The sequence below is a fragment of the Limnoglobus sp. genome, assembly GCF_059499385.1.
In genome coordinates this window covers 1-57,671 of sequence record NZ_JCABYM010000055.1, presented here as the reverse complement: position 1 = coordinate 57,671, position 57,671 = coordinate 1, and the positions used below count along the sequence as shown (strand labels likewise).

The 57,671-nt window shown below is 66.9% G+C and carries 41 protein-coding genes and 1 pseudogene (1 of these 42 running past the window's edge); 22 read left to right on the top strand and 20 right to left on the bottom strand.

Annotated elements, in window-relative coordinates; all coding sequences use genetic code 11:
* The 4 genes and pseudogenes from AC5JJ2_RS10645 to AC5JJ2_RS10630 form a co-directional block, all read left to right on the top strand.
* Positions 1 to 488 (top strand): annotated as a pseudogene (locus AC5JJ2_RS10645) (ABC transporter ATP-binding protein) (its annotated part extends 58 nt beyond the left edge of the window); the annotation flags it as partial.
* 8 nt (positions 489 to 496) lie between these two features.
* Complete coding sequence (locus AC5JJ2_RS10640) at positions 497 to 1,204, top strand: ABC transporter ATP-binding protein (protein WP_495857971.1); 708 nt, start codon at positions 497 to 499, stop codon at positions 1,202 to 1,204.
* Positions 1,205 to 1,216: 12 nt separating this feature from the next.
* Complete coding sequence (locus tag AC5JJ2_RS10635) at positions 1,217 to 2,314, top strand: mandelate racemase/muconate lactonizing enzyme family protein (RefSeq protein ID WP_495857963.1); 1,098 nt, start codon at positions 1,217 to 1,219, stop codon at positions 2,312 to 2,314.
* Between the two features lie 141 nt (positions 2,315 to 2,455).
* Positions 2,456 to 2,920, top strand: coding sequence for a RidA family protein (locus AC5JJ2_RS10630; RefSeq protein WP_495857962.1), 465 nt, complete (start codon positions 2,456 to 2,458; stop codon positions 2,918 to 2,920).
* A 36-nt stretch (positions 2,921 to 2,956) separates the two neighbouring features.
* Here the strand turns inward: AC5JJ2_RS10630 and AC5JJ2_RS10625 are convergent, their stop codons facing one another.
* Positions 2,957 to 3,367, bottom strand: a complete 411-nt coding sequence (locus AC5JJ2_RS10625) for a hypothetical protein (protein ID WP_495857961.1) — start codon at positions 3,365 to 3,367, stop codon at positions 2,957 to 2,959.
* Positions 3,368 to 3,723: 356 nt separating this feature from the next.
* Between AC5JJ2_RS10625 and AC5JJ2_RS10620 the strand changes: the two genes are divergently transcribed.
* From AC5JJ2_RS10620 to AC5JJ2_RS10590, 7 genes are all read left to right on the top strand, one after another.
* Positions 3,724 to 4,665, top strand: a complete 942-nt coding sequence (locus AC5JJ2_RS10620; protein ID WP_495857960.1) for a sugar phosphate isomerase/epimerase family protein — start codon at positions 3,724 to 3,726, stop codon at positions 4,663 to 4,665.
* Between the two features lie 59 nt (positions 4,666 to 4,724).
* Positions 4,725 to 5,399, top strand: coding sequence for a Uma2 family endonuclease (locus AC5JJ2_RS10615; RefSeq protein ID WP_495857959.1), 675 nt, complete (start codon positions 4,725 to 4,727; stop codon positions 5,397 to 5,399).
* Between the two features lie 4 nt (positions 5,400 to 5,403).
* Positions 5,404 to 6,300, top strand: a complete 897-nt coding sequence (locus AC5JJ2_RS10610; protein ID WP_495857958.1) for a serine hydrolase — start codon at positions 5,404 to 5,406, stop codon at positions 6,298 to 6,300.
* Between the two features lie 24 nt (positions 6,301 to 6,324).
* Positions 6,325 to 7,476 (top strand): Gfo/Idh/MocA family protein, encoded by a 1,152-nt coding sequence (locus AC5JJ2_RS10605; RefSeq protein ID WP_495857957.1) that lies wholly within the window; start codon positions 6,325 to 6,327, stop codon positions 7,474 to 7,476.
* A gap of 83 nt (positions 7,477 to 7,559) precedes the next feature.
* Positions 7,560 to 8,774 carry a glycosyltransferase gene (locus AC5JJ2_RS10600; RefSeq protein WP_495857956.1) on the top strand — a complete coding sequence of 405 codons (1,215 nt, stop codon included), beginning with the start codon at positions 7,560 to 7,562 and terminating at the stop codon, positions 8,772 to 8,774.
* Entirely contained in the window at positions 8,702 to 9,847 is a 1,146-nt protein-coding gene (locus AC5JJ2_RS10595) for a glycosyltransferase (RefSeq protein WP_495857955.1), read from the top strand. Before AC5JJ2_RS10600 ends, AC5JJ2_RS10595 begins: the two co-directional genes overlap by 73 nt.
* A 495-nt stretch (positions 9,848 to 10,342) precedes the next feature.
* On the top strand, positions 10,343 to 11,341 hold the full coding sequence (locus tag AC5JJ2_RS10590) for an isocitrate/isopropylmalate dehydrogenase family protein (protein WP_495857954.1): 999 nt from the start codon (positions 10,343 to 10,345) through the stop codon (positions 11,339 to 11,341).
* A gap of 39 nt (positions 11,342 to 11,380) precedes the next feature.
* Here AC5JJ2_RS10590 and AC5JJ2_RS10585 read toward each other — a convergent pair whose 3' ends face one another.
* A complete protein-coding gene (locus AC5JJ2_RS10585) occupies positions 11,381 to 12,643 on the bottom strand; it encodes an anti-sigma factor family protein (RefSeq protein WP_495857953.1) in 1,263 nt (420 codons plus the stop codon).
* Between the two features lie 24 nt (positions 12,644 to 12,667).
* On the bottom strand, positions 12,668 to 13,276 hold the full coding sequence (locus tag AC5JJ2_RS10580; protein WP_495857952.1) for a sigma-70 family RNA polymerase sigma factor: 609 nt from the start codon (positions 13,274 to 13,276) through the stop codon (positions 12,668 to 12,670).
* Positions 13,277 to 13,812: 536 nt separating this feature from the next.
* Between AC5JJ2_RS10580 and uvrA the strand changes: the two genes are divergently transcribed.
* The gene (uvrA, locus tag AC5JJ2_RS10575; RefSeq protein WP_495857951.1) at positions 13,813 to 20,676 is read left to right on the top strand and encodes an excinuclease ABC subunit UvrA; all 6,864 of its coding nucleotides are present in this window, start codon (positions 13,813 to 13,815) and stop codon (positions 20,674 to 20,676) included.
* On the opposite strand, the gene AC5JJ2_RS10570 is transcribed toward uvrA, so the two are convergent.
* Positions 20,666 to 23,188 (bottom strand): hypothetical protein, encoded by a 2,523-nt coding sequence (locus AC5JJ2_RS10570; protein WP_495857950.1) that lies wholly within the window; start codon positions 23,186 to 23,188, stop codon positions 20,666 to 20,668. The genes uvrA and AC5JJ2_RS10570 overlap by 11 nt on opposite strands.
* 176 nt (positions 23,189 to 23,364) lie before the next feature.
* Here AC5JJ2_RS10570 and AC5JJ2_RS10565 point away from each other — a divergent pair, with 176 nt between their 5' ends.
* Complete coding sequence (locus AC5JJ2_RS10565) at positions 23,365 to 23,973, top strand: hypothetical protein (protein ID WP_495857949.1); 609 nt, start codon at positions 23,365 to 23,367, stop codon at positions 23,971 to 23,973.
* A gap of 3 nt (positions 23,974 to 23,976) precedes the next feature.
* Here AC5JJ2_RS10565 and AC5JJ2_RS10560 read toward each other — a convergent pair whose 3' ends face one another.
* From AC5JJ2_RS10560 to AC5JJ2_RS10500, 13 genes are all read right to left on the bottom strand, one after another.
* On the bottom strand, positions 23,977 to 25,047 hold the full coding sequence (locus AC5JJ2_RS10560) for an NHL domain-containing protein (RefSeq protein WP_495857948.1): 1,071 nt from the start codon (positions 25,045 to 25,047) through the stop codon (positions 23,977 to 23,979).
* Between the two features lie 2 nt (positions 25,048 to 25,049).
* Positions 25,050 to 28,535, bottom strand: coding sequence for a pyruvate carboxylase (locus AC5JJ2_RS10555; protein WP_495857947.1), 3,486 nt, complete (start codon positions 28,533 to 28,535; stop codon positions 25,050 to 25,052).
* Between the two features lie 179 nt (positions 28,536 to 28,714).
* Positions 28,715 to 29,698: a DUF1573 domain-containing protein gene (locus tag AC5JJ2_RS10550; protein ID WP_495857946.1), complete on the bottom strand. Its 984-nt coding sequence runs from the start codon at positions 29,696 to 29,698 to the stop codon at positions 28,715 to 28,717.
* 200 nt (positions 29,699 to 29,898) lie between these two features.
* Positions 29,899 to 30,630, bottom strand: coding sequence for a ComF family protein (locus AC5JJ2_RS10545; RefSeq protein ID WP_495857945.1), 732 nt, complete (start codon positions 30,628 to 30,630; stop codon positions 29,899 to 29,901).
* A gap of 44 nt (positions 30,631 to 30,674) precedes the next feature.
* Positions 30,675 to 32,303, bottom strand: coding sequence for an ATP-binding protein (locus AC5JJ2_RS10540; protein ID WP_495857944.1), 1,629 nt, complete (start codon positions 32,301 to 32,303; stop codon positions 30,675 to 30,677).
* An 81-nt stretch (positions 32,304 to 32,384) separates the two neighbouring features.
* Positions 32,385 to 32,966 carry a response regulator gene (locus tag AC5JJ2_RS10535; RefSeq protein WP_495857943.1) on the bottom strand — a complete coding sequence of 194 codons (582 nt, stop codon included), beginning with the start codon at positions 32,964 to 32,966 and terminating at the stop codon, positions 32,385 to 32,387.
* 613 nt (positions 32,967 to 33,579) lie between these two features.
* On the bottom strand, positions 33,580 to 35,415 hold the full coding sequence (gene mnmG / locus AC5JJ2_RS10530) for a tRNA uridine-5-carboxymethylaminomethyl(34) synthesis enzyme MnmG (protein ID WP_495857942.1): 1,836 nt from the start codon (positions 35,413 to 35,415) through the stop codon (positions 33,580 to 33,582).
* Positions 35,416 to 35,513: 98 nt separating this feature from the next.
* Entirely contained in the window at positions 35,514 to 36,935 is a 1,422-nt protein-coding gene (locus AC5JJ2_RS10525; protein ID WP_495857941.1) for a Gfo/Idh/MocA family protein, read from the bottom strand.
* A 228-nt stretch (positions 36,936 to 37,163) separates the two neighbouring features.
* Complete coding sequence (locus AC5JJ2_RS10520) at positions 37,164 to 38,318, bottom strand: zinc ribbon domain-containing protein (protein ID WP_495857940.1); 1,155 nt, start codon at positions 38,316 to 38,318, stop codon at positions 37,164 to 37,166.
* A gap of 96 nt (positions 38,319 to 38,414) precedes the next feature.
* Positions 38,415 to 39,839, bottom strand: a complete 1,425-nt coding sequence (gene lpdA, locus AC5JJ2_RS10515) for a dihydrolipoyl dehydrogenase (RefSeq protein WP_495857939.1) — start codon at positions 39,837 to 39,839, stop codon at positions 38,415 to 38,417.
* A 69-nt stretch (positions 39,840 to 39,908) separates the two neighbouring features.
* Positions 39,909 to 40,718, bottom strand: coding sequence for a hypothetical protein (locus tag AC5JJ2_RS10510; RefSeq protein WP_495857938.1), 810 nt, complete (start codon positions 40,716 to 40,718; stop codon positions 39,909 to 39,911).
* Positions 40,719 to 40,795: 77 nt separating this feature from the next.
* Complete coding sequence (locus AC5JJ2_RS10505) at positions 40,796 to 41,137, bottom strand: hypothetical protein (protein ID WP_495857937.1); 342 nt, start codon at positions 41,135 to 41,137, stop codon at positions 40,796 to 40,798.
* A gap of 179 nt (positions 41,138 to 41,316) precedes the next feature.
* Positions 41,317 to 42,450: a CotH kinase family protein gene (locus AC5JJ2_RS10500; protein ID WP_495857936.1), complete on the bottom strand. Its 1,134-nt coding sequence runs from the start codon at positions 42,448 to 42,450 to the stop codon at positions 41,317 to 41,319.
* Positions 42,451 to 42,578: 128 nt separating this feature from the next.
* On the opposite strand from AC5JJ2_RS10500, the gene dacB reads away from it, so the two are divergent.
* A complete protein-coding gene (gene dacB / locus AC5JJ2_RS10495) occupies positions 42,579 to 44,129 on the top strand; it encodes a D-alanyl-D-alanine carboxypeptidase/D-alanyl-D-alanine endopeptidase (protein WP_495857935.1) in 1,551 nt (516 codons plus the stop codon).
* 1 nt (position 44,130) lies between these two features.
* On the opposite strand, the gene AC5JJ2_RS10490 is transcribed toward dacB, so the two are convergent.
* Together AC5JJ2_RS10490 and AC5JJ2_RS10485 are read right to left on the bottom strand one after the other, a co-directional pair.
* The gene (locus AC5JJ2_RS10490) at positions 44,131 to 45,891 is read right to left on the bottom strand and encodes an alkaline phosphatase family protein (protein WP_495857934.1); all 1,761 of its coding nucleotides are present in this window, start codon (positions 45,889 to 45,891) and stop codon (positions 44,131 to 44,133) included.
* Between the two features lie 285 nt (positions 45,892 to 46,176).
* Positions 46,177 to 48,144 carry a prolyl oligopeptidase family serine peptidase gene (locus tag AC5JJ2_RS10485; protein WP_495857933.1) on the bottom strand — a complete coding sequence of 656 codons (1,968 nt, stop codon included), beginning with the start codon at positions 48,142 to 48,144 and terminating at the stop codon, positions 46,177 to 46,179.
* A 237-nt stretch (positions 48,145 to 48,381) separates the two neighbouring features.
* Here AC5JJ2_RS10485 and AC5JJ2_RS10480 point away from each other — a divergent pair, with 237 nt between their 5' ends.
* From AC5JJ2_RS10480 to AC5JJ2_RS10455, 6 genes are all read left to right on the top strand, one after another.
* Positions 48,382 to 49,680, top strand: coding sequence for an adenylosuccinate synthase (locus AC5JJ2_RS10480; protein WP_495857932.1), 1,299 nt, complete (start codon positions 48,382 to 48,384; stop codon positions 49,678 to 49,680).
* A 144-nt stretch (positions 49,681 to 49,824) separates the two neighbouring features.
* Positions 49,825 to 50,601 carry an undecaprenyl pyrophosphate synthase gene (gene uppS / locus AC5JJ2_RS10475; RefSeq protein WP_495857931.1) on the top strand — a complete coding sequence of 259 codons (777 nt, stop codon included), beginning with the start codon at positions 49,825 to 49,827 and terminating at the stop codon, positions 50,599 to 50,601.
* A 4-nt stretch (positions 50,602 to 50,605) separates the two neighbouring features.
* Complete coding sequence (locus tag AC5JJ2_RS10470; RefSeq protein WP_495857930.1) at positions 50,606 to 51,460, top strand: phosphatidate cytidylyltransferase; 855 nt, start codon at positions 50,606 to 50,608, stop codon at positions 51,458 to 51,460.
* A gap of 157 nt (positions 51,461 to 51,617) precedes the next feature.
* Complete coding sequence (locus AC5JJ2_RS10465) at positions 51,618 to 52,583, top strand: PhoH family protein (RefSeq protein ID WP_495857929.1); 966 nt, start codon at positions 51,618 to 51,620, stop codon at positions 52,581 to 52,583.
* Positions 52,584 to 52,797: 214 nt separating this feature from the next.
* Positions 52,798 to 53,934, top strand: a complete 1,137-nt coding sequence (locus AC5JJ2_RS10460) for an ABC transporter permease (protein ID WP_495857928.1) — start codon at positions 52,798 to 52,800, stop codon at positions 53,932 to 53,934.
* Between the two features lie 11 nt (positions 53,935 to 53,945).
* Entirely contained in the window at positions 53,946 to 55,001 is a 1,056-nt protein-coding gene (locus tag AC5JJ2_RS10455; RefSeq protein ID WP_495857927.1) for an HlyD family secretion protein, read from the top strand.
* Here AC5JJ2_RS10455 and AC5JJ2_RS10450 read toward each other — a convergent pair.
* Positions 54,991 to 55,794 carry an SDR family NAD(P)-dependent oxidoreductase gene (locus tag AC5JJ2_RS10450; RefSeq protein WP_495857926.1) on the bottom strand — a complete coding sequence of 268 codons (804 nt, stop codon included), beginning with the start codon at positions 55,792 to 55,794 and terminating at the stop codon, positions 54,991 to 54,993. The two genes, AC5JJ2_RS10455 and AC5JJ2_RS10450, sit on opposite strands and share 11 nt — an antisense overlap.
* Before the next feature lie 168 nt (positions 55,795 to 55,962).
* Between AC5JJ2_RS10450 and AC5JJ2_RS10445 the strand changes: the two genes are divergently transcribed.
* Positions 55,963 to 57,141 (top strand): N-acetylglucosamine-6-phosphate deacetylase, encoded by a 1,179-nt coding sequence (locus AC5JJ2_RS10445; protein ID WP_495857925.1) that lies wholly within the window; start codon positions 55,963 to 55,965, stop codon positions 57,139 to 57,141.
* A 6-nt stretch (positions 57,142 to 57,147) separates the two neighbouring features.
* On the top strand, positions 57,148 to 57,671 hold a 524-nt coding region (locus tag AC5JJ2_RS10440; protein ID WP_495857924.1), incomplete at its 3' end, for a DUF8688 domain-containing protein.

Sequence of the window (57,671 nt, the reverse complement as noted above, 5' to 3'; positions counted from 1 at the left end):
CCGTTTGCGAGAACGTCATGGTCGGCCTCGACCGCGAACTGACGGCCCACCCGGTCATGATGGCCCTCGGCCTGCCGCGGCACCTGAACGAGGAGAAGGCGGCGGCGGACAAGGCGTTCGCCCTCTTGGAGTTCGTCGGCCTCAAGGGGAAGACGACCGAGCTGGCCAAGAACCTCGCCTACGGCGACCAGCGGCGGTTGGAGATCGCGCGGGCCCTCGCCACGAACCCGAAGCTGCTGCTCCTCGACGAGCCGGCCGCCGGGATGAACCCGAGCGAGACGACGGACCTGATGGGCCTCATCAAGAAGATCCGCGACCGCGGCGTCACGGTGTTACTGATCGAGCACCACATGAACCTCGTCATGGGCATCTCGGACAAGGTGGCGGTGCTCGACTACGGCCAGAAGATCGCCGAGGGGACGCCCGCCGAGGTGAGCCGCGACCCGAAGGTGATCGAGGCGTACCTCGGCAAGGAAGAGGTGACCTGATGGCGGCCCTGTTGAGTATAGACAAGCTGCGGGCCGGGTACGGGCCGATCGACGCCCTCCACGACGTGACGGTCCACGTCGACGACGGCGAGATCGTCGCCATGATCGGCGCGAACGGGGCCGGGAAGACGACGACGCTCCTGTCCGTCGCCGGCGTCGTGAAGCCGCGGGCGGGCAGCATCACGTTCAACGGGCTGGACATCACGAAGTACGCGGCGCATCAGGTGGTGAAGCTCGGCCTCGCACTGTCGCCGGAGGGGCGGAAGATTTTCCCCCGGCTGACGGTGCTGGAAAACTTGCAGATGGGGGCGTTCACGCGAACCGACCCGGCCGGCGTCGCCGACGACCTGGAAAAGATGTTCGCGATGTTCCCGATCCTCCGCGAGCGAAAGTCGCAGGCTGGCGGGCTGCTCTCCGGCGGGCAGCAGCAGATGCTTGCCATCGCGCGGGCGCTCATGGCCCGGCCGCGGCTGCTCATGCTCGACGAGCCGTCGCTGGGCTTGGCCCCGCAGATCGTGGTGCAAATCTTCGACGTGGTGAAGCAGCTCAACAAGGGCGGCATGTCCGTGCTTCTTGTCGAGCAGAATGCGTTCATGGCGCTCAAGGCTGCCCACCGCGGGTACGTCATCGAGACGGGGCGTGTGACGATGACCGACCGGGCCGATAAACTGCTGACAGACCCGCGGGTGCGGTCCGCGTACCTCGGCGAGTGCTGACCCCCGGCGGCCATGAAGATCACCCGCGTCGAAACCGACCTCGCCCGCCTGCCGCTGCCCCGTGCCGTCGCCCTCCCGACTTCCCAAGACCCGCGGGCGGCGAAGGATGTCGAAGTCGTCCTCGTGCGAATCCTCACCGACGGCCCGCACACCGGCGTCGGCTTCACGTACACCCTCGGCGGCGGCGGGGCCGCGATCCGCTCGCTCCTCGACTCGCTCGTCGCGCCGATTCTGTTGAACGAAAACCCGACGCTCACCGAGCGCCTGTTCCTGCGGGCGTCGCACGAACTCGAAACCGTCGGCTTTCCCGGTCTCGCGGCGCGGGCTTATGCGGCCGTCGATTTCGCCCTGTGGGACGTGAAGGGGAAGGCCGCGAACCTGCCGGTCTACCAACTCCTCGGCGGCTACCGCACGAAGTTGAAGGCGATCGCGTCCGACACGGCCACGCCCGCGCTCGGCGCGAAGGCGGCGGCGAAGGAAACGCGGGCGGCGCTCGACGCCGGGGCCGCGGGCGTCGTCGTCGAGATCGGCACGGCCGACCCGGACATCGACGCGGACCGCGTTCGCCAGTTGCGCGAGGCGGTTCCCGAAGGGGCGTGGTTCGAGGTGTCCGCGAACGGCCGGTACGACTTCTCGACCGCCCTCTGGATGGGCCGGATGTGCGAGGAAGACTTCGCCATCGACGGCTTCTCCGACCCGCTGCGGAACGACGATTCGCAAGGACTTTCGCGACTGCTCGACCGGCTCGAAGTGGCGGTGAGCGTCGGCAGCCTGTTCGACCGGGTGGACGACTTCGTCCGACTGCTCGAAACCACGAGCGTCTCTGCCGTTCGCATCGACCCGCTGCGGCTCGGCGGCATCACCCCGGCCCGCAAGGTCGCGCAGCTCGCGGAACTGCGGCACGTCGCCGTCTGCCCCGTGCGGCTGCCGGAAGTCGGCACGCACCTCGCCGCCGGGTCGGTCCTCGGCCGCGTGTGCGAGACGGTCGATTGGTTCGCGCCGCTGTTCGACGGCGGCCCCAAATTCGTTGACGGGCAACTCGTCGTGGCGGATGCTCCAGGGCTGGGCGTCCGCCCGAACGAGAAGTACCTCGCACACCACCGCGTCTGAGACGGGGCTTATATAGCCGCCGGCTTGCCGGCGGGGCTTTCGGGGGTCGCAAAGCCCCGCCGGCAAGCCGGCGGCTATATATCAACGTTCCAGCAAGCGTGGCCACACGCCTAGTCCTGTCATCCTTCCCGGAGGGGTCCCATGTCGAAGCCGGAAGAACAAGTCGCGAAGCTGCACCTGATCCTGCCGAGCATCCCGAAGCCGGTGGCCGTGTACAAACCGGCCGTGCGGGTCGGCAACCTCGTGTTCGTGTCCGGGCACGGGCCGCTGAAGCTGGACGGCACGTACATCCTCGGCTGCGTCGGCAAGGACCTGACGCTCGACCAGGGGAAGGAGGCGGCCCGGCAGACGGGGCTGGCCATCCTCGCCACGCTCCGCAACTTCCTGGGGTCGCTCGACAAGGTAAAGCGGCTGGTGAAGTCGTTCGGCATGGTGAACTGCACGGCCGACTACAAGGACCAGCCGAAGGTCATCAACGGGTACTCGGAACTGATGAAGGAAGTGTTCGGCGACGACGCCGGCGTCGGCGCGCGGAGCGCGGTCGGGCACAACGCGCTGCCGAACGGGATGGCCGTCGAGATCGAGGCGATCTTCGAGGTCGAGTAAACGGAAGCGGCCCCGGCTGAACCGGGGCCGCTCGATTTATTTCTTGGCGTGTCGTCCGCTCAGCTCGTTCAAGATGGTGTCGGCACTGTCGCGGTCGCCGACCACGACGGCCTCGATCATCTCGCCGAACCGCGCGGCCTGTCCCCGCTCGGCGGCCACCAGAACGATCTTCGCCTTCGCGGGCATGGCGTTCACGACCTTCGCCGTGGCGAGCGGGTCGTTCGGCAGGAACGGCACGACCACGACGTTCGCGTGGTGCCGGATGGCCGTCCGCCGCGCGTCCTCGCCGTTGGCGGCGACGCACACGTCCCAGCCCTTCATGCGGAACTGGTCCGCGAGGTTCGCGGCGGGCAGGGAAGGGGGGAGGCCGAGGACGACCCGGCACGCCTTCTTCTTCTCACCGGGGCGTTGTCGGCACAGTGTCGAACCGCCGTTGTCGTCGTTCATGGTCCATTTCATAGGTGCAACTCTCCGGTATCTTCTTGTACCGGACCCGACAGCCGTTCTTTCCAGTAAGTTCGCCCCGGCCGGACGAAACTTGCGCGGCCCGCTCAAAAAATAGTTGCGGCGGCGCGCGAAACTGGGGAAGGTAGTCGGGTCGTTCGTGCGGCGAACTCCTTGCGATCCGGGCTAGAACCCGCCGTCGGCCGCGATACAACGTAACCAAGTCGCGGCCGCCCCAGAAGGGTGAGATAGGATACCGCCCCGGACCGGTGGCGTCCCCCTCAGTAGTGGCACGGCCCGCCGCGTCATCGAGTCCCGCATCTTACCACCCGCAAGCTCCACCCTCCCGAGGTCGAATCATGGCGAAGGCCCGCATCTCCATCGGCACCTGGGCGTACCTGTTCAACCAGGAGACGCCGACGAACGACTTCCACGTCATTCTGCACAAGCTCCAGGACCTCGGGTACGACGGCGTCGAACTCGGCAGCTTCGGCCCGCACCCGTCGCCGTTCTCCCACCCGACGAAGGCGAGCCGCCAGAAGCTCAAGAAGGAGATCGCCGACCACGGCCTGGCACTGTCGGCCATCGCCGTGGACCTGTGGGCGTTCAAGACGCCGGGCGTGAGCATCCTGGACGAAATCCCGGCCGCTTACACGACGGCGTTCCTCGGCTGGTGCGCGTTCGCCGCCGACCTGGACGTGAAGACGATCCGCGTCGATACCGTCCTCTCGCCTGATTACTTCAGCACCGAGGAAGGCAAGAAGCTCGGCTACGCCGCGGGGATGGATCGGCTGATCGCGACTTGGGACAAGTGCAGCAAGGTCGCCAGCGACTTCGGGCTGAACATCTGCTGGGAGTTCGAGCCGGGGTTCGTGTTCAACAAGCCGAGCGAAATCCTGAAGGTCGTGGACGGTGTGCGGGGGAAGGGGAACCCGAACTTCGGCGTGCTGTACGACAGCTGCCACGCGCACATGGTCGCGAAGATCGGCGCGAACCACCAGGGCGAAAAGGAACTGCTGGCCGGCGGCGCGCTCGAACTGCTGAACAAACTGAAGGGGAAGATCACGCACGTCCACGTCATCGACAGCGACGGCAGCCTGAACGAGCACAACACCTCGACGCACAACCCGTTCGGCACTGGAAATTTGAACTTCGACGAGCTGTTCCCGGCGATCCAGGCCGCGGGCGTGCCGAACGACTGGTGGTGCGTGGACCTGTGCTTCTGGCCGAACGCCTGGGAGGTGACGGCCGACAGCAAGAAGTTTCTCGACAAGATGCGGGCGAAATACGCGGCGGCGTAACACGCCTTCAACGTGGCGCGGGGCAGGGCGTTCCGCGCCGCCGGTCACGAGGGTCGTCGATGGTCGTCAAAATCGCACCCGCAGCCCAGCTCGATTCGTTCGCCGACCTCCACGCGCGGCTCGGGTACGTACCGCTAGACCGCATCTGTATGGACCCGCCGCCCGGTCGGGCGACCGAGGCGGACGTGCTGCGGTATCAGGAGGCCGCCGACAAGCGGCTCTACGAGTTGATCGACGGCACGCTCGTGGAGAAGGCGATGGGAACCCACGAATCGTTCCTGGGTATGGAACTGGGACGACTGATCGGGAACTTCGTCCGCGAGCATCGACTCGGGATCGTCGTCGGTGCGGACGGCCCGTTCCGCCTGTTCGAGGGCAACGTCCGCTACCCGGATGTCAGCTTCATCCCCTTCTCCCGGCTGCCGGAGGTAGGGATGCCTAACGAGGCGATTTGGCGAACGATACCGACACTCGTGGTGGAAGTTCTCAGTCCCTCGAACACAGTCCAGGAAATCGACCGAAAGCTACACGACTACTTCGCCGGTGGGTGTCGCCTCGCCTGGGTCATCGACCCGATCACGCGAACGGCGGAAGTTTACACATCCGTGAAGAAACGAAAGGTCGTCCAGCGCGACGGCTCGCTCGACGGCGGCCGCGTGTTGCCGGGCTTTCACCTCCCTCTCGTTCAACTGTTCGCGGACCCGCCGCGTCCGAAGTCCAAGAAAAAGAGCTAGCCGCATGAAATCGTTCGTAGCCTTCTTCATCGCCCTCGCCACTTGCCTGGAAGTGGCCGCCACCGACCTCGGCGACGCGATCAAGCCCATCGCGAACGCGCACAAGGGCAAGGTCGCCGTCGCCGTGAAGAACCTCGCCACCGGCGAGCACTACGAGCTGAACGGCGACGAGGTCATGCAGACGGCCAGCCTCATCAAGCTGGCCGTCATGATCGAGACCTACCGCCAGGCCGACGAGAAGACGATCGACCTCGGCACGCACGTCACGCTCGCGAAGGACGACAAAGTTCCAGGTGCCGGCATCCTCACCTCGCACTTCTCCGAGGGGGCGTCGTTCCCGATCAAGGACGCCGTCCGGCTGATGATCGTCTACAGCGACAACACGGCCACGAACCTCGTCCTCGACCAGGTCGGCATCAAGAACGTCAACGCGACGACGGCGAAGCTCGGCTTCCCGGAGACGCGGATCAACGCGAAGGTGTTCAAGGGCGGCACCTCGAGCGTCGATCCGGAGCGGACCAAGAAGTATTCGCTCGGTTCCATTACCGCGAAGGACGCGGTCGGGCTGCTCGAACTTATTCACACGGAAAAGGCCGCGTCACCGGAGGCGTGCAAGGCGATGATGGCTAACCTGAAGGCGAACGACGACAAGCAGCAACTCGTCCGCTTCCTGCCCGCGGGCACGGTCGTCGCGCACAAGACCGGGGCCACGAACCAGGTCCGCACCGATGCGGGCATCATCTTTATCCCCGACGCCGCGGACAAGAAGAAGACCACGCCGGTGGCCGTCTGCGTGCTGACGAACGAGAACGAGGACCAGCGGTGGGTGCTCGACAACGCCGGGCAGGTGACCATCGCGAAGGTCGGCAAGGCCGTCTACGACTACTTCTCGAAGAAGTGACTCACCCCCATCCTGGAGCGATTCATGGCGAAGAAACCTCTCCGCGTCGGCATGATCGGGTACGGCTTCATGGGCCGGGCGCACTCGAACGCGTACAAGCAGGTCGGCCAGTTCTTCCCGTCGCAGCACGAGGTCGTGTTGCAGGCCGCGTGCGCCCGGAACGAGGGGGAGATCAAGAAGTTCGCCGACCAGTGGGGGTACGCGAGCGTCGAGACGGACTGGAAGAAACTGCTCGACCGCAAGGACATCGACGTGGTGGACGTCTGCACGCCGAACAACCTGCACAAGGAGATCGCGATCGCGGCGGCGCAGGCCGGCAAGATGATCCTGTGCGAAAAGCCGCTGGCGATGAACGCGGCCGAGGGCCTGGAGATGGTGAAAGCCGTCGAGAAGGCGAAGGTCGCGAACATGGTCTGGTACAACTACCGCCGCATCCCGGCGGTGACGCTCGCGAAGAAGCTCATCGAGGAAGGGCGGCTCGGGAAGATTTTCCACTACCGCGCCAAGTTCCTTCAGGACTGGACGATCAAGTCCGACCTCCCGCAGGGCGGGCAGGGCCTCTGGCGGCTGGACGTGGCCGCGGCCGGCAGCGGCGTGTCCGGCGACCTGCTCGCCCACTGCATCGACACGGCCGTGTGGCTCAACGGCGGGTTGCAGTCGGTCTGCTGCATGACCGAGACGTTCGTGAAGGAGCGGATGCACAACCTGACGGGCAAGGTCGAGAAGGTCGGCATCGACGACGCCTGCATCTTCATGGGCAAGTTCGCGAACGGGTCGCTCGCCAACTTCGAGAGCACCCGGTACGCCCGCGGGCACAAGGCGCTCTACACGTTCGAGATCAACGGCGAGAACATGAGCATCTTCTGGGACCTCCACGACCTCCACCGCCTCCAAATCTTCGACTACAAGGACGAAGGCAAGATCCGCGGCTGGAAGAGCATTCACGTCACGGACAACAGCCCGGACCACCCGTACATGGCGAACTGGTGGGTCCCCGGCCTGGCGATCGGGTACGACTCCAGCTTCACCCACCAAGTCGCGGACTTCATACAGGGGCTGGAAACCGGCAAGCCGCAAGGACCGACGTTCCGCGACGCCCTGGAAACGCAGCACATTCTGGACGCGATCCTCGACTCGGCGAAGGCCGAGAAGTGGGTAGAAGTGCCGAAGTCCTGATGGCGAAGATTTGCCCTCGACAGCCCGTCCGCGGCCGGTCTAGACTAGCCGCGGACTTTTCACCCTGGCAGGGACGCCGGTTGATGAACATCGTTCACCTGACGGCCAGCACGCTCTTCGGCGGCCCCGAGCGGCAGATGCTCGGACTGGCCGAACACCTGCCGCCGGAATGTTACACGCGATTCGTCTCGTTCCGCGAGGGCGGCCGGTGCGCCGCGTTTCTCGACGAGGCTCGTCGTCGCGGCTTCGCCGGCGATGCACTCTTGGCCGACTTTCCCCGTTTGCGCTCCATCCTTTCCGAACTGACTGAATACCTGAAAGCGCACCGCACGGACGTACTGTTGACCCACAGCTACAAGCCGAACCTGCTCGGCCGGATCGCGGCGCGGCGGGTCGGCATCCCGGTCGTGGCCGTGTCGCGGGGGTGGACGGCCGAGAACTGGAAAGTCCGCCGGTACGAGCAACTCGACCGGTTCAACCTCCGATTCATGGACCATGTCGTCGCCGTGTCGGACGCGCAAGCCGCGAAGGTGCGGGGGTGCGGCGTGCCGGACGAGCGGCTGTCGGTCGTGCGGAACAGCTGCCGGTTCCCGGACTTCAACGGCACGGACCTCGGCTACGAAACTCGGTTGCAGGCGTACTTCGCGGCCGACACCGCGGTGTCTCATCTCGTGATTTCCGCCGGTCGCCTCAGCCCGGAAAAGGGGTTCGAGCTCCTCGTGACGGCCGCCGGGGACGTTTTGAAGCAACACCCCTCGGCCGCGTTCATTCATTTCGGCGAAGGGGTTGAGCGGCCGAAACTCGAGGCAATGATCCGCACCGCGAAACTGACCGACCGATTCGTGCTCGCGGGGTTCACGACCGAACTCGACCACTTCCTGCCTTTCGCGGACCTATTCGTGCTACCGTCCTACACGGAAGGACTGCCGAACGTGGCCCTCGAAGCGGCGGCGGCCGAAGTCGCGGTCGTGGCCACCGCCGTCGGCGGGACGCCGGAGGTCGTCGCGGACGAGCAGACGGGCCTGCTCGTCCCGCCCGGCCGCCCGTCGGAACTCGCCCGCGCGATCCTCGACCTGTTGAAACAGGACGCGAAGCGGATGGCCCTCGGCCGCGCCGGCCGCGAGCGGATGCGGGCCGAGTTCACGTTCGCGGGCCAGGCCGCTGCTTATCAAAAATTGTTCGCCCAGTTGTGCCGGCCCCCGGTGTCGCTTCAACGACGTGTGACATGCACCCAACCCTGTCCCGACCCCGTGCCGAGCCGACCGAGCCTTTTCGAGCGGATCGTCCGGTTCCGATAACGTTTTGCATCGACAACCTGAGCCGCGCCGGTACGGAATCGCAGTTGCTCGCGCTGATCCGTCTGATGGATCGTGCGCTTTTCGAGCCGACGCTCATCCTCCTCGATGGAAGGCCGGCGGCGTCCCGCGAATTAGAGCCGCGGGACTGCGAAGTGATTCGCCTCGGCGTGACGAAACTCCTCTCCCGCGCCGGGCTGCGGGCCGCGAGGCACGTCCGGCAGCTCTGGTCGCGGTCGCGGCCCGACATCCTGCAATCTTACTTTCTGGACGCCTCGTACTTTTCGGTCCCGCTGGCGCGGTGGTGCGGCGTGCCGCACGTCGTCCGCGTTCGGAACAACCTCGGCTACTGGCTGACACGAAAGGACCGGGTCCTGAACCGGCTGATCCGACCGTGGGTGACGCGGTCTTTGACGAACTCCGAGGGCGGTCGCGAGCAACTTATCCGGCAGGACGGCGTCTCGGCGGACCGGGTGACGGTCATCGAAAACGGCGTGGACCTCGACCGGTTTCCGGACGTGCGGCCGCCGGCGTTCGGCGAGACGGTCCGCGTCGGGTGCGTGGCGAACCTGCGGCCGGTCAAAAACATCGACGGCTTGATGCGGGCCGCACAACTGGTGCTAGAACTTAGCGCGAAGGTCGAGTTCGAGGTCGCGGGCGACGGCCCCGACCGACCGCGGCTGGAGCAGCTTCGTCGCGAGCTGGCCCTCGGCGACCGGTTCCGGCTCCGCGGGTCGCTCGCCGACGTGCCGGAGTTCTTGCGGTCGCTCGACTTGGCGGTGATGCCGTCCCACTCGGAGGGGATGTCGAACGCCGTCCTGGAGTACATGGCGGCGGGGCGGGCAATCGTGGCGACCGACACCGGCGCGACCGCCCAACTCGTCGGTCCGGGCGTCGGCGGGGTGATCGTCGCGCCGGGGTCGGACGAAGCGCTCGCGGGAGCAATCCAGAAGTTAATCGACGACCCGCCGGCGGGCCGCCGGATGGCCGCGACGGCCCGCCGGCGGGCGGAAGAAGTGTACGGCCGGCAGGGAATGGTCCGGCGGTTCGAGGCATTCTACCGCTCAATGATTTAGCCGAGGATTTCCGGGAAAGCCCCCTGCATGTCGTGGCAAACTTATACAACATAATGTTCATTATCGGACGTTAGACGTGTGGGCTTTCCCGGCCCTCTGTGGCGTCGGACGCTTCAGAGCCGGCCCAACACTTTCCCGTGACTTTCAGGGGTTGGCTCGTCGAGAGGACCGGTTGCGGCTTAGGTCCAAGCACATGGCTGGGATCCGCTGTGGAGCTTCAAGGTCAAAGTTGTGGGTGGCTGGGGCTGAGGCTTTGCGACGCCCCGGAGGCGGACACCGTGGCATCGAAGACTCTGCCCCGGCCGCGCCAACAACCAATAGAGCAACCCCAGTCGCGTGCGGGGTGGACTTGCTCGCTTCCGGATTGCATTCCCGCTTCCGTCCGGTAGCTTGTCGTTGAGCCGTTGCCCTCGCCGCGGCGGACGGACCCGCGCCGATACGCTATCTCATTCGGGCGGCGGCCGCGGAACTCCACATACTCATCGAGCGTGGCTCATGAAACTCGTGCTGATCGAAGGCGACGGCATCGGCCCGGAAGTCACCGCCGCGGCGTGCAAGGTCGTCGCGGCGGCCGGCGTGAAGATCGACTGGGTGAAGGCGGAGGCGGGGCTGGCCGCGGCGGAGAAGCTCGGCGAGCCGCTGCCGGAACAAACGCTCGACGCCATCCGGCAGCACCGCGTCGCGCTCAAAGGCCCCTGCACCACGCCGGTCGGCAAGGGGTTCCGCTCCATCAACGTCCGGCTTCGCCAGGGGCTGGACCTGTACGCCAGCGTGCGGCCGGTGAAGACGCTGCCGGGGCTGAAGGTCCCCTACGCCGGCGTGGACCTTGTCGTCGTCCGCGAGAACACGGAGGGGCTGTACGCCGGGCTGGAACACGTCGTCGTGCCGGGCGTCGTCGAGAGCCTACGGGTCATCACCCGGCCGGCGGCCGAGCGGATCGTCAGGTTTGCGTTCGAGTTCGCCCGGCAGCACGGCCGCCACCGGGTCACGTTCTGCCACAAGGCGGACGTGATGCGGTTGTCGGACGGGCTGTTCCTGGATTGCGCGCGGACCGTGGCCGACGAGTTCCCGTTCCTCGGCTTCGACGAGAAGGTGATCGACACCGTCTGCCTCGAGCTGGCCCTCGACCCGACGCGGTTCGACGTGCTCGTGATGGAGAACCTGTTCGGCGACGTGATTTCGGACCTGTGCGCCGGCCTCGTCGGCGGGCTGGGCGTCGTGCCGGGGGCGAACCTCGGGGCGCGGTACGCCGTGTTCGAGGCCGTCCACGGCAGCGCGCCGGACATCGCGGGGAAGGGCGTGGCGAACCCGGTCGCGGTCGTGCGGAGCGCGGCGATGTTGTTGGACCACGTCGGCGAGCGGGACGCGGCGGCGCGGATCGAGGCGGCGGTGATGAAGACGTTGGAGCGCGGGGTCGGGCTAACCCGCGACCTCGGCGGCGAGGGGACGACGGCAACGATCACGCGGGAGCTGATCGGGAATCTGAATGCGTAATGGGTGGACGAGGGCACTCGCGTAACGAGTGCCCTGTCGTCATTGCCCGGCGGAACGGATCACGATGAACACGGGGACCGTGTTCGGGCCGCGGTTTCCGCGGGCCTCGTGGAAATGCTTCACGTCTTTCGACAGCGACGGATGAAGGCGGACGGCCGGCTGGTACGTCAGCAAGATGGCGGCCTTCGGCGGGTCGGTCTTCTGGATCGCGGCCGCCACTTGGTCGAGCGTCTTCGCCGCGACGTGTCCGTTCGCCGCGTCCTTCGGCTTCTTCGCGACCGCGGCCAAGTCCACGTTCAGCATCGCCAGCGTGTCTTTCTGTTCCTGTTGGCCGGTCGGAAGAACGTGGACCGGGCCGAACACCTGTCCGTCCGGCGAGGTCTCCGCGGCCTGCTTCGTCGCGGCCGCGGCCAGCCACTTCGCGGCCTCGTCGGCGGTTAGCGCGTCGGTGTAGACCACCCACGTCGAGGGCATCTTTCGCTTCATCCGTTCGCCGGCGATCGTATCGACGATCACGTTGACGTTGGCCCCCTTCCCCGCCGCGACGAGCGCCTCGGCGGCGCGGGCCGAGTCCTTCGCGAACAGGTCGATTCGCGTCGCCGGCTCGCGATTCAGGTGCGCCCGGAGGGCCGTTTGCGATTCCTCGCGGGAGAGGTCAACGAACGGCATCAAGAGCGGCAGCTTCACGTCCACCCGGTCGAACGCCTTGACCTCGCTGCCGACCGGCGCGGCCATCACATTCGCTCCGGGCGTCGGCACGGCTTCGGGCTTCGGCTCGGTCCGGTCGGTCTTCGCCACGACCGCGGGGGAAACCGGCGGGTCCGGGATCGGCGAGACAAGCGGCTCCTCGGTAGCCACCGCGTTCGGCGTTGCCGTCGGTTTGACGGGCGGCGCGATCTTCGCCCCTTCTTTCGGGAGCTGTTGGACCTGCTTCGCCGCCGTCGGCCGCGGGTTGCGGCCGTCGCCGGTGCTGGCGAACCAGTACGTCCCGGATGCCACGGCGAGGAGGAACGACGCGGCCGTCGCCACCGGCAGCCACGAGCGGCGGGCCGGTTGCCGCGGCCGCGTCGGTTCGACCGACGGCAGGGCTTGAAGTTGCGCGAAGATCGACGGGTACAGGGTCGCCGGGGCGGAAACCTTCGGCAGCCCGGCGAGGCGGTCGCGGTCCTCGGCGAGCGCGTCGTACAGCGCCGCGGCCGGCTTCGAGGTCGCGACCAGGAACTCGAACGCGCGGCCCTCGTCCGGCGTCAGTTCGCCGTCCACGGCCGCGGTGATGAGGAGTTTGTCCGCTTCGCTCAGCATGGGTCTGGGGGTGTCCCACTCCGGTTACCGGTTCGCCGCGTCCGCGTCGTTCCGGGTCAGTTCGCCCACGGGTTCGCTACCCGCGTCCAACAGATTTCGCAACTCCAACCGCGCCCGGTGCAGCCGGCTCCGCACGGTGCCGATTGGCACGCCGGTTACGACCGCGATGTCCTCGTACTTCAGCCCGTCGAGGTCCTTCATCACCAACACGGCCCGGTGCTCGGTCGAGAGGCGGCGGATGGCGGCGTGCAGTTGCCGCTCGTCCTCCCCCTGCTCCATCGCCTCGCCGGGCGTGACGCCGTGGGACTCGTCGATCGGTTCCGCCACCGGCTGGCCCTTCCGGCCCGCGTCCAGGCTGACCGTCGCCCGCTTCTTCCGCTTCTGGCTGATGGCCGCGTTGAACGCGATCCGGTACAGCCAGGTGAAGAACTCGGCGTCGCCCTTGAACGACGCCAGCGACTGGTAGGCGTTCAGGAACGCGTCCTGGACCACGTCGTAAGCGTCGTCCGGCGTGTCCGCGATCCGTAGCGCCGCGTGGTAGAGCCGGTCCTGGTAACGGAGGACAAGCTGGCCGAACGCTTCCTTTCGGCCCTGCAAGCTCTCGGCGATGAGTCGGCGCTCGTCGATGTTCACGGCACGCGCACTTAGGACGGCAGAATCCGCGGAAAGGTTCCCGGTTCCGCCGCGAACTTTCTCCCCGCACTGTAGCCGAAAGGCTATCACACGGCGACGGTTCGGGCGGCGGGGAAATGGGGGATTTGCGGCCGGGCGGGTCGAACGTTGGCCGGATCGGAGGCGTCCGACCGGGTTCTACTTCGGCGGGGGATAGAATCCATTCCCCGAAAACACCTCCCGCCGGGTGGGGTGAGGGGCGTTTCTTCTTATTTCCGTCTCACAACCCGAAATAAGAAGAAACGACTCCCACCCCACTGGAAGGGGTGGTCGTTCTTAATTCCGGTCCGGGATTCGCCAGTACTTGTACCCCGCCCCCCCCCGCCCCGGCGCGCCCACAACTCGCCGCACCCGTTCTCCTGCACCTCCTCGAACCGCTTCACCCAAATCTCGTCCCGCGTCACAGCGACCGCCTCCGTGCCGAACGGGAAGATGCCGTTGTTCAAATGTACTGTGCGTGTGTATCCTAACCGGTGACCCCGAGGAACCCCCCGGTAATGGACAGCCAGAACATCGTCGTCCGCGGCGCGCGGGAACACAACCTCCGCAACATCAACCTCGAACTCCCCCGAAACAAGCTGATCGTGTTCACCGGCGTGAGCGGGTCCGGGAAGAGTTCGCTCGCCTTCGACACGCTGTACGCCGAGGGTCAGCGGCGGTACGTGGAATCGCTCTCCAGCTACGCCCGCCAGTTCCTCGGACAACTCCCGAAGCCGGACGTGGATTACATCGGGGGCCTCTCCCCGGCGATCAGCATCCAGCAGAAGTCGGCGAGCCGGAACCCGCGCTCGACCGTCGGCACGATCACGGAAGTGGCGGACTACCTCCGGGTGCTGTTCGCCCGCGTCGGCCAGGGGCACTGCCCGAAGTGCCAGCGGCCGATCACGGCGCAAACCCGCGAGCAGATCATCGACCGCATCCTGGCGCTGCCGGAGGGGACGCGGTTCCTGCTAATGGCCCCGGTCGTCCGCGGGCAGAAGGGGGAATTCAAGGACTTCTTCGCCGAGATGCTGAAGCGGGGGTACGTCCGCGCCCGCGTAGACGGGCAGGTCGTGAAGCTGGCCGACGACCTGAAGCTCGACAAGCGGATCAAGCACACCATCGAGATCGTCATCGACCGGCTGAAGGTGGACCCGAAGATTCGCACCCGACTCGCGGAGGCGGTCGAGTTGTCGCTCGGCATGGCCGACGGCGGGGTGATCGTCGCCGTCGAGGCGGAGGGGGACGCGAAGCCGGAGGAGATGTTACTCTCGGCGAACTACGCCTGCACGCATTGCAACATCGGGTACGAGCCGCCGACGCCGCAGCTGTTCAGCTTCAACAGCCCGCAGGGGATGTGCCCGGACTGCGACGGCCTCGGCACGAAGTACACGTTCGACCCCACCCTTCTGATCCCGGACACCGGCAAGAGCTTCTACGACGGCGCGGTCCCGCTCGTCGGCCCGCTCAAGGGGATGGGCCGGTGGCGGAAGCATATCTTCGAGGGCGTCGGCAAGTCGCTCGGCATCGACCTGAAGACGCCGTGGAAAGACCTGCCGCGGGAGCATCAGGAGTTGATGTTGAACGGCGGCGGCGACCGGCACGTCGTTTGGGAGTGGAAGCAGCGCGGCGGCAAGGTCTGGAAACACGGCGGCAAGTGGGAAGGGGTAGTGCCCCAGATGCTGTCGCAGTTCAAGAAGACGGCCGCCGGGCCGCGGCGGGCGCAGCTCGAAAAGTACATGAGCATGGGCAAGTGTACCGCGTGCCACGGCCAGCGGCTGAACCCGCAGGCGCGGGCCGTCCGCATCTGCGGCAAGACGCTCGTCGAACTCGGCAAGATGCCCATCGGTGACCTCGTGCCGTGGTTCGAGAAGATGGAGGCGGAGCTGTCGCCGGTCCACCGGCACATTTGCGCGGAGCTGCTGAAGGAGATTCGCGCTCGCCTCGGGTTCCTTTTGAACGTCGGGCTGCATTACCTGAGCCTCGACCGCGCTGCCCCGACGCTCTCCGGCGGCGAGACGCAGCGGATCCGACTCGCGGGGCAGATCGGCAGCGGCCTCGTCGGCGTGCTGTACATCCTGGACGAGCCGAGCATCGGCCTCCACCCGCGGGACAACGAGCGGTTGCTTCGCAGCCTCGAACGGCTTCGCGACATGGGGAACACGGTCCTCGTCGTGGAGCACGACGAGGACACGATGCGGGCGGCCGACTACCTTGTGGACTTCGGCCCCGGCCCCGGCGTTCGCGGCGGACAGATCGTCGCCGCCGGTTCACCCGACGAAGTCTTCGCCAACCCCGACAGCCCGACGGGTCAGTACCTCACCGGGGCGAAGGAGATCGCCGTCCCGAAGGAGCGGCGGCAGCCGACCGGCCAGGCGATCAAGGTCGTCGGCGCGCGGCACAACAACTTGAAGAACGTGACGGTCGAGATTCCCCTCGGCCAGTTCGTCGTCGTCACCGGCGTCAGCGGGTCCGGTAAGTCGTCGCTCGTGAACGACATCCTGATGGAAGCCCTGACCGGTGGGCATCACGAATCGGACGAGGAAAACGGGGACGAAATCGTTCACAGCATCGGCGACCACGACAAGATTCTCGGCCGCGAACTGATCGACAAGGTGATCGACATCGACCAGACGCCGATCGGCCGGACGCCGCGGTCGAACCCGGCGACGTACATCAAGCTGTTCGACGAGATCCGCCAGCACTTCGCGAAGATGGCGGACGCGAAGGTCCGCGGCTACCAGCCCGGCCGGTTCAGCTTCAACGTCCCCGGCGGCCGGTGTGAGGCGTGCCAGGGCAACGGCTCCAACCGGCTGGAGATGGACTTCCTCGCCGACGTGTGGGTGACGTGCCCGGTCTGCGAGGGGAAGCGGTTCAACCGCGAGACGCTGCAGGTGAAGTACCGCGGCAGTTCGATCCACGACGTACTGGAGATGGAGGTCGCGCAGGCGCTCGAGCACTTCGAGCACGCCCCGAAGATTCGGCCGATGTTGCAGACGCTTCATGACGTGGGCCTCGACTACATCAAACTCGGCCAGCCGTCCCCGACCCTGTCCGGCGGCGAGGCGCAGCGGATCAAGCTCGCGAAGGAACTGTGCCGCCAGAGCACCGGCAAGACGCTCTACATCCTGGACGAGCCGACGACCGGGCTGCACTTCGAGGACATTCGCAAGCTGCTGGACGTGCTGCACGGGTTCGTCGCGGCCGGGAACACGGTCCTCGTCATCGAGCACAACCTCGATGTCATCAAGACGGCCGACTGGCTGATCGACATGGGGCCGGAGGGCGGTAGCGGCGGCGGCCGCGTCGTCGCCGTCGGCACGCCGGAGCAGGTCGCTCGCAACAAGGAGTCGCACACGGGGCGGGCGCTGGCCCCCCTGCTCTTCCCTGTTAAGAAAACAGAGGTCAGAAGTCCGAGGTCAGAGGTCAGGAAGCAGGCCGAAGAAAGAATCACGCACCTGGAGGTGACCGGAGCGCAGCAGCACAACTTGAAGAACGTGTCGGCCCGCATCCCGCGGGAGAAGATGAGCGTCTTCTGCGGGCCGTCCGGGTCGGGGAAGTCATCGCTGGCGCTCGACACGATCTACGCTGAGGGACAGCGACGGTACGTTGAGTCGCTTTCGAGTTACGCCCGGCAGTTCCTGGGACAGGTGCAAAAGCCGAAGGTCGAGCACATCACCGGCCTGTCGCCGGCGGTCAGCATCGAGCAGAAGACGACGAGCAAAAGCCCCCGTTCGACCGTCGGCACGATCACCGAAATCTACGACTACCTCCGCATCCTGTACGCCCGCCTCGGCCAACGGTACTGCCCGAAGTGCGACATCCCCATCGGCACACAGACCGCCGATGAGATCGTCGAGAAAATCCTCGGCCTGCCGGAAGGGACGAAGCTCTACGTGATGGCCCCGCTCGAGCGGAAGGGGCAGGAGAAGTACGAGACGCTGTTCGACGAGATCCGCCGGGCTGGATTCGTGCGGATGCGGATCGACGGCAAGTCGTACAGCCTGGACGAGCCGCCGGCCATCGACCACAAGCGGAAGCACCGCGTCGAGGTCGTCGTGGACCGCAACGTCGTGCGGCCCGGCACGCGGACGCGGATCGCGGAGGCCGTCGAGCAGTCGCTCGACCTCGGCCGCGGGGTGATGCACCTCGCCTACGTGGACGCGGAGAAGGACGAGACGAAGTGGAAGGTCGAGACGTACTCGCAGCACCTCGCGTGCGACCGGTGCGGCACGAGCTACGAGCAGTTGAACCCGCACAACTACTCGTTCAACAGCCCGCTCGGGTGGTGTCCGACGTGCGAGGGCCTCGGGTTCCAGCGGGGGGCGAACGCGAACCTGCTCGTCGGCGACTCGGCGAAGTCGATCCGCGCCGGCGCAATCACCGCGTGGCCGGAGTTGGACCGGGGCAGTGCGTGGCTACCGTTCGCGGAGGCGATTGCGAAGCACGCCGGGTTTTCGCTCGATACGCCGTTCGCGGAGTTGGCCCCTGACCAGCAGCGGGCCGTGATGCACGGTACGGGCGAGACGTGGCTGCCGCTCGACCAGAAGGGCAAGGCAAAGGCCGTTCCCAAGTTCCAATACAAGGGCCTCTTCCCCGCCGTGGACGAGGCGTCGCGGGTCAGCTTTGTCTACCGGGCGCGGCTCGAACACCTCGTCGATGAAGTCCCCTGCTCCGCGTGCCGCGGGTCGCGGCTGCGGTCGGACGCGGCAGCCACCCGGTTCGCCGACCGCACCCTCGGGGACATGGGCCAGCTCCCGCTCCGCGAGACGCTCGGCGTCTTCGACAAGCTCAAGCTGTCGAAGTCCGACCGGCAGGTCGCCGGCGAAATCCTCCGCGAGATCACGAACCGGCTGAAGTTCCTCGTGGACGTTGGCCTCGATTATCTGTCCCTGTCGCGGCCGGGGCCGACGCTCTCCGGCGGCGAGGCCCAGCGCATCCGGCTCGCGTCGCAAATCGGTAGCGGCCTCACCGGTGTCTTGTACGTGCTGGACGAGCCGACCATCGGCCTGCACCCGCGGGACAACCGGCGGCTCTTGCGGGCGCTACACCACCTCCGCGACCTGGGGAACACGCTCGTCGTCGTCGAGCACGACCGCGAGGTCATCGCGTCGGCCGACCACCTGCTCGACTTCGGCCCCGGCGCGGGCGACCACGGCGGCGAGATCACCGCGGCCGGGCCGGTCAAGGGTGTGTTGAAGTCGAAGGACTCGCTGACCGGCAAGTACCTGTCCGGGGCGATGTCGATACCCGTCCCGACGAACCGCCGCGTCGTCGCCGAGCCGTTCGCCGGTCCGGTCCCGACGCGGGACGAGGTGCTGGCCCGCGCCCCGGCCGGGGCGACCATCGACGTGATCGGCGCGCGGCAGAACAACCTCCGCAACATCGACGTGAGCTTCCCGCTCGGCGCGTTCGTCGCCGTCACCGGCGTCAGCGGGTCCGGCAAGTCGTCGCTCATCAACGAGGTGCTGTACAACACGCTCGCCCGGAAGCTGAACCGCGCCCGCACCGCCGGGGCCGCCCTCGACGACGTTCGCGGGCTGGAGAACGTGGACAAGGTCATCAACGTGGACCAGGACCCGATCGGCAACTCGCCGTCGTCCAACCCGGCCACGTACACCGGCGTGTTCGACCTGATCCGCGAGCTGTTCTCCCGGCTGCCGGAATCGAAAGTCCGCGGCTACCACCCGCGGCGGTTCAGCTTCAACCAGAAGGGCGGCCGGTGCGAGGCGTGCGAGGGGATGGGCCAAAAGCGGATCGAGATGCACTTCCTGCCGGACGTGTGGGTCGAGTGCGACACCTGCCACGGCAGCCGGTACAACCCGGAAACGTTAGCCGTCCGGTTCCACGGCCGGTCAATCTCGGACGTGTTGAACATGCGCATCGCGGACGCCCTCGCGCTGTTCGACAACATCCCGAAGATCCGCGTCGTTCTGCAAACGCTGGCGGACGTGGGCCTCGGGTACATGGCCCTCGGTCAGTCCGCGCCGACGATGAGCGGCGGGGAGGCGCAGCGGGTGAAGCTCGCGGCCGAGCTGTCCCGGCCGAGCACCGGGCGGACGCTCTATGTGCTGGACGAGCCGACGACCGGCCTGCACTTCGACGACGTGCGGAAGCTGCTCGACGTGCTGCACCGGCTGGCCGACCTCGGCAACACGGTCATCGTCGTCGAGCATAACCTGGACGTGATGAAGTCGGCCGACTGGATTCTCGACATCGGCCCGGAGGCTGGGTCCGGCGGTGGTCATGTCGTCGTGCAGGGGACACCGGAGCAAGTCGTCGAGCAGTCCAAAAAGGACGGAATCATCTCGCACACGGCGGAAATCCTGGCGGCCGTGTTGGCGGCCGGGCCGCGGCAGAAGCGGGAGCGGTACGACCCGAAGAAGGCGCTGGCCGCGAAGGTCGGGGACATCGACATCACGCAGGTCGGGGACGACGCGCTGCTGCCCTGGGAGGAGGACGGCCCGCGGTGGCACACGAAGGACCGCGTGACCAGCACCGGCAAGCCGGCGAAGTGGGACGGGGCCGTCCTCGCGTTCGTCGAGGAGGAGGTCCACAAGCTCGGCACGTTCTCGGAGACGAACTGGAAGCACCGAAGCGTCGTCGAGGTCGCGGCCGAGACGAAGTCCCACGGCTGGTTCCTGCACGCCCTGACAGGGCACGAGGCGTACCTGAAGCTCGTCTTCCGCGTCGGCCGCGGAACGTTCAAGGAGGCCGACCTCGCTGCGGCCCTCGGCTACCCGCCGCTGTCCGACACGCCGGGGTTGGAGGGGTTCGCCCGCGACGGCAACCGCGTCGAGGTGGCGACCTCGCCGGGGCTGCAACAAGTGGTGCTGATCGTCCACAAGATGGACGACGTGAAGACTCCCGCGTTCCGGGCCTTCCTCAAGAAGGCGGCCGAGGCGTTCGCGAAGATGATGGCGAACGACAAGGCGGGCGTCGAGGACCACATGCCGTGGAAGAAGGACGGCGAGAAGTGGCACCTCGGCGAGAAGGGCTTCCCGCCGGGCCGGAAGCTCAAGTGGGACCGCGCCGCCCTACCCCTGTTTTTGAAGCAAATTCGCGACGCGGCCCCGGAATTGGACGTGAAGTGGGACAGTCGGGACCACATCCTGTTACGGCTGCCGAGGGCGTCGAAGGCGTTCGCATGGTTCCGAACGAAGGAGGCGGACAGCCTGGTGTGCAACTTCGTCGTGCGGATCGGGCAGTTGAACCTCGCCCGCGTCGAGGGGTTCTGCCGGAACGCGGAGCTGGCCAACGACCGGTCCGACGGCAGCCAGGTGTTGAAGCTGGAGTTCACGTCGGCCGAGCCGCTGCGGTCGAAGGCGGTCGGCGAGTTCCTCCGCGAGTACCTCGCCGCGTTCGCGAAGGCTACGGCGTGACCTCGAACACGAGTTTGTTGAGGAACAACAGCGACCGGTCGCCGTGCTCGTAGAACTGCTCCAGCATCACGTCCATGTCCTGCGGGATCACCTTCGGCTTGTACCCGCGGGGCACGTCCGTGTTGATCCGCACGCTCACCGGCTTCGTCCAGTCGATCATCTCGCGATCGAGCCAGACCGTCACGCTCTTCAGCCCCCGGCTGCTGATCCGGATTTCGTTCCCCTGAACGATGTCGGCCTTCAGTTCCGCGGGGACGAAACTCCGGTCGCGGTTCGTCTGGAGGTTGGGCTGATTCACTTCGTCCGTGCCGACCCAGTAGAACCGGTTGTCCGCCTTCCGCATGATCGACCACGGCTCGACGGCGAACTGGTTCAGCCGGAGGACGGCCGTGCCGGTCGCCCGCTTCTTCAACCGCATCCAGTCGAACATGAGGTGCAGGTCACCGCTGTACCACTCCATGCCGCGGCCGCGGTACACGGTCGCGAGGGCCGGGAATCCCTTGTGCATCCAATTCTCAAAGATCGACCGCACGTTATCCAGCCCCGCACCGCCGAGTGCGCCCTGGGCCAAATACACCGGCAGCTTCTGGCAGTTCCGCCAGTAGTGCATCATCATGTTAAAGTATTTCGGGTTCGACCCCATCCCCACGAGTCCCGCGAACAGGTCCGGGTGCGACGCCCCCACGTCGAGGGCGAAGTTCGCCCCCTCGCCGAAGCCGAACAGGAACACGCGGTCGTTGTCCACGCGGTAGTGGCGGATCAGGCTCCGCAGCGTGGCCTGGACCTTGTAGTGCTGGTCGCCGGACCAGTCGTACCGCTGGTCGAACCCGCCGACCCACAGCGGGGCCGCGAGGATGAACCCGTTGCGGTCGGCCTCGTAGGCCAAGAGGCTGATGAGCTGTTCCGGCGGGATCGAGTTGTGCGTAAGCGCGATCAGTACCGGGTACGCGCGGCCGTGGTGGTACTCGCTCGGCAGCCGGACCAGATAATCGACGCCGGACGCCGTTTCCTTTATGGGTCCGGTGTTACGCCGGAAGATGCCGGGGACCGTCCGGTCGTTGGCGGGCAGGGCCACGCCGCCGGGGTTCGCCAGGTTCTCCGGCCGGGCGGGCGGCAGGTACTTGATGACCTGCGACAGCACGTCCGCCGTGACCGGCTTGCCGGACTTTTGCATCTTCGCGAAGACGGCCCGCCGCTCGTTGAGGATGTCCTCGTTCTGGTACGCGGTCAGCGTCTCCCGCCACTGCCAGAGGCGGAGGGCGTTCTCGACGTTGTTGTCCGCACCGTTCGGCCCCATGACCCAGCCGCTGATGGCGAGGGCGACCAGCCGCTCCGGCCGCTCGCCGCCGCTCCCGCCGGCCTTGCGCTGCCTCTCGACGCCCTCGGCGAGCTTGCGGAAGATGTCGATGCGGTCCGCGTTGTCCGGGTGCAACTCGGCGACCACCTGCTCGCCGGCGTCGAGGAGCCGTTGCGCCTCGGGCGGGAGTTGCTTTCGGCCGACGAGCGTGCCGACGCCCCCGCCGACCGCCCCGGCCGGCGCGAGCTTGCCGGCCGCCAGCTCGTCGAGCGTGGCCGCGAGGAGGCGCTTCGATTTCTCGTAGGGCGGCTGGACGATTTCGAGTTCCGCCTTCAACTTCGCGAACCGGTCCGTCAGGTCGGCGGTCGCCGCCTTGGCGTCGAACGCGGCGACGATGTTCTTCCCGGCCGCGTACCGGCCGGCGGCCTTCGCGACCTCCAGCTCGTCCACGAGCAACTTCGCCTCGGCCTTCGCGATGGCGGCCTGGAGCTTGTCGAGCGTTTCCGTCTGCTCCTTCGTCCACGCGGCGGGGATGTCCTTCTTGGCCCGCGCGATCTCGGCCTTGGCCGCGTCCAGGAAGTCGCCCTGGTAGAAGAAGTGCGCGATCGCTAGCCGCTTCGTCGCGTCCGGCTTCCCCTTCTCGTCCAGGTCGGGGTGCGTCACCAACAGCGCGCGGACGGCGGCCGGGCCGAGTTCGCGGGTCGAGAAGTACGGGTGCCACTTGTGCGTCCGCGACACGACGATCATTCGCTTCGGGCCGAGGACGCGGATGACCTGCTCGATGGTCTGGAAGTCGCGGACGTTGGTTTCGACGCGGATGTTCCGCTTCCAGTCCTTGTCGTAGTCGTCCGCCTTGAAGCTACGGGTGAAGTTGGGCAACGATTGTTGTTGCTTGAGATTGACGGTGCGGCCGTACTCCTTCAAATCTTCGAGGCCCTTGACGTTCTGCTGAATCTCGGCCGCCTGCTTCTGGTGCCGCGAGAAGATCCACCACCGCAGGCCGTCGTCGAGGATGTCGAATCCCTTGTTTTTGGGGATCGAGAAACTGAACCCGTTCTGTGCGTCGCTGATCCGCTCCTGTTCCTTGTAGACCGTCCCTTCGAGGACGAACCCGTCGCGGAAGATGACGCGGTCCACCGCCGGGGCCGTGACGGTGGTGACGCCCACGGCGAACAGGGCGATTAACAAGGCGGGGCGTCGCGCGCGGCGGGACATGGTGCGGCCTCGGGTCCGGGCGGAATCGGTAATCTCATTGTTCCTGCCCCCAACGCCGGGTCAAGCCGGGCGTTGCAATTGGTGGGCGAATGCCCGACAATGGACGGAGCGGCGCGGGAACGCGATTACCCCAGAACGACAACGGCGTCGCGGCTTGCGCGTTGGAGTGCGAACGAATGCCGATCCAATTTCGGTGCCCGGCGTGCGACCGCATGTTGGGCATCGCCCGCCGAAAAGCCGGCACGACAGTGAAGTGCCCCCGTTGCTCCGCCGAGGTCCGCGTGCCGGCCCTCGCGGGCATGGCCGTGGAAACCAACGGCCCCGTCGGGGCGGCCCCGGCCATCCCGAAGTCGCCGCCCGGCCTGCCGGTCGCGCCCCGGACCGTCCCTCTCAACCAACCACGGCCGGTCGAGAAGAAACTCGACTCGATGCCGCTGTTCGAGCGGCCGGACTTTGAATCGCTGTTGAACCCCGCCGTCGAGAACGCGAAGCCGAACGCCGAACCGGCCGCCGAGGAGAAACAGCCTTACGAGCCGCCCCGTCGGGCCAAGCGGCGGGAACGGGACGAAATCGAAGAGGCGATTGATGTCGAGGAGCTGACGAACACGATCGTGCTGACCCGCACGAAGCTGACCGTCGCGGCGGCGGTCGTGGCGGTGCTACTGGGCGTCGCGTTCGCCGCCGGTTACGTCCTGGCGTCCACGATGTTGACGAAGGAAAAGGGGTCGTCGGCCAACCCCGTCGAGAACGTCCCCGGCCGCGGCGGGAAGTACCTCGAAGGCTGACCGTCACTTCACGACGCGGATCATGTGACTGAGCGTGTCGCCGATGTAAACGGCCCCGTCGCGGACGGCGACGCCGTGCGGCCGGCCCAGGGTCGCGGCCGTTGCCGGGCCGCCGTTCCCCCGCCCCGGCGACTTCGTGCGGCCCTTCCCCGCCGCCGTCGTGACGATCCCGGTCTTCGCATCGATCCGGCGGATGGTTTCGTTTTCCGTGTCCACGACGAACACGGTCCCGTTCTTGTCGATGTCGATTTCCTTCGGCCCGTCGAACGTGGCGTCCTTCGCCGGGCCGCCGTCGCCGGTGAATCCTTTCTTGCCGGTCCCGGCGAACCGCTCGATGGTCCCTTTCGCGAAGTCGATCCGCCGGACGCAGTTGCCCTCCCGCTCGACGACAAACAGCGACCCGTCCGGACCGACTGCGACGGCCCGTGGGCCGTTGAGGGTTGCCTTCGCGACCGGGCCGCCGTCGCCGGCCGTCGCCTTCTTGCCACTGGTTCCGCAGGCCGTGCCGATGGTCCCGGCCTTCAGGTCGATCACGCGGACCCGTTGGTCCTTCACGTCCGCGACGTAGAGCTTGCCCTTGCCGTCGAGGCACAGGCCGTTCGGCTCCGCGAACGCGGCCTTGTCGGCCGGGCCGCCGTCCTCCGACTTCCCGGTCTTGCCGGTCCCCGCGAGGGTGCGGATGGTTTGTTCCTTCGCATCCACGACGCGGATGGAGAAATTGAGCCGGTCCACGATGTAGAGGTTGCCGTCGGAGTCGAGTTCGATGCCGTAGGGTTCGTTCAACTCCGCCTTCGTCGCGGGGCCGCCATCGCCGGAATACCCCTTCCTTCCGCTTCCCGCCACCGTCGTGATCGTGCCCATCTTTGCATCGACGCGGCGGACGACGTGGTTGTTCGTGTCCGAGAAGTACAGGTTGCCGGCCGCGTCGAAAGCCACGTCGAACGGGTTGTCGAGCTGTGCCGCCGCCGCCGGGCCGCCGTCCCCGGTGTACCCCTTCTGGCCGGTCCCGGCGAACGACGCGATCGTACCCGGCGGGGCCGCGAGCACGGCGGAGATGAACAGCGTCGCGATCATGGTCAGCCCTCGTAGCGGATGAGTAGGTCACCGCCTTGCACTTGCGACCCCGGCTTCACGATCACCTCGGCGACCTTCGCGGCCCGGTCCGCGTAGATGGTCGATTCCATCTTCATCGCTTCCATCGTCACCAACTTCTGTCCTGCCGCGACTTCCTCCCCGGCCGACACCGCGACCGCCACCACCGCCCCCGGCATCGGCGCGCCGACCTGGAGCGGGTTGCCCGGCTCGGCCTTCCGCCGCACGGCCGTGGCCGTCTTCGCCAGCGACCGGTCCTCGACCATCACCTCGCGGGGTTGGCCGTTGAGTTCAAAGCCGACGGACCGACGCCCGTCCTCGTGCGGCTCGCCGACGGTCAGGAAGCGGATGATGAGCGTCTTCCCCGGCTCGATCTCTACGCTGACTTCCTCGCCCTTTTGCATCCCGTAGAAGAAGACTGGAGTGGGCAGCACACTCAGGTCTGAGAAGCGGTTCTGTTGGTCCGCGAAGTCCTGGTACACCTTTGGGTAGAGCAGGTACGACACCACGTCCTGGTCGGTCGGCTTGCGGCCGAGCTTCGGCTCGATGGCCTTGCGTGCGGCCTCGAAGTCGGCCGGCGGCAGGCTCGCCCCGGCCCGCTCGGTTAGCGGCTTCCGGCCCCGCAGCACGCGGGATTGCAGCGCGGGCGGGAAGCCGCCGGGCGGCAGGCCGATCTTTCCCTCGAAGAATTCGACGACGGATTCCGGGAACGCGACTTCCCGCTTCGGGTCGAGCACGTCCGCGGCCGTCAGGTTGTTCGCCATCATGAAGAGGGCCATGTCACCCACGACCTTCGAGGTGGGCGTCACCTTCACGATGTCCCCGAACATCTGGTTCACGGCCGCATAGGTGCGACACACTTCCGGCCATCGGTCGCCGAGGCCGAGCGACTTCGCCTGTTGCATCAGGTTCGTCGCCTGGCCACCGGGCATCTCGTGCAGGTACACGTCCGCCGACGCCGCGAGCTGGCCCGCCTCGAACGGCTTATAGTAGCCGCGGACCTCTTCCCAGTAGATCGCCGTCTTTTGCAACTCGTCGAACGACAGTTGGGGGTCGCGGTCGTGGAACCGCATTGCCTCGGCTAGCGCGTTCAGGCTCGGCTGTGCCGTCACGCCGGACAGCGGGGCGAACGCGCAATCGACGATGCTCACCCCCTCCTCGGCGGCCATCACGTAGGACGCGATCTGGCCGCCGGCGCTGTCGTGCGTGTGGAAGTGGATCGGCACGCCGACCTCCTCCCGAAGCGCCTTCACCAGCTTCTTCGCGGCGTATGGCTTGAGCAGCCCGGCCATGTCCTTGATCGCGAGAAGGTGCGTGCCGAGCTTCGCCAACTCCTTCGCAAGATCGACGAAGTATTTCAGCGTGTATTTGTCACGCTTCGGGTCGAGGATGTCGCCGGTGTAGCAGACGCACGCCTCGGCCAGGGCGTCCGTCTCCCGCACGGCGTCGATGGCGAGCTTCAGGTTCGGCAGCCAGTTGCAGGCGTCGAAGATGCGGAACACGTCCATGCCCGCGGCGGCCGACTCCTTCACGAACGCCTTCACCACGTTGTCCGGGTAGTTCGTGTACCCGACGGCGCTGGCGGCCCGTAGGAGCATCTGGAAAAGGATGTTCGGAACCCGCGCCCGCAGGTCCGCGAGCCGGTCCCAGGGCGACTCCTTGAGGAACCGCATGCTGGTGTCGAACGTGGCCCCGCCCCACATTTCGAGCGAGAAAAAGTCGGCGTGCCGCCGGGCGTACTCCGGGGCGACGTGCAGCATGTCGTAGGTCCGCATCCGCGTCGCGAGCAGCGACTGGTGCGCGTCCCGCATCGTCGTGTCGGTGACGAGCAGCCGCTTCTGGTTCTTGACCCACTCGACGAACTTCGCGTGGCCGAGCTTCTTGAAAAGGTCCCGCGTTCCTTCCGGAAGGCCCGCCGGCTTCCCGGAAACGAGTTGCTGGACCGGCGAGGCATGGTACGGGACTTCCCCCTTCCCCGCGGGGATTTGCGGCTTCTCCTTCACCTCCGGGTGGCCGTTCACGATCACGTCGGCGATGTACGACAGCAACTTCGTCGCGCGGTCCTGGCGGGCGACGAACTTGAACAGCTCCGGCGTCTCGTCGAGGAACTTCGTCGTCACGCTGCCGTCGAGGAACTTCGGGTGCGTGACGAGGTTCAGCACGAACGGGATGTTCGTCTTCACGCCGCGGACGCGGAACTCTTGCAGGCTCCGCTCCATCCGCCGGGCGGCGTCGCTGAACCGCAGGCCGGACGCGGTAACCTTCACGAGCAGCGAGTCGTAGTACGGGGTGATGACCGCCCCGCCGAACGCGGTGCCGGCGTCGAGCCGGATGCCGGGGCCGCTCGCGGACCGGTAGGCGCTCAGGCGGCCGTAGTCCGGTGTAAAGTTGTTTGCCGGGTCCTCGGTCGTGACGCGGGCCTGGATCGCGTAGCCCTGGACCTTCACCGCCGCCTGGTCGCCGAGGCCGATCTCCGGGTTCGACAGTGGCGTCCCCTGCGCGACGAGGATTTGCGTGCGAACGATGTCGTACCCGGTGACGGCCTCCGTGACCGTGTGCTCGACCTGGATCCGCGGGTTCACCTCGATGAAGTAGAACTGCTTCGTGTCGCTGTCGTAGAGGAACTCGACCGTGCCGGCGTTGTCGAGGCCGACGGCCTTGCCGATGGCGACGGCGGCGTCGAGGATTTGCTGCCGCACGTCGGCCGGGAGGTTCGGGGCCGGGGCGAGTTCGACGACCTTCTGATGCCGCCGCTGGATCGAGCAGTCCCGCTCGAACAGGTGGACCAGCCCGCCGTGCCGGTCACCGATGAGCTGGACCTCGATGTGCTTGGCCCGCTGGACGAGCTTTTCCAGGAACACGTCCGAGATGCCGAACGCCGCACCGGCCTCCCGCCGGGCGGAGTCGATGGCCTCTTCGAGTTTGTCGGCCGTCATGACGGGCCGCATCCCACGGCCGCCGCCGCCCATCGCGGCCTTCACCATGACCGGGTAGCCGAGCTTCTCCGCGAGGGCCTTCGCGTCGGCAATCTCCGAGACCGGCTTGTCGCTGCCGGAGAGGACGGGGACCTTCGCCTGTTGCGCGATGTGGCGGGCCGCGACCTTGTCGCCGAGGGAGTCGAGGATTTCCGGCTTCGGGCCGACGAATATGATCCCGGCGGCGGCACACGCCCGCGCGAACGCGGCATTCTCGCTCAGGAACCCGTAGCCGGGGTGGATGGCATCGACGCCGACTTCCTTCGCGAGCGCGACGATGCCGGGGATGTCGAGGTAGGCACGGATCGGCTCGCCGGGCTTGCCGACGCGGTACGCCTCGTCCGCCTTGAACCGGTGGAGCGCGAACCGGTCCTCGTGCGAGTAGATCGCAACGGTTCGGATGCCGAGTTCGTGGGCCGAGCGGAAGACGCGGATGGCGATTTCACTGCGGTTGGCGACGAGAAGTTTTTTGAACGTCGTCACGGACGTGGACATAGAATTCCCTTCACGGTGCGTCGCGGGGAAGGATACGGATTCCGGCTGCAATCAGAAGAGGGACCGCGGCGGGGAGGGAAGCGCGAGGCCGGTCGCGGTCGTTATTCTCGGCGCGCGGTGAGCGGCAGTCAACAAAAACACCCGGCCGATTGGCCGGGTGTGTTCGCGTGTCGAGTATCCTACTTCACGACCTTGCCCGTCACCGGGATCGTGACCTTCGGCATCTCCTTGTGGTCGGTCAGCACCTCGAAGCTGCGGTTCAACTCGCCCGCCTTCGTCGGCTTCACAGCGAACAGCAGCGTGTGCAGCGCCCGCGACTCGGTCGATTCCGGCTTAGCTGTGATGATGTCGTCGCCGCCCTTCACGTCGAGAATCTTGAAGCTCTGACTACCTTGTAGCAGGAGCTTCGACTCGGTCTTGCTGCCTTCCTTGATCTCGCCGAGTTTCACGGCTTCCGGCGTCACGGCGATGGCCGTTGTCACGTTCACCGTCACCGGGATGCGGAGCTTTTCGAGGCCGCCGGCGTTCGTCTTCAGGTAGAGGTCGGACACCCAGTTCCCGACCGGGCAGTTCTCGTCGAGCGTGGCCGTCACTTCATACGTGACTTCGTTCGCGGCCCGGTTCACGAGCTTCGCGGAACCGCTCACAAACTTGCCCGTGCTCGTTACCTCGCTGACTTCCCACTTGCCCTGGTTGAACAGCGTGACCTTCGCCGTGGCCGTCGCCGTCTTCCCCTTCTTGACGTTGCCCAACGCCAAGACTTCCGGCGAGAAGACGAGGTCGTCGCGGGCGATGGACGTGACCTTCAGCGTGATTTCTTCCTGAATTGGGCTGAGGAACGGGACGTACACCAGCACCGTCTTCGTCACGTACGCCTGCGGGATGCGGCGGGTGTCCATGTACGCGACCACGGCCGTTGATTCGCCGGGGGCGAGCTGGTTCTTCAACACCTGGGCGGACACGCAGCCGCACGACACGCGGGCCGTGCCGAGCGTGATCGTGTCCTTGCTCGTGTTGCTGATCCCGAAGTAGTGGGTCAGCACCGGCCCGCGCGGCGACGGGCCGAAGTCCTTGGCGAACTCGGTGAAGTAATCCTTCGCGGCGGCGTTCGCCAGCCCGACCGAAAAGACCAGTGCCACCGCCCCCAGAAGAAAACGACTCATGTTCGGAAACCCCTTTCGGCGGCGTCCGGGTATCCCCTGACCGGACCCGCCTTAGCTCTCAAAGTATCTGATGGTGACCACCCGACACATCCGCAATTTCGGTACGGGAGGGATCAACCGCGTACCGGGCCGATGTCAGATTGACGATACTCGTCACGCCTTCCGTAACCCGCACGCCGTTCACGCTCCTCGCGGTTCGCTCACCGGTGGGCGAGGACGGCCACGTCTACTTGCGCCGCCCCGGCTTCCCTCAACACCTTCGCCGCTTCGCTTGTGGTCGCTCCCGTCGTCAGAACGTCGTCGATCAGTAGAACCCGCCGATTCTGAACCCGACAGCGCCACGTCGTCCGGAACGCGCCTTTCACGTTCTCCCGCCGTGCCGCGGCCGACTGCGTGTACTGCTTCGGCGTCGGCTTTTTTCGTACGAGCCATCCGCTCTCACAAGGAACTTTCAACACGTTCGCGACGGCGTCGGCTACGGCGAGCGACTGGTTGTACCCGCGCTCGATCCGCCGTAGCCAATAAAGCGGAATCGCGATCACGACCTCCGGCCGTATCGCGGCGAACTTTTCGCGATCGCGTTCCGCCCACACCAGCCCCATCGTTTCCGCGAGCGACTCACCCGGCAGTTGCTTCATCCGTAGGATCGCGTCCCGCAGTATGCCGTCGTAGGGACCGAGCCGCATTGCCGAGGAAAAGTGGAACGTCTCCTCCCGGCAACGCGAACAGCCGTCCTCCAGAGCAACATGTGGGCCAATCGTGCCAGAGCACTGCGGGCAGGTCGCGAACGGCTCGGCGGTAACGGCCTCAAGGCACGGTTTGCAGAGAGAAATCACGGTTTGCCGGTCGAAGCGTTTGTCGCAGACGAGGCAGTCGGGCGGGTAGATCAGCCGGTCGAGGCCGAGGACCAGGCGTTGTAAATGGGTGAACACCGCGGAATCCTTACGCGCGGGCGGCGAAGGCGACTGTCGACAGTCTATGCGGTGATGCGAAGGGCGGAACGGGTGGTTTCGGCGACCGGCAAGATCAGCTCGAACCGCGTCGGGCCGTCCGGCGGGCGGTGGTACTGCACCTCGCCGCCGTTGATGGTCGCGAGCCGCCACGCGGTCGCGAGGCCCAGCCCGCGGCCGCGGCCGGCGGGCCGGCCGGAGTAGAAGGGGTCGAACAGGTGCGGCACGGCGTCGTCACTCGGCCCGAGGCCGCTGTCTTCGACAATCAGCCGCGTGCGTTCGGAGTCGGCGTGGACGACAACGCGAATCTCCCCGCCGTTCGGCGTGGCTTCGATTGCGTTCTGAATCAATGCGTCGAGCGACCGACGGATCTGCGTCAAGTCGCCGTGGCAATTCGTCGGCTCGGCGCACGCTTCCAGGCTGAGTTTCACGCCCTTCATCGACGCCTGCGGTTGGAAACTCGCAACGGCAATCGCGGCCAGTTCGCCGACATCGACGCGGCCGCGGTTCGGCGTGCCGGGCCGGGCGAAGTGCATCAGTTCGCGGACGATGTCGCTGATCCGCGACGACTGGCGAACGATCGCGTCGAGCGCCTTCCGCCGGTCTTCGTCGGGTTCGGCCTTGCGAAGGCGCTGGGCGTTCCCGGAAATCACAGCCAGCGGGTTGTTGATCTCGTGGCTCGCGCCGGCCGCCAACTCCGCGAGGCCGGACAACTTCGCATCTCGAACCGCGACCTCGAAGCTCTCTCGCACGTCGGCTAACAATTCATGCAGCCGATCAACTTCCGCCTCCGCCGTTCGCAGCCGGTGGTCGTTCCCGGCACGCCGGGCGTTGGCCGAGGTTCGCAGAAGCTGAGGCAAGAGGCGCAATGTGCGAGGGTCTTCCTCCGCGTGCGCGACGCCGTTCGCACTCGCGCGGGGCTTCCAGACTCGGTTCTTCAACGATTGAGTATGCCGGCCGAGGACGTATCCGTTGAACTCGACCTGGCGAAGGGCTTCCCGCAAAAGCTGTGTCAGTTCCACGTCCGCGCCAAGGCGGACGGCGTCGGCCACGTCCAACGATAGCGTGCCGACGGTCGCACTAACCCATGTCGGCAGCCGCCATCGCGAACAGAGCCGCCGGGCCACGTCCTCGTGGGACAGGCCCCAGGCTTTGCGTTGCATCGCCTGCACGTCTTCGCCGGAATCAGTCTCGCTCAGACAATCGACGACCGCCTTCGGACTGACGGTGGCGACGGCCCACCAGCCGAGCGGCGCGACTAACCCGACGGCCCGCGCCGCCTCCGGCGACACGGTTCCGCCTTCTGCCGCGAGTCGGCCCATCGCGGCGGCGAGTTGCGTCGAGAACGCGCGGAGTTGTTCGGCAACCGGATTCCGCGACGGCAGCCAGTGCGGCGTGTGCGTGCCCAGCAACTTCGCCGCGGCTTCAACGACGACGGAATCGCGGAGCGAGGAGAAGCCGAACGTGTCGGCGTTGGTCGTGGAGCGAACGTACCGGAGGGAGAGCAGGACGAGGGCAACGTCGTTCGACAGGTCGGCGACGGGGACGGGTTCGGTCGTGAGGCGGATCAGGGCGTCGGCCGACGGGCACAGCCACGGCAGCCGGGCCGCCGTGTCGCCGACCAATCCCTGGTCTTGCTGTCGCGCTCCGTGCATGAAGTCACCTAAGCTCGAACCCGTTCGAGTGGGTCATCACGGCCCAAGATCGAACGGGTTCGGGAACCGACCGGCACTCACTCACGCCGCCGCGGGGGCTTCCATGTCGAGCTGGACGCACATCCGCTCGATCAGCACGTCGATGTCGAACGGCTTCTGCACGAAGTCGTCCGCCCCGGCGAGCTTCAGCTCCTGGATGCGGTCTTCCATCACCTCGCCGCTGATGCAGATGATCCGGACCTCTTCCAGGTTCTGGTCGGCCCGGACGCGGTGGCAGACTTCCTTCCCGTTGATGTCCGGGAGGTTCACGTCGAGCACGATCAGGTCCGGCCGGTACTCCTTTACCATCATCCCGGCGTCGAACCCGTTGGCGGCAACCTTCACCTCGAACCGGCCGTCCTCGACCAGCCCCTGGGTGATGATGTCCACGATTTCCGGCTCGTCGTCCACCACCAGCACCTTCCGCTTGCCGCTTTCCAAGGCGTCGGTCGGGATTTGGTTGTCCTTCATGAACTTGTACAGCGACTCCCGCGGGATCCGGCGGAACTTCGAGCCGGGAACGCGGAACCCCTTGAGCTGACCGTTATCGAAACAGCGGATGATGGTCTGCTGGCTGACCTTGCAGATCTTCGCCGCTTCGCCGGTCGTGAACACCGTCTTCATGCGTCGTCCACCCTGCCGGCCCCGGCCGGCTCGCGTGACATTGATTCGATCGACTCAACCCACCACGAGTCGGCGAGCGAACCAGAAACCATCCGTGGGAACCGACAGTTCCCCGGCGACGCCCGGGCAAGCCCGGGCGGTCGGCGCAGGAGGGGGGAATCGGGAAGTTCGCGGACTGCGCCGGGGCTGGGTAGTCGGAGCGTTGTTGGAAGCCCGATTACCAAACCGCCGCAGGGAATATAACCGGCAATCCTTGCCCGTCAACGCGACTCGACGTGGTCAACTCGCCTTAACTGGTTTCCGGACATGGGCGTTACACGCACGACCCGGAACGACTACCGACACTCCGCAGCTTCAGCAATCCGTACACCTTAGCCGCCTTGCCCTCCTTGGCCATCCTCTCGGACGACGCGGGTGAACCTGAATTATAGGAGAGGGGACAGTCCACCCAGTCGCTAAAGTCGGCACATCTTGCCATCTTTACCAACCGGTGAAAAGTCAAATCTTCCCACTTTTCAGAAATCATCCCGGCCGCGTCAGGTTGGCCGACAGTCGGTGGCAGTCGCCGCAACGGACGGCGACTTCCCCAACCGTCGGGGGGCCGTATACCGGCTCATTCCAAATAAAACAACAGCACTGCCAAGTCCGCCGGGGTGATGCCGCTGACGCGGCTTGCTTGCCCGATGTTGGCGGGCCGAATCCGGCTCAGCTTCTCGCGGGCCTCGACCCGCAGCTGCGGCACGCCGGCGTAGTCGAACGCGGACGGGATGCCCTTGTTCTCCATCCGCCGGAACCGCTCGACCTCCGTGGCCTGCCGATCGATGTAGCCGGCGTACTTCGCCTCCAGCACGACTTGCTCGACCACATCCGGCCGCGCGTTCCATTCGTTGAGCACGGGGCCGCGCTGGCAGAGTTCTTCCCAGCTCACCTCGGTTCGCCGGAGCCAGGTCGCGAGGGTATCGCCGTCGGACTTCGTTCTGCTGAGCAAGTTCTGAAGTTCCGCGATCCCCTGCTCCTTCGCCTCCAGCCGCCGCCATGCGTCGTCGCCCACGCTGCCGACCTTGCGGCCGAGCGGCGTCAGCCGCCGGTCGGCGTTGTCGTGCCGGAGGACGAGCCGGTACTCGGCCCGCGACGTGAACATGCGGTACGGCTCGTCCACGCCCTTCGTCACCAGGTCGTCGATCAGCACGCCGATGTACGCCTGGCCGCGGTCGAGGATCAGCGGCGGCTCGCCCTTCAACTTGAGGGCCGCGTTCAGCCCGGCCATTAGACCCTGCGCGGCCGCTTCCTCGTAGCCGGTGGTCCCGTTAATCTGCCCGGCGAAGTAAAGCCCGGCGACCGGCTTCGTCTCCAGCGTCGGGTGAAGCTGCGTCGGCGGGGCGTAATCGTACTCGACGGCGTACCCCCACCGCATGACCTCCGCGTTCTCCAGGCCCGGTATCAGCTTCAGCATCCCCTGCTGCACGTCCTTCGGCAGGCTCGTGCTGATCCCGTTGCAGTAATACTCGCGGGTGTTCAGTCCTTCCGGTTCGAGGAAGATTTGGTGCGACCCCTTCTCGGCGAACCGCACGACCTTGTCCTCGATGCTCGGACAGTACCGCGGGCCGGACGACTTGATCTGCCCACAATACATCGGGGCGCGGTGGAGGTTGGCGCGGATGAGTTCGTGGACCTTTTCGTTCGTCTCCGTGATGTGGCAGATCATCTGTGGGACGGTGATGCGGTCCGTGCGGAAGCTGAACGGCCGCGGCGTCAGGTCTCCGACCGACTCGGCGAGGCCCTTGAAGTCGATCGTCCGACCGTTGAGGCGGCAGGGCGTGCCGGTCTTGAACCGGGCCAGCTCGAACCCGGCGGCGGCGAGGCTGTCGCTCATCGCCTCGGCGGAGTTGTCCCCGGCCCGGCCGCCGGTCGTCTTCGCCTCGCCGGTGTGCATGAGCGCCTTGAGGAACGTACCGGTCGTGAGGATGACGGCGTTCGCGAGATACCGCGTGTCCCCGCGCGCGAGAACGCCGGCGACCCGCAGCTTCGCCGGGCTGCCGCTGTCGGCGTGCGGTTCGAGCAACAATCCCTCAATGAGTTCCTGCCGGAGCGTGAGGTTCTCCTGCTCCTCGACCCACTTCTTCATCGTGAACTGGTAGAGCTTCTTGTCGCACTGCGCCCGCGGCGAGTGCATGGCCGGCCCCTTCGACGCATTCAGCATCTTGAACATGATGCCGGACTCGTCGGTGCAGCGGCCCATGACGCCGCCGAGGGCGTCGATCTCGCGGACGATCTGGCCCTTCGCGACGCCGCCGATGGCCGGGTTGCAGCTCATCTGCCCGACCGCGTCGGCGTTCATCGTCAGCAGGCACGTCTTCATCCCGAGCCGGGCGGCCGCCATCGCCGCCTCCGTGCCCGCGTGCCCCGCCCCGACCACGATCACGTCGAACCGAAACTCCAACGCGCTCACGGGAACCCTTTCAAAGCGGCTGAATGGTGAAATTGTACACCACCAACGACAAACGCCCGCGAACCGACGTTCGCGGGCGTTCCGATTTCAGACGCGGACTACGCCGGCAGCTTCCACTGCCCGCGGCCGGGCCGCGAGAGCAGTTTGTTCGCCTCATCGTTGTCGAACGTGTGGGCCTTGGGGTCCCACGCCAGCTTCTTGCCGACGCCCATACGCAGGGCGATCGTCCCGATCAGGCAGACGATCACCGACCCGCCGCCGACGGTCACGTCGCAAATCGGCTTCTCCCGGCTGGCGACGCAGTCGAGGAAGTTGCCCATGTGGTCCGTCGGCCGCGACGGGTAGAGCTTCGGGTCGTCCTTCAGCGGCTCGGAGAGAATCTTCGCGTCGCTGGCGGCGATGTCCCCGCGGCTGACGAACAGCGTCCCGTCCTCCCCAGTGATGAGGAGGCCGTTGTCGTCCCGCCCCACCTTCCGCGGCTTGCCGTCGGCCTTGAAAAGCTCGGCCTCGCTGCCGCCGCTGGACATCGCGAACACCTCGACGCCGTTCGGGTACGTGTACTTCACGTTGAACGTCTCGTGGCAGTTGTACCCGTCCCCCTTCGTGTAGGGTTGCGCCGCCGAGATGCACTCCACCGCCGTCGGCCCGCTGCCGTCCATGCCCAGGCTCCATTGCGCGATGTCGATGTGGTGCGCGCCCCAGTCGGTCATCTTCCCGCCGCTGTAGTCGTACCACCACCGGAACTCGTAGTGGCAGTTCGTCTTCTTCCCGTCCTTGCTCAGCCGGTACGGGACCTTCGGGGCCGGCCCGAGCCACGTGTCCCAATCCAGTTCCTTCGGCGCGGGCACCTCCTCGATCGGGCCGCTCTGCGGGTTCTTCCCGATCCGGCACTCGATGGCCTTCACCTTGCCGAGCCGGCCGGCCCGCACGACCTCGGCGGCGAGTCGGAACATGCCCCGCATCTCCGTCCGCTGCTGGCTACCGGTCTGGAGGACGCGGCCGCTGTCCTTCACCGCCCTCTGCAAGGCCAGCGACTCCGCGACCGTCAGCGTCAGCGGCTTCTCGCAGTACACGTCCTTGCCGTTCTTCAGTGCGTCGATGGCGACGATCGCGTGCCAGTGGTCCGGCGTCGCCACGACGACGGCGTCCACGTCCTTGCTCGACGTGACCTTGCGGAAGTCGAAGTGCGCCTTCGGCTCGTACCCGTCGCGGGAGAACGTCGTCGCGGCCCGGCCGAGGTGCCGGCTGTCCACGTCGCACACGTAGGAGCAATCGACCTGCTTGAACTTCTTCGCCGCCCCGTACAGGGCGTAGGCCCGGCTCTGCGGGCTGCCGATGCCGACGAACCCCATGCGGAGCTTGCCGTTCGCGGACACGGCCTTGTCGGCCTTCGCGCTCGTCGCCGTGTCGGCGGCGAATACCTCGCGGGCGTACCACAGCGGCAGTCCCGCGGCGGTGAGGGTTGCGACGGAGGTTGTCAGGAACCCCCGGCGGGATTGCGTACCACGTTGGAACAACATCGCGGACCTCGCGGGAAAGGGAACGAGTCGAGTTGGCGGGGGCTATCCTACGGCCGGGGATTCCGAAGAAAATGGAAGAATCTTTGGCGGTGTCGGCGAACCCGACGCGCGAAATCCCCTACGACGGGTCGAGACCGCCACCGCCGCCACCGCCACGGGGCCACCCCGTGGCGGGAAGACACTTGACGTGAACATTAAGACAGTGTTGTTGAGAAACCGCGTCGCCGACTACTTTTTCCCGAACCACTCGGCGAAGACGCCCTTCAACCCCTCGGCCTTCGGGTCGAACGGCGTCACGACGGTGCCCCACCCGTCGTCGCCGGCGACGGCCGCTTTCTCGGTCGGGAAGGCCGCCTTCAGTTTCTGCTGAAAGGCCGTCGCGCCCGCGGCGTCGGCCCACCGCACGCCGAGCCGCAGCTCCGGGTCCGGTTCGAGGGACAACCCCGCGGCCGCGCCGCGAACCGCCTTCAACTTCTCGATTCGGTCCTTCAGCGTCTGGCTGAGGGCGGCGATCTTCACCACGTCCTTCGCGGCCCAGTCCTGCGTGTCGGTCGCGAGCCAAACGAACGACGCCGGGCTGACCTTGCTCGTCATCGCCTCGCGGAGTTCCTTCGGCAAGTGGCCGCCGCCGGCCGCGTGCGGCTTGTCGTGGAACGCCAGGTCGTCCGCGTCCATGCCGAACAGGTACGTCTGCCCGTCGAGCTTCGTCATCAGCAGCCCGGACGTGACGTTGTAGACGGTATGGCCCACCTTGGATTGCTGGCTGTTCTTCTCGGCCTTCAGCGCGGTCAGGAACTTCTCCTCGTCCGCGATCGGCCGGGTCAATTTCAAGCACGCGGTTACGTCGGGGAGCACCTGTCCGGCCCCGGTGCGGAACGTCGCCCCGACGACGAGGTGGTCGATCTGGTCGAGCGGCACGCCGGCCCGGTCGAGCGTCGCGAAGACTTGCTCCGGCACGCCGGCGTCGATCAGGAACTTCCGCGGATCGGTCTTCGTTATCGCGGCGTACGCGAGCAACGGCATCGGCTGGACCGCGGCCGCGACGTTCGTGGTCGGCGGCAGGTACGCCAGGCCGGACAGCCCCAGCGGCGACACGACGACCGGCGGCCTGATTTCCTGCTTCTGCGTGACCCGCGGCTCCCACGGCCGGACGACGGCCATGCCGACGGCGAAGATCAAGAACGCGAGGCCGAACGAGAGCAGGATCGCCGTTCGCGAGTAGAGGAACCCCGGCTTCGGCGGGAGCGGCGCGACGGGCGACTCGGCCGCGTCGTGCGGGAGTTGTTCGGCGGCCGCGGTGTCGAACAGTTCGCCGCAACGGGGGCACGGCACGCGGCCGGCCTCGACGCTGACGACGGAGTTGCAGTGGGGGCAGGAGAACATAGTAGTAGGCACACTCCGTGTGCCGTTTCCTCGGAGCGTCGGAGAGTTCGTGGAAGTCGCAGCGGCAGGTAGCAGACGGCACACGGAGTGTGCCTACTATGAAAGCACCTTCCGCGGCCGGGCCACGTGCGTGGCCGCTCCGTAGGCCAGCTCCGCGCTCTCCATCACCGTCTCGGACAGCGTCGGGTGCGGGTGGATGCTCTCCAACACGTCGCGGGCGACGGCCCCCATCTCGACGGCCAGCACGCCCTCCGCGATCATCTCGCCCGCGCCGCTGCCAACGATGCCGACGCCGAGGACCCGCTTGCTCTCCGGATCGACGAGCATCTTCGTGAGGCCGTTCGTGATCTGCAACGCCACCGCCCGGCCGCTCGCCGCCCACGGGAACTTCAGCACCTCGTGCGGCACGTTCTTTTCCTGCGCGTCCTTCTCGGTCAGGCCGGCCCAGGCGATTTCCGGGTCGGTGAAGATGACGGCCGGGATCGCCCGCGGGTTCCACTCGGCCGGCTCGCCGAGGATCGCCTCGACCGCGACGCGGGCCTCGGCCGTCGCCTTGTGCGCCAGCCCCGGCTCCTCGCCCACGTCGCCGATGGCGAAGACGTGCGGCACGTTCGTCCGCCGCTGCTTGTCGATCGGGATGAACCCGCGGTCCGTCACCTTCACGCCGGCCTTTTCAAGGCCCATGTTCGCGGAGTTCGGCCGCCGGCCGACGGATACGAGCACGCGGTCGAAGGTGAGCTGCGGCGGAACCCCCTGCCCTTCCAGCTTCGCGACGATCCCCTCGCGCGTCGCCTCCAGGCCGAGAACCTTCGTGCTCGTGTAGATGTTCTCGAACTCGCTTCGCAACTTCGTTTCCAGCGGCTTCACCAGGTCCTTGTCGGCCATCGCGAGGATGGCGTCGAGGAACTCGACGACCGTGACCTTCGTGCCCATCGCCGCGTATACGCTGCCGATCTCCAGGCCGATGTACCCGCCGCCGATGACGAGCAACTTCTTCGGCACGTCCGGCAGCAGCAGCGCCCCGGTGCTGTCCATGACGCGGTCGTCGTTGATCGCGAACGCCTTCGGCATCGCCGGCAGGCTGCCGGTGGCGATGATGCAGTGCTGGAACTTGATCGTCCGCGGCTTCTCGCCCGTCACCGTCACCGTGTTCGCGTCCACGAACTCGGCGCGGCCGACGACGTGCTCGACGCTACGGCCCTTGCACAGCATCCCGATGCCGCCGGTCAGCTTCCCGACCACCTTCGTCTGAACGAAGTTCCGCAGCTTGTCGAGGTCGAGCTTCGGCTCGCCGAACGACACGCCGATGTCGGCCGCCTCGTGCGCCTCGCGGATCACCTTCGCGACGTGGAGTAGCGCCTTCGACGGGATGCACCCGCGGTTGAGGCAGACGCCGCCGAGCTTCGCCCCCTCGTCCACGAGGACGACCTTCAGCCCGTGGTCGGCCGCGTGCAGGGCGGCCGGGTAGCCGCCGGGGCCGCCGCCGATGACGAGGAGTTGCGTTTCGAGAACGTCCGACATGGGTGAGGCTCCGAAAAACGAAGCAGGGGGCACGGCGGCCCCCTGCGTGTGACATTGTAGGAACTCAGGCTACTTGTCTTCCCACTCGTCGTCCTCGTCCTCGTCGTCTTCCTCCTCCTCCTCGTCCTTCTCTTCCTCGTCGTCGCCGACGTTGCCGGTGATGCCGTTGAAGATCGCGCCGATGCCGGCCAGGGCGACGACGATGCCGAGGATGAACAGCTTCGACGCCCCGCGGCCGCCCACGTCGTAGAGGAAGTATGCCAGCGCCGCGCCGACGAGGATCGCGAGTGCCCCGCCGCCGATGTACAAGAGTCGCTTGCCGGCGGTGGACTCGTCGCCTTTCCCCTTCCGCTTCTTCGACCGCCCCTTGTCCTTCTTGTTCCGCCGCTTGCTCGGCCGGTCGTCCTCGTCGTCCTCGTCGTCGCGGGCGGCCCGCTTCGATCTTGCCTTCGACCGCGGCGCGTCGTCTTCGTCCTCGTCGTCCTCATCCCGGCGGGACGACCGCCCCTTGCTCGGCCGGTCGTCTTCCTCCTCGTCGTCGTAGTCGGTGTCGCGGCGGGCCGGCTTCCGCTTGCTCGGCCGGTCGTCCTCGTCGTCCTCGTGGCGGGCAGACTTCTTCTTCCGCGGCGCGTCGTCCTCGTCGTCATCCACCTCGTCGTAATCGTCGGCCGGCTTGGCGGGCCTGGCCGGCTTCGGCGGCGGGGCGGCCACGGCCGGGCGGGCCGCGGCGACGGGCCGGGGGCTTTGGTCGGTCGCGGCGAGGTTGCCGGCCGGGACGCTCGCGACGCCGTTACAGGCCGGGCACTTGACCCGCTTCCCGGCGTGCTCGTCGCCAACCTTGAGCGTCTTCCCACAGGTGCAGGTGAAGGTGATGGCCATGGCGGGTGCTCGACACTGGAGGGATTCCAGCCTTATACCCGAACGGATGTTCCGTGGGAATGCCGGGCCGGAAAAATTCAGTCGTCCCCGCCGCCGAACAGGGCGTTGATGAGGAGGATGCCGCCAAACACGAAACAGATTCCACTGGCGATGGCGAGCCGGGAGCTGCGGATGCCGACGTACCAGAACAGGGCCGCGCCGATACCGGCGAGCAACAGCAGGCCGAACGCGAGCAGCAACCCGCCCGTCAGCGTCACGCCCAGGAGCGACAACCCGCCGCCGGAATTACGGCCGACGAGCTGCCGCTCCCGCTCGCGGCGGGCCTTCCGCGCGGCGGCGTACTGGGCCGCCATCCGGGCGTCGCGGTCGTCCTCGTCTTCGTCTTCGTGGAGAGGCCGCTTTATCTTGTCTTTCGCCATGAGCCACCCATCGAGCGGACAGCGTCTTGGGAATGGGAGTATCGGTCGCACCAGACCTGTACTGCACCCCACTGCTTCGGCCGATCTTGTAGGGCGGGTCAAGGCTCTGCGCCGACCCGCCGTCGGTCTCGGTCACCCCGGCGGGTCGGCGCAGAGCCTTGACCCGCCCTACAAAGCCGTCACTTTAACTTCGGCAGGTCCTTTTTCAACAACGCCACCCGCTGCTTCAACCGGTCCTTCAGCCAGTTCACCTCGTTGACGTAGTTGTCCGCCCACCCCTTGTTGACCGGCGTCATCGCCTCCTTGACCCGCGGGGCCAGCTCGTCGATCCGGGCGTTCAGCTTCTCCGTCGTGAAGTGCTTCTCGGTCATCTCCTTCAGCTTCTCGATCGTCTTCTTCTTCCCGTCCGGGTGGTCGAGGACGGCGCGGGCGACCATGCCGCCCCAGCCGTGCCAGAGGCCCTCGCCGGGGTTCTGCCACATCTGGTCCATGCCGTGCGGGACGATGACCGCCTTGCCGTCGTAGGGGAAGAAGACGCGGTAGTTGTTCGGCTTGCGGATGTACCCGTCCCAGTCGGCCGTCACGATCTGGAGCGCGGCGCTGGCGCAGAACTTGTCGACGTCGAGCAACTTGCCGACGGCCTCGTACCGCTTGTTCGCGTCGCCGTCGGTGGACGCCTTGACGAGCGCCTTCAGGTCCCGGCGGCCGATGTCCATGCCGTGGTCGAGTTTCAGTTGGCCGTTGATGTCCGTGAGGAACCCGCCGTCGTACAGGTTGCCGTCGGCCGTCTTGAAGTGCCGCTTCAACCAGGTCGTGTCGAACCCCTCCTTCAGCACGTACAGCCCGACCTTGCGGCCGTTAAGTTCGACGACGACGTGCGTACACCGGCAGGCCGGGACGCCCATCGCGAGCGCGAGTTCGTTCGCGAGCAGCTCCTGGAGGAAGCTGCCGTCCTGGACGCCGTTGTTCAGGTGGACCTTGTCGAGGCCCTTGTAGTCCTGCTTGCTCGTGAACTTGTCGAAGTTGAGCGTGAGGCCCGGCTTGTCGTTCCAGTCCCGCCACGACCCGGCCGCGCCTTTGAGGTGCAGCCCCACGTCGGCGAGTGTCTTGTCGTCGATCCGGACGGTCGCCTTCACGTACTTCCGCGGGTCCTGGTTCAGCAGCTTCAGGTTGTCCTTGTCGAGCGTGACCTTCACGACCGGGACCTTGCCCGTCGGCTTGAACAGGTCGGCGGCCTTGTCCTTCTCCTGGCCGGCGGCGAACGGACACGCCGCGAGAACGAGCAACCCGGACCACCAACGCGGAAGAGGCATCGCGCGACTCCTGAGACCCCGACGGCACGAATCCCGATCTTTCCAGCGTCCGGACCCGGCGGCCGGTTGTCAACGGGCAATCCGTCCTTTACCATCGCCTTCGCCCCGCCTTCACACGAGAGTCCCCCATGCCCCGGTTCCCGCTCGCGGTCGTTTCCGTCCTGTTCGCGGTGTCGGCCGCGTCCGCACAAGACCCTTCCCTCGCGAAGAAGCTCGAAGCCTTGATGGACGGCCCCGACTACAAGCAGGCGACGTGGGGCGTCCTCGTCTCCGACGCGAAGACCGGCCAGCCGGTCTACGCCCGCAACGCGGATTCGCTGATGACGCCGGCGTCGGTGACGAAGCTGTTCTCGTGCGCGGCCGCACTCGTCGCCATCGGCCCGGACGCGACGGTCGAAACGGGCGTCTTCCAGCGGGGGACCGTGACGGACGGCATCCTGAAGGGCGACCTGATCCTGCTCGCGGCCGGGGACGTGATGCTCGGCGGGCGGACGAACGACAAGGGCGAGGTCGTGTTCCGCGACTCGGACCACATCTACTCGAACTTCAGCGGCGAGGCACACCTGACGGACACGAACCCGCTCGCCGGGCTGGAGGATTTGGCGAAGCAGGTCAAGGCGAAGGGGATCCAGGAAGTGACCGGCGAGGTGCTGATCGACGACCGCCTGTTCGAGCGGGCCGCCGGGTCCGGCAGCGGGCCGGACGCGATCTCGCCGGTCGTCGTCAACGACAACCTCGTCGACGTGCTGGTGACGCCGGGCAAGGCGGCCGGCGACCCGGCGAAGGTGAAGCTGATTCCGGAGACGGATTTCCTCCGCGCGGACATCGAAGTCGTGACCGGGTCGAAGGGGTCGGCCCCGCGGCTGGTGATCGAAACCATCGACGCGCACCACTTCCGCGTCCGTGGCAGCATCGCCGTGGACAGCAAGCCGCGGTTGCGGATTTATCCCGTCTCCGACCCGGCCGGGTTCGCCCGCGGGCTGTTCGTCGAGGCGCTGCGACGGGCGGGCGTCCGGGTCAACGCGAACGTGCTGCGGCCGACCCGCGTGGACCTGCCGGAACAGGCCGGCTGCCGCGACCTGACGCAGGTGGCCGCGATCCGGTCGGCGAAGTTCCGCGACACGATCAAGGTGACGCTGAAGGTGAGCCACAACCTGTACGCCGGGACGCTGCCGTGCCTGGTGGCCGCGAAGCACGACAAGAAGACGGCCGCGGCCGGGCTGCTCGAACAGGGGAAGATTCTGAAGGGACTCGGCGTCGAGGTTCCGACGATCTCGTTCGGCGGCGGGGCGGGCGGGCACTGGGCCGACTGCGTGACGCCGCGGGCGACGGTCGCGCTGCTCGACGCGATGCGGAAGCGGCCGGAGTGGGACGCCTACAAGGACGGGCTGCCGGTCCTCGGCGTGGACGGCACGCTGGCGGAGGTCGTGCCGAAGGAAAGCCCGGCCCGCGGCAAGGTGTTCGCGAAGACCGGCACGCTGGTGTACGACGACAACCTGAACGGCCGCAGCCTGCTGCGGAGCAAGGCGCTGGCCGGAGTGATGACGACGGCGAAGGGAACGGAGTTGACGGTCGCACTGTTCGTGAACAACGTCCCGCTGCCGAAGGGCGTGACCGCGACCCGCGAGGGGAAGATGCTCGGCAAGCTGTGTGAGGTCATCCACGAACACGGGCCGTGAGTCACTTCGCGATGCCGACGGGGATGTTCTCCTTCGCCGTCGCCGGCGGCTTGACGCCGAGCAGGTACGCCACCAGCGGGGCGACGGCCAGCGAACTCGTCGGCTCCTTCCGCTCGCCGAGCTTCGGGACGCCGGCCCCGGAGGCGAGGATCGGGACGTGTCGGTCGTACTCGTGCGGCGTGCCGTGGTCCGTCCCCTGCCCCAGCGGCCCGCCGAGCAGCGTGTACGGGGGTAGAATCAGGTACAAGTCCCCGGCCCGGTCCGGGTGGAACGAGATGCGGGTCATGTCGGCGAACGGCTGTTCTTCGGGTTTGAACTGCCCCGCGAGTAACTGCGTCCGCGTGAACACCGTCACCGGCACGGGCCGCTCGCGGAGCCAGTTCGCCGCGGCCGCCTCGACTTCGTCGTAAGTTTTCTCCATCGCCTCGATCGCCCGGCGGTTGAGGTACACCCACGGGTGACAGTCCTTCGCCTTCGCTCCGTTCTCGACCCACTGACCGGGCACGCCGTCCCGCTGGCCGAAGACCTTGTCCAGGTGCTCGTCGAGGCCGTTGAGAACGTCCTTGTTCAGATCGACCCGCCGCGCCTCCGGGTGGTCCATCCGCGCCACCTCCGTGAGCGGGCAAATCCCGTGGTCCGATGTCACGACGACGGCGTACCGGTCCTTGCCGACCGCCTCGTCCAGGTGGGCGAGCATCTCGCCGAGGAGTTTGTCGGACCGCAGCGTCACGTCCAGGACTTCGTGCGAGTCGGGGCCGAAGGCGTGGCCGATGTGGTCGTTCGAGCTGAAGCTCACGCACAGCAGGTCGGTCGTCCCGTTGCGGCCGAGCTTCTCCCCCTCGATGGCGGCCTTCGCGAACTCCCAGAGCAACTCGCCGCCGTAGGGAGAATACTCCAGGGCGTTGAAGTAGGATGACGCGCGGGCGTTCACGTCCGGGATCGCGTGCGGGAAGACGCGGCTGGGGTGGTTGAACGTGCTTTCCTCGGCCACGTCGTCGCGGCCGAGGGTGTTGTAGATGGCCGGCGGCTTCAGCCGGTCCCACGGCTTCCCGCTCCACCGGTGGGCGATCCGGTTGCGGTCGAACGCGTCCACCCACGCCGGCACGGACGCCCGGTAGTAGCTGGACGTGTGGAACTCGCCGACGGCCGAGTCGAAGCAGTAGACGCCGTTCGGTTCCTTCCCGCCCATCAGCACGGCCGCCCGGTCCTTCAGCGATAGGCTGAACACGCGGCCACCCTTCGACTGCTCCTTCAGGGCATCGCCGACCGTCGGGGCGAGCACCCGCACCGGGGCGAGGGCCGGCCACCGCTCCCGCGCCGCCGCGGTCGAGGAAGGGACGCGGTCGTACCCCTCCTCGGTGGTGGCGGAGTACACCACCTTCCCGCGGGCGCGGTCGAACCAGCGGTTCTCGATGATGCCGTGGACGGCCGGCGGCGCGCCGGTGGCAAGCGAGGCGTGCCCCGGCCCGGTGGACGACGCGGCGTAGGGGAGGTGGGCGTTCGAGTACCAGACGCCGTCGCGTTTCAGCTTCTCGAAGCCGTCGCCACCGAAGTGTTGCTTCCACCGGTCGAGGTAGTCGCCGCGCATCTGGTCGAAGACGACGAGGACGACGAGCTTCCCGCCGTCGGTTCGCGGCTCGTCGGCCGTGCCGGCCGGCGACGGCGAGGGCGTCGGCTTGAGGATGAACCACGCGACCCCGCCGATGAGGCACAACGCCGGGGAGAGCAAAACGACGAACCGCAACGACCGGGCGACCGACATGACAAATCCTCGACAAGTAGGTCGGCCGAGCCGAGGCCGACCACCTCCCTCGCACGGGGAACTATATGCCACACCAACGGCGAGCGTCGGGGCGTAAGCCCGACGTGTCTCGTGCCGGGCAGTGGCAGAATACCATGCAGGTAGAACCCTGAGCGGAAGCGACGGGGTGTGGGAGCAGGTCTCACACCCCGTCGCTTCCGCTCAGGGTTCTACAAACAGTGGCCTCCGGCCGCCGGATTCGGAGACACGTCGCACGCACGCCGCGACGCTCGCCGTTGCGACAGATCACTGCCCGTCGTTCGGCAGCAGCTCCCACTTCTCGCCGAAGAACCCGGCCCGCACGACCTTGCCGGGGAACCGCGAGTTCGGCGGCGTCGTCACGTCGATGACCGCGTAGTCCGGCAGCATCGGGACCTGCCGGGCGTTGTTCAGGTAGGCGTACTCGCGGTACGTAAACCCGCTGTTCAGCACCACGTACTTCTTCGGGTTGAGCGGGTTCGGGTAGATGAGCAGCTGCACCGTCGTGTCGCCGAACTCCTTGATCGGCAGCTTGTCGATGATCTTCGCGAGCAGCTTGTTGCTCTTCGGGTCGCCCCAGAGGACGAGGTTGTGATTCCGGATGTCGTCCTCGGTAACATCCGTGTCCGCCTTCACGCGGGCGTCGCCGCGGAACTGTTGCCGCCAGTGCGCGACGGCGTGCTTCATCTCCGCGTCCGCCCACTTGCCAATCGCGTCGCTCATCGGCGTGCCGGTCGGCTTCACCATGACGAACGAGTCCATGAACGCGTCGTCGATGGGGCCTTGCAGCCCAGGAACTTTACGGAGTTCAGACGTGGGCTTTTCCTGGAGAGTCCACTTGCCGTCTACCTTGCGGTAGTGGGCCGGGGTGGGCATCGTCAGTTCCGTACCGTCGATCGTGACCTTGTTCGGCCCGCCGATCATGGGTTGCGGTATACTCAGCGTCAAACCGGTCACGCCCTTCGTGGTCACGGTGGTCATCCCCGGACCCTGGAAGCCGTCTACGCTCGCCTTCTCCCAGTGGCGCTCCAACCCCGTGACCGTCACCCACCCGCAACGGTTGTACCGCAGCGTGTAGGTCACGAACTTCAACTCCGTCCGGTCGGCGTCCGCGACCTTGCCCCGGCCGACCGGCTCGTCGATCCGGACGTTGACCTGCTCCTTCGCGGCCTTCTCGTAGCTGTGCCCGGTTTTCGGCCCGATGACGTGCGTCAGTTCCAGGCCGACCTTCTTCATCTCGCGGGCCATCAAGTCGGCGGCCTGCTTCTGCTTGTCGATCTCGCCGCTGTACGCGACGGTCGGGATGTTGAAGACGTTCTGGGCATACTCCGTCGCGTCGTACATCCGCCACAGCTTCTTCTCGTACCACGTGGGCTTCACGACCTCGTTCTGGAAGTCGTTGAGGAACTCCCGCGTCTCGGCGAACCCGGCCCCCGGCGCGGCAGCGCAGAACAGCGTCGGGTAGTGGACTGCGTACTGCCAGCACGCCGCCCCGCCCATGCTGAACCCGCGGGCGACGATCCGCGACTCGTCGATCCGGTAGTGCTTTTTGAGGAAGTCGAGGATTTCGAGCGAGTCAATTTCGCCGGCGAACTTGTTCGCGTTGCTGAACCGGCCGAACGGGTGGGCGACGATCGCGCCGGGCGGCGTGAACTGGCCGGGGTTCTTCTCGCGGTCGGCGATGAACGACAACTCGAGGACGTTCTCGAACCGGCCGTGCCACCAGAAATCGAGCCGGTGCTTGTTCTGCCCGGCGAAGTCGTACTCCTTCGGGATGACCAGGCCGAACGGCTGGGCGCTGCCGTCGATCTTCGACCGGTAGCCGCGGACGACCGTGCCGGTCGCGGTGGTCCAGCTCGGCTTGCCGTCCTTCAGCTCCTTCGCGCGCTGCATCCCGGTCTTGAGGTGTGCCCTGGCCGTCTTCACGTCGTCCCGCGTGACCTTCTTCGTCTTCGGGTCGGTCACGACGTACAGTTCGTCGAAGTCGAGTCCATACCGGACGGCCGTGTGGTAAATCTCCACGTCCGGCAGCAGCTCGTGGGTCTTGAGGGCCGCCAGTTCCTTGCCGAGCGCGTCTAGCCCGGCCCGGAGTTCGGCCTTGTCTTCCGGCGAAATGTCGGACCCCTTCGGCGGGATCGGTCGGACGTTGTCGGGGATGTTGTCCTTCGGCCCGTCGGCACGAACGTTGCCGAGCACCAGAAGCGGAACGAGGAGTGCGAGCGCGCGACGTGACATGACGAACTCCGGGGTGGGATGCGAGTTGTTATAGAAGGCGCTTCTATATAGCCGCCGGCTTGCCGGCGGGGTTTTTGAAACCCGCAAACCCCGCCGGCAAGCCGGCGGCTATATAAAGTGGTCCCGCGTCGCTAAACAGTCCGTTTCCCTTGCCTTACTGTTGTTCACCGCCTACCGTGTTCCGGGGGCTTCGCCGCCCCTCGGCCCAACCGTGAGCAACACCTGTGGACCTTTCCGATGCCTGCTACGTGTGTCGTCGGCCTGCAATGGGGCGACGAGGCGAAGGGTAAGATCGTTGACATCCTGAGCGACAAGCACGACTTCGTCGTCCGGTACAACGGCGGCGCGAACGCCGGGCACACCGTCGTCTGGGGCGACCGCAAGTTCGCCCTGTCGCTGCTCCCCACCGGCGTCCTCAAGCCGCACGTCAAGTCGGTCATCGGCAACGGCGTCGTCGTCTACCCGCCGCGGTTCATCGAGGAGGTCGAGAAGCTCCGCGCCGGCGGCGTCGCCGTCGGCGACAACCTCGTCGTCAGCGACCACGCCCACGTCATCTTCCCGTACCACATGGAGGAGGAACGGCTCGCCGAGGCGGAGGGGGAGAACAAGATCGGCACGACCGGCCGCGGCATCGGCCCGTGCTACCAGGACAAGGTCGGCCGAAGGTTTGGCATCCGCGTCGGCGACCTGCTCCACCCGAACTACCTACAGGAACGGCTGAATTACATCGTCCCGTTCAAGAACCGCATCCTCAAGGCGTTCGCGAACGGCCACCCGGACGGGGCGAAGCTTTTCGACGCGCCGAAGCTGACCGACGAATACCTCGGCTACGCCGAGCGGCTGCGGCCGCACGTCTGCGACACGTCGCGGCTCCTGCACGACGCCCTCGCCGCAGGGAAGAACATCCTCTTCGAGGCGGCGCAGGGCAGCCTCCTGGACGTGGACCACGGGACGTTCCCCTACGTGACGAGTTCGAGCAGCCTACCGTCCGGCATCTGGCCGGGCAGCGGCGTGCCGTCGCGGAACGTCGGCCGGATCATCGGCATCGTGAAGGCGTACACCACCCGCGTCGGCCGCGGGCCGTTCCCGACGGAGCTGGACGACGGGCCGGACGGCATCGGCAGCCGCATCCGCACCGTCGGCCGCGAGTTCGGGACCGTCACCGGCCGCCCCCGCCGCGTCGGCTGGCTGGACACCGTGGCCGTGCGGTACACCGCCGCCTTGGCCGGCGTGGACGAGATCACGATCATGCTGCTCGACGTGCTGAGCGGGCTGAAGGAACTGAAGATTTGCGACGCCTACGAGATCGACGGCCGCCGGATCGACCACTTCCCGAGCGACTCGTTCCAGTTGGAGAAGTGCAAGCCGGTGCTGGAGACGGTCCCCGGCTGGACGGAGGACATCACGCGGGCAAGGAAGCTGTCCGACCTGCCCGCCGCCGCCCGCCGGTACGTGGACCGCGTCGGCGAGCTGGTCGGGAAGAAGGTGTCGTTCATTTCGGTTGGTCCCGACCGCGACCAGACGATCGTCACATAGTAGTAGGCACACTCCGTGTGCCGTCTGCTTCCTATGTCGAAGACCTGGAGCCGAAAGCAGGCGCTTCCCCATTGAAGACAGCCTTCGCTGGCGGGAAGCAAACGGCACACGGAGTGTGCCTACTACTTTCCGTAAACTTCCCCCATGCCGTTCACCCCCGCCGAAGCCGCCGCCTACACCCGCTCCGTCGGCCTCGACCCGGAGCGGCTGCCGCGGCACATCGCCATCATCATGGACGGCAACGGCCGGTGGGCCGTCGAGCGCGGCGAGCCGCGGTTCGCCGGGCACGTCCGCGGAACCCAGGTCGTCCGCGACATCGTGGACGAAGCCTGCCACCTCGGCCTCGGCCAGCTCACGCTCTACTGCTTCAGCGTCGAGAACTGGAAGCGGCCGCCCGCCGAGGTCGCGATGCTCATGGCGCTCCTGAAGGAGTACCTCCTCAGCGAGCGGGAGCGGATCGTCCGCGAGAACATCCGGTTCACGATCATCGGCCGCCGCGACGGGATCAGCGACGACGTGCAGGCCGAGATGGACACGAACATCGCGCTCAGCCGCCGCAACACCGGGCTGACGCTCTGCCTCGCCATTAACTACGGCGGCCGGACGGAACTCGTGGACGCGGTGCGGGCCATCGCCGGCCGCGTGAAGCGCGGCGACCTGCCGCCGGACGCCATCGACGAGGCGACGATTTCCGACTCGCTCTACACGGCCGGGATGCCGGACCCGGACCTGCTGATTCGGACCGCCGGGGAGATGCGGATCAGCAACTACCTGCTGTGGCAAATCTCCTACGCGGAGCTGTGGGTGACGCCGAAGTGCTGGCCGGACTTCGACGCGGGAACGCTGCACGCGGCGCTGCGGGACTTCGCGAACCGCGAGCGGCGGTTCGGCGGGCTGGACGCCGTGAAGGGAGCCGTCTGACCCGATGCTCCGCACGCGAATCGTGGTCGGCACGCTGCTCACGGCCGGGGCCGCCGGCATCCTCTTCGGCGACGCCTACTTCCTACCGCACGCCCCGTTCCTGCTCGCGGCCGTGCTGTTCCTCGGCTGGTCCGGCACGCGGGAACTCTGGCGGATGCTCCCGGCGAAGGACCGCCCGCCCGCGGAAGTCGTCGGCTGGTTCGTGCCACTGATCCTGGCGTCGAACTGGGTGTTCGTGATCGTCAACGATCCGCTCGACCCGACTTTCGCGACGGCATGGCATCCGGTCTTCGGCACGTTCGTCGTCGCAGTCGTGGTCGCGTTCCTGTACGAAATCCTGAACTATTCCAACGACGGCAACTCGTCGAAGCGGGTCGCGTTCGCCGTGCTGCTGTTCGTGTACGTAGGGCTGTTTCCGAGCTTCATCGTGCAGATGCGGTGGCTGCCGAAGGAGCTGGCCGGCCCCGCCATCGCCGCGACGATCTTCGTTCCGAAAGTTGGGGACATCTTCGCGCTGCTGACCGGCATGGCGTTCGGCCGCCACAAGTTCACGCCGACGCTCTCGCCGAAGAAGACGTGGGAGGGCTTCCTCGGCGGCATGGCCGCGGCCGTCGGCACGGCCGTTGCGTTCCGCTACCTCGTGCCCGCACTGTTCCAGGACGACGTGAAGCGGGCCGTCGCGTTCGGGCTGCTCGTCGGGCTGGCCGGCGTGTTCGGCGACCTGGCGGAGTCGATGTTCAAGCGGGACTGCCAGATCAAGGATGCGTCGCAGAGTATTCCGGGCTTTGGCGGCGTGCTGGACGTGATAGACTCCATCCTGTTCGCCGCGCCCGTGGCGTACTTCTTGCTGAAACTCTAGGGCCGCCACCGACCAGGCGAACGGCACGGCGTCAGCGTGCCGGTGAAGACCGAGATACCACCGGCACGCTGACGCCGTGCCGTTCGCCAAATTCGGCGAGAACCTTTTCCCCGGCCGTCTGTCTACCACGAACAGAAGACACAACATGGCGGATCCGATGCCTGCGAGCCGTTCCCTGACTCTCGACAGCCGCGAAGAGGCGGTCATCCTGTTCGGCACGCGGGACCAGTTCCTGCGGATGATCCGGGACGCGCTCGGCGTCCGCATCGTCGCCCGCGGGGACGTGATCCAGATCGACGGCAGCGCCGAAGGCACGGAACAGGCCGAGCGCGCGTTCCAGCAGCTGCGGCTCGTCCTCCGCAAGTCCGGCAAGCTGACGGCCGAGGACGTGCGGACGATCCTCGAAGTCATCCGCGGCAACGACGTCCGCGGCGGCACGACGAGCCTCGCCGTCACGGACACCGGCAAGTACATGCGGCCCCGCACCGACGGCCAGGGCCGGTACGTACAGGCGATGAAGTCGCACGACGTGGTCCTGTGCGTCGGCCCGGCCGGGACGGGGAAGACGTACCTCGCCGTCGGCTGGGCGGTCAGCCTGTTGCGGTCCGGGGCGGTGAAGAAGATCGTCCTCGTCCGCCCGGCCGTGGAGGCCGGCGAGCGGCTCGGCTTCCTGCCCGGCGACCTGGTGCAGAAGATCAACCCGTACCTGCGGCCGCTGTTCGACTCCTTGAACGACATCATGGAGCCGGACGCGGTGCGGCGGTACATGGACAACGACATCATCGAGATCGTCCCGCTGGCGTACATGCGGGGCCGGACGATTAACGGGGCGTGCATCATCCTGGACGAGGGCCAGAACGCGACGACGGCGCAGATGAAGATGTTCCTGACGCGGATGGGGCACAACTCGAAGGTCGTCGTCACCGGCGACATGACGCAGGTGGACTTGCCGCGGACGATCAAGAGCGGCCTCGCCGACGCGGTCCACCGGCTCCGCGACGTGGAGGGGGTGTCGGTCGTGCATCTCGACGAGGGCGACATCGTGCGGAACCCGATCGTCGCGAAGATCGTCGCCGCTTACGACGACGAATCGCCGCGGCCGCGTAAGCCGCCGGCGCGGTAACTCGCCCTGGGACCGCGGGCGTCCCGCCCGCCCACCTTCTCGGCCTCCGGGATCAGTTTTGACGGGCTGGGGCCGTGGCGGGCGGGACGCCCGCGGTCCCAGGGTTGCTACTAGCACACCCCGCGCATTCGCCATAACCCCCACACGGCCGCCGCCCACGACGGAGGCTGTGGCATTGCCCTTCCCCGTAATTCTGCGATGCTGTACGGGTCGCATGAGCTACTCCCTCACCACCATCTGGCACGAGCGGAACCGGTTCCTCCCGGCCGTCCTCGCGGTCGCGTTCTCGGCCGTCCTCATCGCCGTGCAGGGCGGCCTCGTCATCGGCCTGCTCGCCATGATGTCGCTGCCCATCGACAAGTCGAACGCCACCGTCTGGGTCGGCTATCCGAACGTCCGCAGCGTGGACCTCGGCCGGCCGATCCCGGAGCGGTGGATCACCCGCGTCCTCGAACAGCCGGAGGTCGAGCGGGCCGAACTCGCGATGATCGGCTTCTCCCTCTGGACCCGCGTGGCGACGGCGCAGAACCCGGCCACCCCGGAGGTTTGCACCATCGTCGGCTCGTCCCTCGAACCCGACTCGCTCGCGGCCGTCGAGGGGTTACGGGAAGTCCCCGGCCTGCTCGCGAAGCTGCACGAGCCCTTCACGGTCGCCGTGGATGAGTCGGAACTCGGCCGGCTCAACATCAAGGGCGTCGGCGACGACGCGGACATCCTCGGCGTGCGCGTGAAGGTCGTTGGCCTCGTCAGCGGGTACAAGAGCCTCGGCGGACCCTACGTGTTCTGCTCGAACCCGAACGCCCGCGTGCTGCTGAAATACTTCCCCGGCGAGGCAACCTACGTGGTCGCGAAGTGCAAGTCGCTCGAAGACTCGCAACGGGTCGTGAGGCGGCTCGAAGGGTACTCGCAGATCACCGGGTTCACCGCGGAAGACTTCTCGTGGCGGTCGCGGATGCACTGGCTGACGACGACGAAGGCCGGTATCGCCGTCGGGTTCACGGCCCTCCTCGGCCTCCTCGTCGGCGCGGTCGTGACGAGCCAAACGCTCTACGCCGCGACCGCCGCGTCCCTCCGCGAATATTCCACGCTCCGCGCGATGGGCATCCCCCGCTGGCGGTTGCAACTGTCCGTCATGGAGCAATCGTTCTGGGTCGGCCTCTTCGGCATCCTCGTGGCCGCCCCCATCACGGTTTTGCTCGTCGAGGGGGCGAACTACATGGGCACGCAGGTGCTGATGCACCCGGTCGTGATCGGCGTCGCGATCCTCATCACGATGGCGATGGCGCTCGCGTCCGGCCTCGCCGCGCTGCGGTCGTTCCAGGGCGTGGACCCGGCCCACAACATCCGCTGAGGGAACCACTCATGGCGACCGAATCCCGCTTCCCCGGCCTGTTCGTCTGGCTCGGCGTCATCCTCCTTATCGCGTCGATCGGCTTCCCGGCGTGGTACTACACCCGGCCCACGCCGCAGCCCACGGACACCGGGCCGTCGCTCGCCGAACTGGATGTCGTCTGCACCGGCCGCGTGGACATCGACGGCACGACGATCTCGCTCAGCCCGTCCCAGCCGGGCCGCGTGGTCGCGCTGTTCGTGAAGGAAACGGCCGTCGTCAAGAAAGGCGACCCGATCCTGAAAATCGACGACGCCGTGTACCTCGGCGCGGTCCGCGAGGCGAAGGCCGCGGTCAAGGCGGTGGACGCCGAGATCGAGGCCGCGACGTTCCGCGTGAAGCAGCACCCGGACAAGATCACGCTTCAGGAAAAGAAGGTCGAGGCCGCGCTCGCCGAGGTCGCGTCCGCGGAGAAGCAGCTGGAGCAACTGACGGAGAAGTCGAAGCTCACTGGCAACGTGACGAAGGCCGACGTGGACACGTTCGCGGCGAAGCTCAAGAGCGGGAAGATTCTCGCCGACGCGGAGAAGCTACAGCTCGAACAGCTCAAGAAGATCGACCCGAACCTAGAACTGAAGGCGTTGACCGCGAAGAAGGAAACCGCCGACGCCGCCGTCGAGCGCGCCGAGAAGGCCGTGGCGGAGTGCCTCCTCAAGGCCCCGTCGGACGGGACGATTCTCCGGTTGCAAGTCGCGGTCGGCGCGACAATCGCCCCGACTTCGCCGATCCCGATGATCCTGTTCGCGCCGAGCAGTCAGATGATCGTCCGCGCCGAGGTCGAACAGTCCGGGTTAGGCCGTGTGAAAGAAGGAATGAAAGCGGCCATCAAGGACGACGCCCGGTCCGACTCGCCGACGTGGACCGGCAAGGTCCGGTCGATCGCCGGATGGGTGGCGCAGAAGCGGTCCATCCTGCTCGAACCGGGCGAGCTGAACGACGTGCGGACGACCGAAGTGATTATCGAACTCGACCCGTCGAAGGAGCCGCTCCGCATCGGCCAGCGGATGATCGTCCGCATCACGAAGTAGCAGCTTGTTTCTTCCGTTCGGCGATCTCGTCCTTGAACAGCTCGCGGACCTTCTTCTTCGCGAAGATGTCGAACACCCACGGGAAGAACCGCGTCATGAAGACGAGCATCTTCCCCTGGAACGTCAGCGTCACCTCACTCTTGCCCTTCCGCAGCGCGTCGAGCGTGGCGTCGGCCACTTCCTCCGAGGTCATGCCCCGCTTGTGATCGAGCGACACTTTCGCCTTAGCTTCGAGCATGTTCTTCGAGAAGTTCGTCTGCGTCAGGCCGGGGTTCACGACCACCACGTCGATGCCGTCCTTCGCGAGTTCGGCGCGCAGCGCCTCGCTGAACCCGGCGAGCGCGAACTTGCTGCTGGAATAGAGCGAGCGGGCCGGGTACGCCCGCCGCGCGACGACGGACGAGATGTTCACGATGGCCGGCGTCTTCCCTTGCTTGAGCAGGGGGATGCACAGCCGCGTGAGTTCGCACAGGGCGAAGTAGTTCGTCTCGAAGATGTCGCGGAGGACCTGCGGGTCCGAGTCCATGAAGTGCCCGGTCGCGCCGATCCCGGCGTTGTTGATGAGCACGTCCAGCCCGCCGAAATGTTGCTGGGCCGCGGCCACCATCGCCTGTCGGTCGGCCGGCTTCGTGATGTCGCCGGCCGCCGTTTCGAGCGCCCCGCCGGCGTCGCGAACGTCCTTCGCAAGCTCCGCGAGCATTTCGACAGAGCGGGCCGAGGCGACAACCTTGCACCCGCGCTTCGCCGCGGCGACGGCGATCGCCCGGCCGATGCCCTGGGATGCGCCTGTCACGAGAACACGGAGTCCGGCCAAGTCGCGTCGCGCCATCGGGGAGCCTCTGGGGTCTGTTGTGTTTTTTACGGGAACGGCTAAGACGGCACTACGGTTTCCGACCGCCGGGCCGTGCGAAACCCGGCGGGTCGCGCCGGTCGTTCCGTGTTTAGCAGGTGGACCGCCGACATGCCGGACCTGGTGTTTTCGAGGGCGAACGTCGTCTTCCCGGACCGCGTGGAAGAAGTCGCTTCCGTGGTCGTCGAGAACGGGCGGATCCTCGGCCTGGAATCGCGGGACGTGTCGGCGAAGGCCGTCGTGCCGCTCGCCGGCGCGTACCTCTGCCCCGGCTTCGTGGACCTGCACGTCCACGGCGGCGGCGGGGCCGACTTCATGGACCTGACGCCGGAGGCGTTCCGCACGACCTGCCGTACGCACGCGAGGCACGGCACGACCGCGCTGACCCCGACGAGCACGGTGAGCGACGAGGCCGACTATGCGAAGTTCCTCGCGCTGTGCCAATTCTTTCACCGCGAATCGACGGGCGGGGCGCGGGTGGTCGGCGGCCACCTGTACGGGCCGTACTTCCTGCCGACCGCGAAGGGCTGCCACCCGAACGCCGCGTTCCTGACGCCGCAGGCCGGACGGGTGGAACAGTACGCCGCGTTCGACGATTCGTTCCCGCTGACCGTGACGATCGCGCCGGAGCTGCCGAACGCCGAGGTGATGACCCGCGCCTGTATCGAGTGTCGAGTCCGCGTGAACATCGGCCACAGCTACGCGACGATGGACCAGGTGTCCGCGGCCGTGGCGTGGGGCGCGCGGCACGTCGATCACCTGTTCTGCGCCATGTCCGACCGCGCCCGGCTGCGGCAGCAACAGACGTTCCCCATGCGGGCCGGCGTCCTCGAAGCCACGCTCTACTACGACGAGCTGACGACGGAAGTGATTGCCGACGGCAAGCACCTCGACGACGCGCTGTTGCGGCTCGCGTACAAGGTGAAGGGGCCGGATCGCCTCGCCCTCGTCACCGACGCGATGCGGGCCGTGGACCTGCCGGACGGCGAGTATTGGTTCGGCCCCGAAGGCCGCGGTGAGAAAGTCCGCCGACTGAGCGACGTGGGCGTGACGATGGAGGGCACGGCCCTCGCGTCCGGCGTTATGGGGATGGACCACTGCGTCCGCACGATGGCCCGGATCGCACCGCTGCACGAGGCCGTCCGCATGGCGAGCCTGACCCCAGCCCGGATCATCGGCCTCGACCGCGAGCTGGGCAGCGTCGAGCACGGCAAGCGGGCCGACTTCCTCGTGATGAACCAGGAGTTGGAAGTGAAGCAGGTCTACGTCGGCGGGGAGCGGCTCGTCTGATTCCTCATGGAACTCGCCACCTTCGAGCAACTTCTGACCCCGCGCGGCGAATCGGCGCTCGCGGCCGCGCGGGAACTGGAACCGACCGACAAGACGTTCCTCGCGGCTTACGAGAAGTTGCGGAAGCGGTTCCCGCCGGAGCTGGCGAAGGCGGCCGTCGAGACGATCATCCTGCGGGCGAAGGCGGCGGCGAAGTTCCCGGACGCGGGGCGAATGTTCTTCACCCGCGAGGCGCTGGAACAGGCGTCGTCGTGGCCGGTCGCGTCGTATCGGTCGAAGCGGTTCCGTGAATTCGTTACGGTCGGCGACTTCTGTTGCGGCATCGGTGCGGACGCGACGGCGCTCGCGGCCGACGGGCGAACCGTCGTCGCCATCGAGCACGACCCACTGCGGGCGAGGGTGGCCGAGGCCAATCTTTCTTGTTCCCTCTCCCCTTGGGGGGGAGGGCTAGGGAGGGGGGTGAGCGCGTCCCCGGCCGGTGAGGATCGCGTCCGCGGAAGGGAGGTGGGGGGGGGGGGGGGGGGGGGGGG

Excerpts from the sequence above, each read along its gene's own strand:
- AC5JJ2_RS10635 (WP_495857963.1), top strand. The coding sequence starts at position 1,217 with ATGAAGATCACCCGCGTCGAAACCGACCTCGCCCGCCTGCCGCTGCCC.
- AC5JJ2_RS10630 (WP_495857962.1), top strand. The coding sequence starts at position 2,456 with ATGTCGAAGCCGGAAGAACAAGTCGCGAAGCTGCACCTGATCCTGCCG.
- AC5JJ2_RS10625 (WP_495857961.1), bottom strand. The coding sequence starts at position 3,367 with ATGAACGACGACAACGGCGGTTCGACACTGTGCCGACAACGCCCCGGT.
- AC5JJ2_RS10620 (WP_495857960.1), top strand. The coding sequence starts at position 3,724 with ATGGCGAAGGCCCGCATCTCCATCGGCACCTGGGCGTACCTGTTCAAC.
- AC5JJ2_RS10615 (WP_495857959.1), top strand. The coding sequence starts at position 4,725 with ATGGTCGTCAAAATCGCACCCGCAGCCCAGCTCGATTCGTTCGCCGAC.
- AC5JJ2_RS10610 (WP_495857958.1), top strand. The coding sequence starts at position 5,404 with ATGAAATCGTTCGTAGCCTTCTTCATCGCCCTCGCCACTTGCCTGGAA.
- AC5JJ2_RS10605 (WP_495857957.1), top strand. The coding sequence starts at position 6,325 with ATGGCGAAGAAACCTCTCCGCGTCGGCATGATCGGGTACGGCTTCATG.
- AC5JJ2_RS10600 (WP_495857956.1), top strand. The coding sequence starts at position 7,560 with ATGAACATCGTTCACCTGACGGCCAGCACGCTCTTCGGCGGCCCCGAG.
- AC5JJ2_RS10595 (WP_495857955.1), top strand. The coding sequence starts at position 8,702 with ATGCACCCAACCCTGTCCCGACCCCGTGCCGAGCCGACCGAGCCTTTT.
- AC5JJ2_RS10590 (WP_495857954.1), top strand. The coding sequence starts at position 10,343 with ATGAAACTCGTGCTGATCGAAGGCGACGGCATCGGCCCGGAAGTCACC.
- AC5JJ2_RS10585 (WP_495857953.1), bottom strand. The coding sequence starts at position 12,643 with ATGCTGAGCGAAGCGGACAAACTCCTCATCACCGCGGCCGTGGACGGC.
- uvrA (WP_495857951.1), top strand. The coding sequence starts at position 13,813 with ATGGACAGCCAGAACATCGTCGTCCGCGGCGCGCGGGAACACAACCTC.
- AC5JJ2_RS10570 (WP_495857950.1), bottom strand. The coding sequence starts at position 23,188 with ATGTCCCGCCGCGCGCGACGCCCCGCCTTGTTAATCGCCCTGTTCGCC.
- AC5JJ2_RS10565 (WP_495857949.1), top strand. The coding sequence starts at position 23,365 with ATGCCGATCCAATTTCGGTGCCCGGCGTGCGACCGCATGTTGGGCATC.
- AC5JJ2_RS10560 (WP_495857948.1), bottom strand. The coding sequence starts at position 25,047 with ATGATCGCGACGCTGTTCATCTCCGCCGTGCTCGCGGCCCCGCCGGGT.
- AC5JJ2_RS10555 (WP_495857947.1), bottom strand. The coding sequence starts at position 28,535 with ATGTCCACGTCCGTGACGACGTTCAAAAAACTTCTCGTCGCCAACCGC.
- AC5JJ2_RS10550 (WP_495857946.1), bottom strand. The coding sequence starts at position 29,698 with ATGAGTCGTTTTCTTCTGGGGGCGGTGGCACTGGTCTTTTCGGTCGGG.
- AC5JJ2_RS10540 (WP_495857944.1), bottom strand. The coding sequence starts at position 32,303 with ATGCACGGAGCGCGACAGCAAGACCAGGGATTGGTCGGCGACACGGCG.
- AC5JJ2_RS10535 (WP_495857943.1), bottom strand. The coding sequence starts at position 32,966 with ATGAAGACGGTGTTCACGACCGGCGAAGCGGCGAAGATCTGCAAGGTC.
- AC5JJ2_RS10525 (WP_495857941.1), bottom strand. The coding sequence starts at position 36,935 with ATGTTGTTCCAACGTGGTACGCAATCCCGCCGGGGGTTCCTGACAACC.
- AC5JJ2_RS10520 (WP_495857940.1), bottom strand. The coding sequence starts at position 38,318 with ATGTTCTCCTGCCCCCACTGCAACTCCGTCGTCAGCGTCGAGGCCGGC.
- lpdA (WP_495857939.1), bottom strand. The coding sequence starts at position 39,839 with ATGTCGGACGTTCTCGAAACGCAACTCCTCGTCATCGGCGGCGGCCCC.
- AC5JJ2_RS10510 (WP_495857938.1), bottom strand. The coding sequence starts at position 40,718 with ATGGCCATCACCTTCACCTGCACCTGTGGGAAGACGCTCAAGGTTGGC.
- AC5JJ2_RS10505 (WP_495857937.1), bottom strand. The coding sequence starts at position 41,137 with ATGGCGAAAGACAAGATAAAGCGGCCTCTCCACGAAGACGAAGACGAG.
- AC5JJ2_RS10500 (WP_495857936.1), bottom strand. The coding sequence starts at position 42,450 with ATGCCTCTTCCGCGTTGGTGGTCCGGGTTGCTCGTTCTCGCGGCGTGT.
- dacB (WP_495857935.1), top strand. The coding sequence starts at position 42,579 with ATGCCCCGGTTCCCGCTCGCGGTCGTTTCCGTCCTGTTCGCGGTGTCG.
- AC5JJ2_RS10490 (WP_495857934.1), bottom strand. The coding sequence starts at position 45,891 with ATGTCGGTCGCCCGGTCGTTGCGGTTCGTCGTTTTGCTCTCCCCGGCG.
- AC5JJ2_RS10485 (WP_495857933.1), bottom strand. The coding sequence starts at position 48,144 with ATGTCACGTCGCGCGCTCGCACTCCTCGTTCCGCTTCTGGTGCTCGGC.
- AC5JJ2_RS10480 (WP_495857932.1), top strand. The coding sequence starts at position 48,382 with ATGCCTGCTACGTGTGTCGTCGGCCTGCAATGGGGCGACGAGGCGAAG.
- uppS (WP_495857931.1), top strand. The coding sequence starts at position 49,825 with ATGCCGTTCACCCCCGCCGAAGCCGCCGCCTACACCCGCTCCGTCGGC.
- AC5JJ2_RS10470 (WP_495857930.1), top strand. The coding sequence starts at position 50,606 with ATGCTCCGCACGCGAATCGTGGTCGGCACGCTGCTCACGGCCGGGGCC.
- AC5JJ2_RS10465 (WP_495857929.1), top strand. The coding sequence starts at position 51,618 with ATGCCTGCGAGCCGTTCCCTGACTCTCGACAGCCGCGAAGAGGCGGTC.
- AC5JJ2_RS10460 (WP_495857928.1), top strand. The coding sequence starts at position 52,798 with ATGAGCTACTCCCTCACCACCATCTGGCACGAGCGGAACCGGTTCCTC.
- AC5JJ2_RS10455 (WP_495857927.1), top strand. The coding sequence starts at position 53,946 with ATGGCGACCGAATCCCGCTTCCCCGGCCTGTTCGTCTGGCTCGGCGTC.
- AC5JJ2_RS10445 (WP_495857925.1), top strand. The coding sequence starts at position 55,963 with ATGCCGGACCTGGTGTTTTCGAGGGCGAACGTCGTCTTCCCGGACCGC.